This window comes from Kitasatospora sp. NE20-6, assembly GCF_045862635.1.
On the sequence record NZ_BPRL01000056.1, the window covers coordinates 1 to 42,950 of the forward strand.

A 42,950-nucleotide genomic window follows, 5' to 3' on the forward strand; every position below is an offset into this window, starting at 1 on the left:
GCCTACGGCTACGAGAAGCGCTTCGGCCTCGTCCACGTCGACTACGACACCCTGGTCCGCACCCCCAAGACCAGCGCCCGCTGGTACTCCGAGGCCATCCGCACCAACAGCCTCGACCACGGCATCGCGCCGAAGCGATGACGGAACGTCACCGCACTGCCCTGACGCCGGACCGGGACGGCCCCGCCGGCGTCAGGGCAGTGCCCGGGGCGAGCACCAGCGAACCGCACCGGCTCTGCCGAGGACTGCGTGGTGCAGCTGTGACCAGCGGTTTCACGGCTTCGTTCACGTGGACGAGGACGACGTCCGCAAGGGCGGCGGCGACCGTGAAAATCGCTGTCCGATCACCGGAGCACGGTGATAGACATTCGGCGTGGAAAAGAATCTTGAGTTCCCCGACCTGCTGCGACTGATCGATGAACGGTCGACCGCCTTCCGCGCCGCGGTCGCCGCCGCGCCCGGTCTCGACGCGCAGGTGCCGACCTGCCCCGGGTGGACGCTGTTCGATCTGGTGAAGCACCTGGGTGGGGGAGACCGTTTCTGGGCCGCCATCGTCGGCGCGGGGCCTGCCGACGCTCCCCCGGCCGAGGCCGCCGCTGCGCGCGCCGCTCTGGAACTGCCGCGGGAGCGTGAGGCCCTGCTGACCTGGCTGGCCGCGTCGACGCAGCTTCTGCTGAGCGCCCTGCGCGAGGCAGGACCGGAGAGCGGCTGCTGGACGTGGTGGCCTGCGTCGCAGTCGCCGCAAACCTCCGGCGGCATCGCCCGGCACCGGGTCCAGGAGACCGCGGTGCACACGTACGACGCCCAGCTCGCCGGGGGCGCCCCGCAGCAGCTGCCGGTCGAGGTGGCACTCGACGGTGTGGAGGAGTTCCTGTTCACCGTCTGCGCAACGCAGAGCGCCTGGCCGCACAAGCCCACGGCCTTCGACTTCCACACCGCCGAGGGCCGCTCCTGGCGCCTCACGGTCGACGGCGACGGCGCACGCTCCACCCGCATCCCCGCGCCCGCTGCCACGACCGGCGAGGACCCGGACGCAGCCGGCGCCTCCGTCCATGGCACGGCCAGTGAGGTGGTCCTCTACTTGTACGACCGTATCAAGGCCGAATCCTTGCGCGTTGACGGAGACGCAGGGCTGCTCGACCTGCTCCGTGCCTGGGAGCCGGAGGGGTAGGACGCAGCGGGGGCGGGTTCAGGGTGTCCTGTGCCATCGGAGCTCGACCGCCCCGGTCGGACCGGTGCCGGGCCGGCCGGCGGCTTCGTGCGGCCGGACGGCTCCGGCGATTCGTGAGGTCGGACAACGCCCGGTGCGCGGGCTCCCGCACCCGCTCTTCGCAGGTTCTCCCGACGGCGCGTGCGCGGGCCGCCGCTGGGACTACCGGGCGTCGCGCCGCCGACGCGCGCGCTCGAACTCGGCGACGTCCGACATCCAGGGACCGTGCTGTTCGAGTGCGGCGCAGCCTCCGCGGACGAAGGCGCTCACCAGGTTCCGGTACCCGCCGATCCCGTCGACCAGGCTGTACTCGACCCGGTACTCCGGATCCGACCCGCCTTCACCCTCGCGCAGCGTCGTGATCCGGGCGAGGGAGTCCGCGTAGAAGTGGAGCTGGATCCCTTCGCCCATCTCCTCGTCCTCGATGGTGAACACTTCGTTGTCCGCGGCAGAGCGGTCGCCGACGAACTCCCAGAACTCCGCGGCGGCAGTGCGGGGACCCTCCCGTAGCCACTTCTTCTCGGCGCCCTTGTCGTCGGTGAACAACAGGACCGTCTTCCTCGCGCTCCCGCCGGAGTCGGCGCGGTGGCCGGCAGCCTCCTCGTCATCCTCCATGGGTGTGCTCCTGGAGCGGTCCGCGGCCTCCGAGCACATCAGGAAGCTCACGGTGCGCACCGCGTCATCGACGAGCCCGGGGTGTGCACGGCGCACGGCCGCTTCGACCGTCGTCTCCATCCGAGCCCAGTCGCGCTTGTCCGTGGCGCGGTTTCCCCGCCGCGGATCGCGGCCGATCCGCATCCCGGCGCACGCCTGCTCCGCAGTGGCGATCACCCGCATGACCCCGGGCAGCAGCGCGGGGTCGACGGCATCGGGCATCCGCCTCGGAACGGTCGCGCCGTGCAGGTACCGGCCCGTGTACCTCAGGATCGCGGCGTCGAGTGGACCGAGTACGGCTCCGCGCTCGGCGCGACGGCGGTCCGCGTGGTACTCCTGGGCTCGTTTCACGTTCGGCGTCTCCGTCGCCGCGCGCATCGCCGCGCATACCTGACCGCGTTCGAGCAGACCGATGTCGGCCCCGTGGGCGATGAGTTGGCTCCTGTCCCACCGGATGCGCCGGAAGAGCGCGTCGACGTCCGCGGGCGCGGCGAGGAGTATCGGGTCCAGGAGCGCGACGGCAGCGCTCTCGTCGAGCCGGCCCCGGGTTCCGGCGGCCTCGCACAGCGGAAGGGCAGCACTCCACAGCAGCAGGTGCCTGGCCAGGTCCTCCCGGATCACCGCAAGATGGGCTTCGCCGATCGAGAACGTGAACGTGCGGGGCTCGTGGTTGGCGTCGGCCCCGGCGCCGAGCATCAGCTTCAGCTCGCCGTCCTCACGGATCACGTTCGGGATCCAGCCGCTCCTGCGCGTGAAAACGATGTCTCTCATGGGCTCAGTCTTCCCCGGAACGGCACCGGCCGGCATCACGGCGATGGTGCAGCCCCACCCCGCAGCATCTGTTCACGACCACCGTGCACACTCGACGTCGAGGCGTGGGTCGGTGCGCACCCAGACTTCGCCCCCGGCGGCCCCGGCCGGGGCGTCGACCCGTTCGAGACCGAGGAACTCGATCAGCGTGAGCAGTTCGGCCCGGTCGGCCCGGTCGTCGTCGACGCCGTGCGATCCGAAGAAGACGTAGTACTGGTCGCTCGGGTCCACGTAGCCCGAATCTCCCCAGATCCGGGCGACTTCTTCGATCGCCGCTGCTTCCGTCGTGATCGTGGCGGCGCGGGCGGCACCGCGAGTCTCCGGTGACGCGTCGAGGTCGGCGGGATCGGAGAACCACTGGCCGAAGCGGTCGAGGCCGGCATATCCGTTCTCGAAGAACAGCATCGCGCTCGGAAGGTAGCGATTGCCCCTGTCGACCTGGAGGTGCTCCGACCGGGGCTGGTCCGCATCTTTCATCCGGGAGATCACGCCTTGCCCGGGCATGAGGACCAGCCTCTGCCCCGACGGTTCATCACTGATGGTGTAGGTGTCGGAATCCCGATCACGGAAGAACGCGGAGAACGCCACGTAGGCTTCCTGAGGGTCGACCACGGAGACCTGCTGGTCGTTGCCGTCACCGACAGCGAAGACGAACTGTTTCGGTCCGGGCTTGTAGGGGCGAGCCATGTGCGTCCTTCGTTCACGTGTGCCGGCTCCGGCAGCGTAGTCGAACCAGAGCGGACGGACCTGCCGTTCATCGCCGACGACCAGCCAGGAGAACCGGCAGGTCGGCCCGCCCCCGCGCATCAGCAGACGCGAGTTGCAGATGATGCAGCGCCCCTCGCCCTCCTCTCCGGGCCGCTCGCCGGTGGTGGTGGCCGTGAACGTGGCGAACGCCGCCCGGCGGTCCTTGAGCCGGTCACTGTCGGCGACCGCGAGCGCGGTCACCCGCTCCGGGCGGTCCTTGTCCGGGAGCAGTTCGACGGTGGCTGCCGTCGTGGCGCCGAACTCCCGGGCGGCAGCGAGGCGGGAGTGGAAGGTGATCACGCGGCGCAGGCCGACGGTCGAACGCAGGAGGCGGGGCTTCGGACCGACGTCGACCACAGCGACCGGAGCGCCGACGGGGCAGACACGTGAGTGCGCCGGCCACGCTCCGTCACGATCAGGCACGGGGAGTCGAGGCACTTCCGCCCGGCAAGATCGACCGATTCACGCTCACGAGCGCCACCCCAGGACGAGACGTTCACCGATCAACGCCGGATCACCCAACGGCATCGGGGCATCGTCGACGGTACGGCAGGACCGCAGATCGCTGCGCGATCGCAGTGGGCGGGCGGTGATCTGCAGCTCACAAGCGCGGGGACGGCAGGTGGCGCATGGCAGCGCACGATCGTGCGGACCATGGCGAACCCTGGCGTTCGGACGCGGCCTCCTGTACCGCTTCACCCGTGAGTAAGGTCTTGATCAGGCCAAATGGAACCCCCCAGGATCCATGTGACAGACGGTCAACTCCGGCCGTGCGTACAGGCGTCCGGCACAGGTGCTTCAATGGTCGACATGGTCGACGGTGACCGCTCTCCGGGTGACGCCCGACGCGGTCGCCTTCAAGCCTGCTGTCCTCACGGACCTCCTGCGCAGCCCCTCATGCCGGGTCGGCGCAGTGTCGGCCCTGCGGCCGGGCCACAAGCCCGGTCGCGTCACCACAGGAGGCTTTCGTGAGGAAGCGCAAGAAGGGGCGCCGCACGCCGGCGCCCCGCACCACCCGCCGCACTCGTCGCTTTCGGCTGACGCCGGAGATGACGACGCTGCTGACCACGGCTCTCACCGTCCTCAGCACGCTGATCTGCGCGAAGTACGGCACCGGGCCGGGCACCCTGCAGTAGGGCCCCGGACCGGCACGCGTGGTGCGACTACGAGGCAGTCGCCCGGTGAACCTTGGCCGGCAGACCCGGGCGGCTCCTCTGCCATACCGACAGGCCACCTACCCGACGCGCCTGCACCGAACACCGGCACGCGGGCTGAAATCGGCCCCTGCGCCCGCAACCGTAACAGCAACCGTTCTTCAAGAGCAGGGCGGATCCCCTTCGGATCACCGGATCGGAGCTCGAAGAAGATCCAGGCTCCCTGAAGGTGATGCGACGTCAATCAGACGTGATCCCATCATAGCCGAAGACTGTCACGCTGCGGACATGAAAGATCACCCAAGGCTTCGGACGGCAAGAACGGGAGGGCGAGGCCTGCCCCCGGGCGGTGACGGCCCGTGGCCCGATCGGCCGGCCTGGCGCAAGCCGAAGGCGGTATGACGGGCGGCGCCTTGCGGACCGGACCGGGTGCGGGCCGACAAGGCCTGCGGATCCCGGGCCAACCGCGACCACCTGCGCAGACGCAGGATCCGCTGCCGCCGTCGCCGTCATCGACGAGTGGCTCCGACGGCTGCGGAGCGGACATCGCACCGCAGAAGGTTCATCGGACCGGTTCCACGGGCGGCCACGGAGCCCAGGGAAGTGCTTCACGCCAGCCCGGCCGGCCGCGGGCCCAGTCCCGAAGCACTTCGGCAACCGGCTCCACGGCGAACACCTCGTGTGTGCGGGGCACATGGGCGTGGAAGTGCCGGTCCGGGCCACCGTCGCGGTATTCGACCTGGTAGCTGAGGTCGTCGTTGAGATGGACCTGCATGTAGTGCTGGCCTGCGGGTTCGAGGTCGAGTCGCTGGACGACGACGAAACGCCAGGTCAAGCTCATGTCGGCCAGCAGATCGTGCAACTGGTCGTCGGACGGGTCGTCCCACGACGTCCCGTCCCACTCAGTCGCCCGCAGCATCGGAGTCTCCATGAGGCGACTGTACTGACAGGCCACGCCGCGGGCTCAGCAGCCTGCCGTTCATGGGGGTCGCCGCCTCGGATCGCCGAGCTGCGGCGCAATGCCCACGGCTGAAATGCCCGCGGCTGACCGCCACGGCCTGAACCGCGGCGAACCCTTCGACAGATCACCGGTCTTCACGCAGAGCGCGGTCGTGAGGAGTCCGGGTCCGTCCTCACGCCCCGGCATCGGACGGCTCCGCCTCGACTGCGCAGGAATCGTGGTGATCCCGGCGCGGACACCTTCGGCTACGGTGTCAGCACGATCCTCCCGAAGACCTCACCCGCAGCCATCTTCCGGTGCGCCAGTACGGCTTTGTCCAGCGGCAGCACCTCGTGCACCACCGTTTCGATCTCGCCGCGACCGGCTGCGGCGAACTGCTCGCCGCGCACGGCACGCCGGTCGGCCCGGGGGACGGTGGCTGCACTGAAAGCGGCGAAGGACATCGACTTCTGGAACGCCGCCATGATCTTCGCGCCGAAGTCCGCGGGTGGCTGACCTGCGACAGCGCCCACGGCCACCAGGCGGCCGTTCGGGTTGAGCCTGTCGAAGAACGACGGCATGTCCTCACCGGCCACAACGTCGATGATGACGTCATAGCCCGCGGGAGCCTCTTTCCCCCCGTCGCCGGAGCGGTCCAGCACGTGGGTCGCACCGAGACGGCGCAGCCGCTCGCCGCGCTCGGCCGACGATGTCGTGACCGCCACCGCGGCGGCACCGCCGCGCGCCGCGAGCTGCACTGCCATGATCCCGATGCTGCCGGCCGCGCCACGCACCAGGACCGTCTCCCCGGGAGCGGCATGGGCGTGGCGAAGCCCGAAGTGGGCCACCACCCCGGAACTGCCGAGCGTCACCGCGTCGACGGCGGACAGGCCACCGGGCAGCGGAAGGATCTCCTCGACCGGCGCGACGGCCTGTTCGACGTAGCCTCCGCCCGTGCCGGTGAAGCCCCACACCCGCCGACCGATCCACGACGCGTCGACGCCGTCACCGACCGCGGTCACGGTGCCCGCCACCTCGCCACCCGGGACGTGGCCCTCCTTGAAGCCGTAGGCGGCCAGAGCCCCGCTTCGGATCAGGGTGTCGACACCACCGACGCCCACCGCCTCGGTGGCGATCAGCACCTGACCGGCAGCAGGTACGGGTGTCGGCAGGTCGACGACGGCCAGCCCTTCAGGGCCTCCGTACGTCCGGATCACGATTGCCTTCAACGTCGCCTCCACGTTCCCGGACCGCTCAAGCACGGTCCTGCTCCATAGCCGCCACCGATCGCCGCCCGGCGGGACGGGGCTTCGCACCGCGGCCGAGGACCGGTCCCGGTGCTGCGCGCCCCGGTGATCTCGGCGGGCTTCCACGTGCCGGACGGTAACGGACGCCCCCGTCCGTTTGGGTAAAGTGAGAGCGGTGACCGACCGTTTGCCTCACAAGCTGCGTTCCGACGCGATGGACAACCGCGACCGCATCCAGGACGCGGCCCGGGCGCTGTTCTCGGCCGAGGGCCTGGACGTGCCGATGCGGGAGATCGCACGGCGTGCCGGGGTGGGACCTGCCACCTTGTACCGTCACTTCCCGACGAAGCAGGTGCTGGTCGCCGAAGCCTTCGCGGACCAGCTGCACGCATGTCGCACCATCGTCGACGAGGGGTGCGCAGATCCTGATCCGTGGCGTGGCCTCTGCCTGGTGATCGAGAAGATCTGTGAACTGCACGCACGCGACCGGGGCTTCACCGAAGCCTTCCTGTCCACCCTCCCGGGGGCGCCGGATGTCGCGGGACGTGAGTACACGGTGAAAGCAGTTGCCGGACTGGCCCAGCGGGCCAAGGACGCAGGACACCTGAGGCCCGACTTCGTTCTGGACGACCTCATCCTCGTCCTCATGGCCAACAAGGGGATCCACGCCGCATCCACCGCCACCCGGGTCATGGCCTCCCGACGCTTCGCGGCGCTGGCGATCCAGGCGTTCGAAGCCTGCCCTCACCACGCACCGCTACCACCAGCGGCACGACCGGCATCCGCAGCATCGGCCGGTGCCTGACCGGGATCTGCACGGTCCGCAGGGCTCGCTGCGCGTGGACACCGTTCAGTGGTCCGGAGCCGTTCCGCGGACCCGGTCCGTCCGCAGGTGCCGATCCTCCTCACCCGGGCGGTGCCGGATCGGGCTGATCACCGTTCCTCCTCGGAACGGTGGTGAGGCGGTCGGTACCGGCAGACCGGTGGGGTGCCGGTCTGCCGGTGGTCCGTGACCACGGACCGGACGGGTACGGTCACCCGGCCCGTGGGTGCCGAGGTCGACGGGCAGCACCTGGTGGCCGTTGGAGATCAGGGACTCCAGCGGCTTCAGCCGGGTGCCCGGGACGAGGGCGGCCCGGGGGAAGCGGTCGAAGAAGCGGTGCAGTGCGGTCGCCACTTCCATGCGGGCGAGCGGTGCGCCGAGGCAGAAGTGGACGCCGTGCCCGAAGGCGAGGTGCTCCTTGACGGCGCGCAGGGCGTCGAAGGTTCCGGCGTTCCCGCCGTGCACGCCGGGGTGGCGGCCGGCGGCCGCGTAGGCGGCGAGGATCGCGTCGCCCTTCGGGATGGTGATGCCGCCGGGCAGTTCGATGTCGGCGATGGCGTAGCGCAGGGGCAGGTGGGCCACGGGCGCGCTGTGGCGCAGGCTCTCCTCGACGATGTCGTTCCAGGTGGCCCTGCCGGTGCGGACGTGGGCGAGCTGGGCGGGGTCGGCGAGCAGGGCGGTGAGGGCGTTGTCGAGGAGGTTGACGGTGGTCTCGTAGCCTGCGGATATGACGAGCAGGAGGGTGCCCCGCAGTTCCTCCTCGGTCAGGGTGCTCTGATCGCCTTCCGTGTCGCGGGCGGCGATGAGCAGCGAGGTCATGTCGTCGCCCGGGGTGGTGCGCCTGATGGCGATCAGCTCGTCGAGCATCTTGTACAGCACTGCGGTGTTGGCCTGGGCCTGGGCGCTGGTGAGGGTGGTGTCGAAGACGCTGTCGACGATGGGGCGGAGCTGGTGCTGCAGGTGCTGGGGCAGTCCCATGAGGTGGCCGATCACCTGGATGGGCAGCGGGTAGGCGAGGCGTTCGCGCAGGTCGGCGGATTCTCCTGCGGGGGTGGTGGCGAGGTCGTCGAGCAGGGCGTCGGTGATCTCCTCGATCCTCGGCCGGAGAGCCTCGATGCGGCGGGCGGTGAAGGCGCTGCTGACCAGGCGGCGCAGACGGCGGTGGTCCGTCCCGTAGGCGGTGAACATGTTCTCCGCCGCGACCCACAGGATCAGGGGCCAGGTGCCGGCCACGGCGGGCAGCTGCGGCCAGTGCTGATGGGCGTCCTTGGACACCCTCGGGTCCGTGAGGAGGGACTTGAGGACGGCCGGGTCGGCGACGGCCCACGCGTGGACGCCGAGGATGTCGACGGGGGTGGCGGTGGCGGTGTGCAGTTCGGCGGTCTCGGCGTCGCGGTTGCTGCCGGTGGGGTCCAGGACGAGGGACGGGATCACGCAAGCTCCTTCGGTGGGACCGGCCGTCGGGCCGGCACGGGGACGGGTAACGGGGCGGGCCTGGCGGATCGTCGAGCGGTGGCATGGGGCGTCATCGAACTGATTCACCACGGCCGCGTACGGCAAACCGCGTTCCCCGGCCGTCGACAGGATGCCGTCGGAGACTTCCGGGCACCGGGTGCCGACCGAACCGGGGCCCCTCTTCCGGATCTTGACGTCGTCGGGCGACCCGGTCGTACGCCCGTGGGGCGATCACGCGCATGACCGGACGCGCCTTGCGACAGCCGCGCCCGGTTGAAGGCCGCGCTGGGTGCCTGTGCCGAGTACCGGGCGACCGGGCCTGTGAAGGAGCGCTTCGCGGCGACCACCTGGGGCCAGCACATGAGCGTGCTGCCGCGGTTCTACCGGTGGGCGATGGCGGAGGGCTACGCGCAGGCGGGGCCGTTCACCTACCGGACAGCGCGGGCGTTGTCCGCCGGGACCGGGCGGGAGGTGCGGGTGAACCTGGCGGTGCGGACGACGGCTGGCCATCGAAATGGCCTACCGGCCCGGCGGTCTGCTCGCGACCAGGATTACCTACGCTGTGTCAGGACGGCATCATGCCCGCCGGACCAGGAGCACGCGATCTGAGCAAGTTCTTCGCCCACGTCGACGGCAAGCTCGTCCCGGACGCCGCCCAGGCGGCCGGGGCACCACGGGTCCGGGCCGGTGACCGGGACGTGCTCAACCTGCTGACCGAGCGCGCCAAGACCCTGCACCCGGGCGCCGCGAACTACTGCTGGTTCACCGACCCCTCCCGGGCCCTGTGCTTGAAACCCGTCGGCACCCCGAACGCCGACCGTCCGCTCGTCGGGATGTGCGACTCCGCCCGCTGCCGCAGGCCACCCACCACCCCTGCCACCGGCCCGTCCGGGCCGGGCACGCCGACCAGGCCAAAGTCTTCCCCGGCGGTCCCGGCGCGACCCGAAAGGCCGAGAAGGGCCGCCTGCGGAGCGAGTACGAACGCGCCCGGCGGGTCCTGTCCGGGCTCGACGCCGCCAGCAGCACCACCATCGGATCATGCAGCCGACAGCGCGGCCCTGCTGCTTGAGCAATGCTCAGTACCTGTCGATCGGCTCCCGGAGGGCATACCTTTCCGTCGCGACCGGCCCGCTACCCCGTTGTCCGGGCTCGCAAAGCCTGGATGAACCAGTCGAGCTCCCGTGCCAGGCTTTCCGGGGCAGACCAGCCGTTGATCACTGCGAGCAGCTGAAGGTACCGCTCCCGGCGAGGGTCGTTCACGGTCTCCAGCCGGGTCAACAGCCGACGCCGAAGACCGACGCCGTCGGGGCTGCCCAAAACATGCGCGTACTGAGCCATGACCGCCGCGACGACCGGATCGGCCTGGGGCGAGGCCGGGTCGATGCCGGCCACCAGGGCCGGGTCGACGTTGTCGCGGACGGTTGCGGCAGGATCGCGGCGCAGGCCCGCGGTGCCGTCCTGGGCACGATCGGCCACGTAGTGGTCGGCCATGCGCCGCATGCCGGCGCGAAAATCCGGATCCTGGGACAGCTCGGCCAACTCCACCCACGCCTCGACCTGCTCGTCCTCGGGACTGTCGGGCAGTTCGGGGGTCATCGACCGCACGATCCCCACGAATTCGGGATTGGCGTCCAGGCCGCCGAAGGCGGTGTCGAGGAATTCGCCGATCAGACGTCGGCGTTCGTCTTCGGAGAGCTTGGCCAGCTTGTGCATGAGATCCATCTCCTCAGGGGTGGACCCGCGCTTGGCCACCGCCGTCAGCACCGCGCGCCGCAGGCGCAGGGTGCTGATCTGCACCGCCAGCGCTTCGGCGTGCGCTGCGGCGACCTCGGGAAGCGAGATCTCCCGGTCCACGACCTTTCGGATCGTGGGCAGGTCCAGTCCCAGGTCACGCAGCGTCCGCACGAGGTCCAGGCGTGCGACGGCTTCGATGCCGTAAAGGCGGTAGCCGGCCGGGCTACGGTCGGTCGGCGGCACGATCCCGCAGTCGGAGTAGAACCGAATGGCCTTGACCGTCAGCCCGGTCCGCCGGGCCAGATCACCGATCGAGTAGAGCGTGTCGCCGTCCATGCCCTCACCCTCTCGCCTCCCCCTACTGGAGACTCAAGCCCGAGGACTTCGGCCTGGCACATCGCCCACCAGCCCTTCGGGGTCGCCGCTGGTGCACGCCAGTACGAACATGCCCGCATACGCGATCTTCGAAGGGTACGCGGCAGATCCGCCGGCGGTCCGGTCCGGCCCGCTACCAGGACAGACTCCACCTCGCGGCCTGAAGCTGACGCAGTCACCCCAACAGGAAGCCCGTCGACAGGGCTCCGCACCGCAACACGACCCTCCAGACCGGGATATTCGTTCGCCGACGGGTCGAGAGGACGGCAGAGTGCCCTCATGACCGCCGAAGGACTGGACGAGGACGGGTTCATCGCACGTGAGGGCTCCTTGAGCCACGTGCCGACGGAGTTCGTGCCGGTGGTCGATGCCGCCCGCGAGCGGATCACCAAGACCTTCGACCGGACCCGACTGCACAGCGCCTACCTCTACGGCAGCATCCCGCGCGGCACCGCGATCCCCACCGTCTCCGACCTCGACCTGTTGCTCGCCCTGCGCGACGAGCCCAACGCGACCGACCGGGCTGACGCCGACGTCCTGGAAGTCGCCCTCGACAGCGACTTCGCGCAAGTCAACGGAGTCGGCATCCTCCTCTTCAGCACGGGCACGCTGCTGAGCGATCTCGAACGCCACGATCTCGGCTGGTTCGTCGCCTGTCTGTGCACCCCGTTGCTCGGGGACGACCTCGCAGAAGACCTGCCCCGCTACCGCCCCACACCCTTGCTCGCCTGCGAGACCAACGGCGATCTGGGCCTGGCACTTCCGCGCTGGCACGAACAAGCGGCCGCTGTCACTTCGGACGCAGAGCGCAGGGCACTCAGCCGTGGGGTCGCCCGCCGAATCGTGCGGACCGGCTTCACCCTGGTCATGCCGCGTTGGGGTGGCTGGACCAGCGACCTCGCCGACTCCGCCGAGGTGTTCGGTGGCTACTACCCCGAGCGGGCCGCTCAGATGCGGCTCGCTGCGGCAACAGCCCGAACCCCGACAGCAGACCCGGCCATCCTCAGCATCCTCATCGACGACCTCGGGCCCTGGCTGGCAGACGAGTACACCACCGTCCACGGAGAGAAGACACCGCGGAGCTGAGTCCCGCGGCAAGCTCTGACGTCACGTCCAGCGCAGTCACGTCCAGCGCAGTGCAGCAACGCACAGCCTCGACACGGAACGGCCGTTGGAGAGCGCGGCCGCCGAGGGACCACTGGGACATTCCCGTACCAAGCCACCCAATGGCTCACCCATTTCGAACTGCACCCATGCCGAATCGGAAGAGGACGCCCGCAAACTCCGGTCTCAGGTCGACGAGGCGACCCGTGGCGCGGTGCGCCCGCCCGGGTGGACGAGCGAGCGAACGAGGCCGCCTTTCGCATCGGGCGGCCGACGGCTGGACGACCATTCCAAGGGGTGCCTGCGGAGGGTGGGAGCGGGCGGTCAGGCGTCGGGGTCGACTTCGGGGTCGACTTCGGGGTGTGTGAACCGCACGGGCTTGCCCAGTGACCGGGCGTAGGCGATTTCGGCTCGGGTGCTGTCGCCGACGTAGTCGCCGACTACGAGCACCTCGTCAGCGAGCCGGATCTTCGCTCGGTGCAGATCGTCGAGTCGAACCTTCAGTGCCTCGGCCTCGACAGGATCGGACCGAAGTTCGTGCGGCGACTTCATGTCGCAACCCGGCTTGACGACGATCTTTCCGGCTTCGGTCTCCCGCAGATCGGCCTCGGCCATCTCGGTCATGAAACGGGTGGAGCCGCAGATCGCGACGATAAGCGGGAGGTTCAGCCGCTTCTTCGCGTCGGCGAGTTCCTCCTCGGGGGTGAGCGGTTGCGGGTGTGGCACTGGTTCCTCCTGGTGGTGTGCCCCAGCGGTGATGGCTCTGTCCGTCAGTTCCCCTTTGAAGGCGAAGGGCGGCCCTGGTTCCCTCCAGGACAGGATGGTGGAGCGTTCCGTGTCTGTGTTCTGCCGAGCCATGCCGCCCCCTTGATCGAAGTCGGACCAAGTGCGCTTCGAAATCCGAGGCATAAGGATCGGCGGAAGTTTCGCGCCTGTCCCCGGCGGTCCCGCCCCGCCTCCGGTCCGAGTCGGGGTGTCAGTCCGCGGAGCCCCTCCCCGGCGTCCCGTCGCCCGCGGTGTCCGGAGGTGGGATGCGGCCGGCGGACCGGTCGTCGGTGTGGTCCGCCCCTTGCGGGTCGATCGTGGCCGCCCAGCGTTCCGCCCAGTGGGCGAGGGGGTTCAGGGCGTGGCACGCCTCCCGCCCCAGCGGGGTGAGTTCGTAGCGGCTGTCCGGCAGTTGGTGAATCACCTGGGCATCCAGCAGTTCGGTCAGGCGCTGCCGCATCACGCTGGAGGACATGTCGTCGCACCGCTTCTGCAGGGGGCGGAATCCAAGCGGATCCGCGCGAAGCTCCCACAGGATGCGCAGGCTCCATCGCCGCCCGAACAGATCGAGCGCGGCCATGAGGGGGCGGCCGGTGGTCGAGCCGCGAACAGGGTTGCCAGGTCTGGGTGTTGCCATGTCGGGGTGTCCAGCTCTCCAGGGTTGACGCTTCGATTTCCGAAACGCTAGCATCCGTAACCGCTTCGGAAATCGAAGCGGAGGAGGCTGTTGCGGCATCTGCCCGGCCGACCTGGGTGGGAGGCGTTCCTGAAAGCCCGGGTCGACGGAGGCGAGGCCGGCTGGGAGGACCGGTGCATGCGCATGGTGCCCCGGGTGCGACGTCGGCGCCGAGTCGCACGGACGGCTCACCCGGAACCTGTTCGTGGCGGGGGGACGGGTGACCGGCACGCGGGAGATCGAGTGCAGGATCCACCAGGTCCTGCAAACCGGCCCGGCGGAACTTCAGTGCTGCCCCGTCAGCGGTTGCCGCCACCGAGCCGACGTCCACCCAGAGCTGGAGACCAGATGACCACGACCGAGTTTCCCTCGGCGGCAGCACGGGCCGCCGCCGCTGCCGCCCTGGTCGAGGACGAGTCGGGGAAGGACATCACCACCGTGTGGAGCGTTCCCGGGGACCTGGCGGCCACGGCCGAGATCCGCACCCGGCAAAGCGGCATCGCCGCCGGCCTCCCCGTGGTCGCCGAGGTCTTCGCGCAGGTCGACCCTGAGGTCAGGGTCGAGCCGGCCGTCGCCGACGGCGCCCGACTGGCCGACGGCCAGGTCCTGGTGCACCTGTCCGGTTCGGCGCGCAGCCTGATCACCGGGGAGCGCACGGCGCTGAACTTCCTGCAGCGCATGTGCGGCATCGCGACGCTGACCGACCGCTACGTCCAGGCCGTGGCAGGGACCGGGGCGCGCATCCTGGACACGCGCAAGACGGCGCCGGGCCTGCGCGCCCTGGACAAGTACGCGGTCACCGCCGGCGGCGGCCACAACCACCGCCTCGATCTCGCGGCGATGGTCCTGCTCAAGGAGAACCACATCGCCGCGGCGGGCGGGGTGACCGCCGCGATCGAGGCGGTCAGGCGCGGGATGGCACGCACCGGGCAGACCGTGGAGAGCGATGTCGAGGTGCAGACCGTCGCACAGGCCGTCGAGGCCCTCGACGCCGGAGCCCGCTGGATCATGCTCGACAACATGCCGGTGGCCGACATCGAGCAGGTCGTGAAGCTCCGGGCCGGGCGGCCCGACGCTTCCCGGATCCTGCTGGAGGCTTCGGGCACCATCCGCCTGGACACCGTCCTCGCCGTCGCCGGGACGGGCGTCGACCTCATCTCGGTCGGGGCGTTGACGCACAGCGCGCCCGCACTGGACCTGACCATGCTGCTGACCACCGGCCCGGTGCCATGTCCGAGGTAGCGGTCGTCGACGCGTGTCAGCGGGACGGCGCGGGTGGCAGCCCGACCGCCGTCCTGGATGATGCGCCGTTCACCGACGAGGAACGATGCCGCATTCCCGCGGAGTTGGGAACATCGCACGCCGTCTTCCTCCGCGCGACCGGAATCGAGCGTCGTCGGCCCGCGTACACACTGCGGTTCTTCACCGCCCAGGACGAACTGCCCGCCTGCGGCCACGGCACCGTCGCCGCCCTCGCCGTGCTCGCCGAACGGGAAGGCGGCGACCACGACTACCGCGCCGTCCTGCGTACGGCCCACCGCAGCTTCGACGGTCGGGCAAGCCGAAACGGTGACGGCCTGACGGCGTCGTTCGACCCGGGCCCGGTCAGCCTGCGGAGCGCCGGCGGACCCGAACTGAGCGCGGTCGCAGGCGGCCTCGGACTGACGGAGGACGCGCTCGCCGGCGACGCCTGCGTGGCGTCGAACGGGCGGCCCAGGCTTCTGCTGCCCGTCCGGTCCCGCGCCGCACTGGCCGAACTCACGCCGGATTCTGCCCTGTTGCGCGCAGCCTGTGACCGCTACGGTCTGCTGGGCTGCTACGTCTACTCGCCCCCGGACCGACACGGCCGAGCAGCAGCCCGGATGTTCGCCCCGTCGATCGGTGTCCCCGAGGACATCGCCAACGCCAACAGCACGGCCTGCCTGGCAGCAGCGCATGCCACCGGGTTCGGCACGCACCGCCTCGCTGTCGACATGGGTGACCACCTCGGCAGCCCGTCCACCATCACGGCGATTGTCCACCGCGACCGCACGGGACACCGGATCCGGGTCGGCGGCCAGGCAGCGATCGTGCGCACGGCCATGCGCTGAGGCCTGCGCGCTCAAGGCGAGGGGGCCGGTGCGCAGCGGGTCCGACTGCTCCTGTGAGAGCCCGGCCAGTTCTGGCGGCATCTGCCGTCTCCGTCGGCCCGCCGACCCCGCGGCGCGCCGGTCATGGATCCGGGCATGTTTCTGATCATCCATTCCGAACACTGGAGGTACCGTGGCCAAGGGCTACTGGATCAGCGTCTACCGCACCATCGCGGACCCCGGGAAGCTGGCTGCCTACGACAGGCTGGCCGGCCCGGCCGTCAGGGCCGCGGGCGGGCGGCCGCTCGCCCGCGACGGCCGGGTCGTCGCCCATGACGCCGGAATCGCCGGGCGCACCATCCTGATCGAGTTCGACAGCTTCGAACAGGCGGTCGCCGCACGCGCGAGTGCGGCCTACCAGGAGGCACTGGCCGTACTCGCCGACGGCGTCGAGCGCGACTTCCGCATCACCGAAGGCCTCGGCTGACGACCGAGGCTGCGTCAGGGAGGAACCCGAAGCCGGCGGCGGGGAACACCCCGGCCCGGCGGCCCGGCGGCCCGGTGGCGCGGCGGCACGGACGTCGGCCTCGACGTCGGCGGGGGTGCGTTCGACGAGGTTGCAGAGCGGTGCGGAGGTGGTCGAAGAGGCCTCCGGCCAGGACCGGGTCGAAGGGGCCGTGGCAAGCGCGGCAGGGAGTCGGCGAGGACGGAGTCGTCGAAGTAGCAGTGTGCGGTCGTGCGGCCTGTCCCCCGCGCCCATGCCTATGCCTATGCCTATGCCGGTGGCAGCGTGAGGTCCTCGTAGACGGTTGTGGCCCGGACGAGCCGGTCGTGCAGGCGCGGATCGCGCAACCGCGCGGTGGCCTCCCTCAACTGCGCCTGCCGCGCCGGGTGCGGGCGCGGCACCCGCGACGGGCGGAGGGCGCCGCCGCTGTCGGCACGCTCGATCGCGTCGATGCGGGCCATGGCGGCCCTGTCGTTCTCGGGGGAAGGCCGGTACAGGGCGAAATCCGTGCCGAAGCGCCGGTTGGCCTGCGCGACGACTCCTCCAAAGTCGGTGGTCACCCGGCCGTGGTCGGCTATGACGAGGCTGTCGGCGAGGCGGCGGACCCGCTCGTAGAACCGTGTGTAGCCCGTGAGGCCGTCCGCCGGCCGCACCCACGGCGAGCGCACCATGTGGGAGGCGACCGCCGCGAGCGGATCCCGGACGAGGACGATGGCCGGGACGCCGAAGCGCACCGCCCGTTCGACGTTGACAGGCGTGTGCAGGTGGTGGGCGAGCCGCAGGTCGGTGCCGTTCGCCATGTGGAACGCGACGACGCAGAAGGTGTTGGCCGAGCGCGGATAGCCCTCGATGAGCAGGGCGGTGTCGGGCCGGACGAGATAGGGCCGGGTGGCCGCCCGCAGACGCGCGTATCCCGAGGCGGTGAAGCGGTTGTAGAGCACCTCGCGGCGGAGCCGGTAGCGCGACCGGGAGAGGAAGGACCCGAGCGGGGAAGGCTGCACGGGGTGCAGTATAGGCTCGACATCCGATCGAGCAGAGACGGCAGCCGCATGGACGACCATCCGTCCTGGCCCGAGCACCGGCCGTACGTCGAAGCCGCGTTCCGGCGGTTCCCCGACCCCGGCCGCCACGACTCCTACGCCTTCGTCGTCGCCTCCGGCGGCCGGGTGTCCGGCTACTACCACGCGTACTCCGACGTGGACCTCTATGCCGGACTGACCCCGGCGGCCCGCGGCGACCAGGAGATCGAGGCCGTGGTCGACGGGGTGGTCGTCCAGCTCAGCGAACTGCCGCACGCCCTGGTCGCGGACGTCGTGACGCACCTGGGCGAGCACCTGCTGACGCGGGCGGACCGCCGGCAGGCGGAGATGTTCGCCCGGTACGGGAAGATCGCCTCACGGCTCGTCACCGGCACGGTCGTGCGCTGCACCGCCGAGGGCGCCGCGGTGCTCGGCGGCCTGAGCCGTGACGCGTTCCGCCGCATCGGGCTGTCCGTGCACGGCCTGTTCGTCGCGCGGATGCTCGAGGACGCGGCGGGCGCGGTGGCCTGCGCGGACCCGTACATAGGTGTCCGGGCGGCGGCCCTCGCCCTCGACGCGGCCCTCGACTGCCTGCTCCACGAAGCCGGGGACCTCCACTGGGGGGATGCCCTGCTGTGGCGCCGGCTCGCCGCGCACCCCGGCCTGGCCGCGGCGGAGCGGCTGGCCGCCGACTCCCTGCGGAGGCTCTACTCGGACCTGCACGAGCCGGACAAGGCCCTGGCCGCCGTCCGCGCGGCCTGCCGGACGGCATCGGTGCTGGCCAGCCTTGCCGCGGTACGGGTAACGGGCGCCACGGGGGTGCCGGGCTTGCCGACGGACGCGTGCACGGGCAGACCGACGGACGACCGCGTCCTTCCTTTCACCGTGGCCGTGAACTTCCGCGACGGTCTCTCGCTGCTCGCGCCCCGCTCCCGGGTGGACCTCACCGCGGAGGAGGCGTGCCATGAGCTGGGCCTCGTCGTCGAGTAGCCGCGGCGGCGGCGGTCTCGACCTGCAGCCGCCGTGCGCGCAGCGCCTTCGCGGCGAGCGACACGGCCTCCGGGGCGCCCGCCCACGCCAGGGCACGACCGGTGCGCTCGGCCTCGCACACGATCGCTATCGCCGCGCGCAGGCCGAGTTGCGGCAGTGCGTCCCACAGCGCCGACACGGCCGAATCGATCGAGTGCACGTCGTCGGCGACCAGCCACACGGCGGCCGGCGCGTCGGGGGCGGACACCGCGAGGGAGGGCCAGCCCTCGTCGTGCGCCTGCCGCCACACGGCCGAGACCTCGCGGAGGACCCGGGCCGGTCCGAGGGCCACCACCCGCGGGGACGCCGGCGGGTTCCCCCGTGGGGGCGTGCCCGGCCCGGGCGGACGCTCGCGGCCTTCGAGAACGGCGGCGTGGTCCTCGTTCTCCCACGGGTCGGAGGGGGCGTGGACGACGTTCGCGAACGCTCCCTGGCCGTACTCGCGGCGCAGTCGCCGCTTGAGCCCTATCACGCCTGCCAGCGCCTGCGCGCCCCGCACCGTGACGAGCCGGGACGTCCGCCCGACGAGATACAGGCCGAGGAACGAGGAGGCTATCGGGCGCAGTTCGGACCGGTTCTCGGCCCAGAGCGCGGACACCTGGGCCGGGGTGAGCGTGACGTCCCGTTCGTCGACGACCTCCAGGCCGGGGAGCAGTTCGCGCGCCCGCCGGGGGACCTCGGCGTCGACGAGGGCGTCGGGCTTGAGCAGGTAGAAGGCCGTCGGGGTCGTCCCTCGCTCCAGGTCCGCGCGTGGTCCGCCCCACCGGTCGGCCGTCACCGGCGGCCGTCGCCGTCGCCGTCGGCCGTCACCGGGCGCCCCGGGGCCGGCCGCGCCGAGGGGCCGAGCGCGTAGTCCAGGGACCGGACAGGCTCGGCCCGTTCGCGCCTCACCCGGTCGAGCCAGGTGTGCCGGAAATAGGTCTCGAACGAGCTTTCACGGTACTCCTCCGAGCCGATGACGGGCACCGGACCGAGATCGACCAGGATCCAGCGGGCACTGTCCCGATGCCAGACGAAGTTCCCCGGGTGCAGGTCCAGCAGGGGGCCGTCCCCCGCCATGACGCGCTGGAGCCGTTCGTACAGCGCACGCAGATCGGCCCGCTGACCGGCCGTCGGCGCCTGCCCGGAGCGCAGCACGGCCTCGCCGTCCTGCCCTTCCACGTACGCACGGCTCAGCGAGGCCGAACCGGTGGTGAAGCGGACCCCGCCGGGAATCCTGTCGCCGAGGCCGGCGCGGGCGAGCCGGCGGAAGTTCCTGTACTCCCCGGGGAGGAGCACGGCACGGGCCGCGAAGTTGCGCGGCAGCTTCGTCACCCGGTCGCCCGGTGACCGGACGAGGTCGGCGACCGCGCCGGACGCCATCAGGGGGCCGGTACGGACCGCGGGCCGGGCCTCGGCAAGCCGGTACAGGCCCATGACCGCGAGTTCCGCGAGACGACGGCCCGAGGCGAGCGGGGACGGCGCGGGGCCACCGCCGGTCTGCCAGGCGTTGAACGCGTAGGCGAGCAGCGGCGACAGCCCGCGGCGGTGCAGGGCGAGGGCCAGCCCGACCTGTGGTTCGGCCACCGGTGGCAGGCCTTCCACCGCGGCACCGAGATCGGCGAGGAGGGCGGACGGCCCGTGCCCGAGGCGTACCGCCGCGGCGCCCGTACCGGTGTCCGTGCCGGTGCCGGTGCCCGTGCCCGTGCCCGTGCCCGTGCCCGTGCTCAGCCTGCTCGCCACGTCGACGGCCCGGTCGAGCGTGGGGTGGTCCGCGGTCAGCTCGCGTACCGCGCCGTCCCACCGCGCCGTCCGGTGCGCGTCACCGGTTCCGACGCAGCGCCGGTAGTTCTTGACGACGGCCGCCAGGATCCGGCCCTGGTCCCGCTCGTCGAAGGCGGCGTAGCCGCGCAGCAGCCCGCTCAGCCGGGCGTCGTCCAGATGCATCCTCAGTCCCGTTCCAGGGCACCGGGGTTGTCCCGTACGTAGGCGGCCGTCCGGTCCCGGACGAGCGCGGCGTGACGGGCGGTCCGCGGGTCGACGCCGTGGAACTCACCGGGGTTGTCGAAGAAGTACGTGAGTTCCTGGCGGGTCAGCCCGTGCGGGTTCTCGGCCCGCACGACCGCGTCGGGGTCGACGTCGCGGGGCGGGTCGAACAGCGCGCGGAGCCGCGGCAGCGGGCCCGTGTACCCGGCACGGGAGTCCCGGAGCAGCACCAGCGTCGTGCCGCCCGCGACGAGCGAGCGGATCCCCTTGCCCGCGGCGAAGTGCACCGCCTCCGACAGGCGGTTGGCGATCGGTTCGTCGGCGTCGTTCAGCGAGGTGTTGCCGAGCACGGGGATTCCGGTGCGCCGCTTGAACGCCCCCAGCACCTCGCAGAGGGCGGGGTTCGTACGGTGGCTCACCGACTGCACGCGGGCACTGCCGTCGAGGTGCACGATTCCCGGCACCGTGGACCGGGCCAGCTCGGTGGCCCGGAAGTTCAGCAGCATGAACGGTGAGGGACGGTACGCCTCGAAGTAGCGCGCCCCGTCCGCGTCGAGCACGAGCGGCGCGACCGGACGCCACCACTGCCGCTGCTTGATGCGGTTGAGCCGGTCCTTGACCCGGAGGGAGCGGGGATCGGCCAGCAGTGACCGGTTCCCCAACGCGCGGGGCCCGATCTCGGCGGCTCCGTCGACCCACGCGACGATGCCCTCGGCCGCCAGCAGGGCGGCGACCTCGTCGGGCGTCACCGGCAGGACCTCGTCGACCAGCGATTCGACCGCCTTCAGTTCGGTGTGGAGGCTGCCGGGCCGCTGGCCGTGGTAGGCCGAGTCGAGCCGTGTCGTGATCTTCCCGCTCCGCAGCCCGGGGAAGAACGCCGCCAGGCCGGTGCCGAGCGCGATGCCGCTGTCACTGGGACACGGCGGGATCTGGTGGCCGGCGAACGGGAAGTCGGCCAGGAGCCGGGAGTTCGTCGGGCAGTTCAGCGCGAATCCCCCGGCGAGCGCCAGCCGCGCCCGGCCGAGGTCGGCGCCCTCGCTCTCGGCACGCCGCAGGTTGCGCGCCACGATGCGCAGGGAGAGCCGGGCCACGGCCTTCATGACGGCGCTGATGTGATGGTCGCGCGCCGACAGCCGGTGGTCCGCGGGGCGGACCGTCCAACTCCTCCGACGCTCCGCGTCCGCCGCACGGGCGTCCATCGCGTCGACGACGGAGCGGGCGGACGCCCGCGTGGCCAGGTCGTAGAACGGCACGGCGTCGAAGGCGGAGACGTCGATGTCCACCTCGGCGCGGCTCGCGGAGGCGAGGGCCATGAGCGTCCCCTCCCGCAGGCCGTACTTCTTCCGCGCGTACGACCAGAGCCGGCCGGGGGACTCGCACGGGAAGAGCCGCAGGCCCTTCTCGTCGACCACACAGCCCGGGTAGTAGTGCCGGCCGTACGCACCGGGCTCGAACAGGCAGTCGGGTCCGGCGTCGAGGGACATCGCCACGACGGGGCTCCCCTGCGGTCCGAACGCCTGGCCGTGCAGAGCCGTCATCAGGTGCGCCATGCCGTGGAAGGCGTAGGCGGAGCAGAACGTGTCCTGGTAGGCCGTGCTCGTCTGGAGCCCCGGGGTGCCCCAGATCTCGACCACGTCGCCGAGGTCCGCGCCTTCCTCGGCCAGCAGCCGTCGCAGCAGGCGCCGGGCCGCGGCCACGTCGTAGAGCGCCCGGGAATGCTGTTTCAACCCGCTGAGACGTTCGAACTCCCAGTACCGGCGGAGCGTCAGCTCCCCGCCCTGCAGCTGCCACAGGGCCGCGCCGTGGTCGTGGCGCAGCCGGATGTCGAGGAGGTTCTTGAGCGGGCCGGTGTCGAAGTACGTCGAGAGGTAGAGCCCGTCGGCCATGGCGCGCCCGGCCGGGCCGCTGGACGTGCCGGGGGCACCGGGGGCGCCGGGGCCGCCGGGGGCGCTCACGTCAGCGTGCCCGGGCGGAATATCATCGGCCGGGCCTCGTGCGGTCCCGCGCCGACGGGGGTACCGGGCTCCCGCGCGTCGAACTCCGCCAGCAGGTCGCCCAGTTGGCGGGCGAACACGACGGCCGTCTTCTCGTCGTAGAACGGCGACATCGGATACGACTTGTGCACGCCGATGCGCGCACCGCCCGCCAGCGTGTGATAGCCCGACGAGTAGTCGCAGGCGATCGGGCAGCGCCCCAGGCCCTGCTGTTCGAAGAGGAAGCGGTACAGCTCGTAGTTGTACACGGCCAGCGCTTCCAGGTCCGCCCGGCTCCAGCCCTCGTCGAAGACCGACGGCGTGTCCGGATCCGGCCTGGCGACGAAGAGGACGGCGAATCCCTCGCTGTCGGTGGCGTTGAGCACTTCGAAGCGCCCCTGGGCGGCCAGCTCCTCCCCGAAGCGCTGCGACGCCCCGATCAGGCCGCCCATCAGTTGCTGGTAGCCCTCCACGCCGAGCAGCTTGAGATTGACGTACGCCTCCACCGGTCCGGTCAGGGGCCGGCTCAGCTCCAGCGTGTACTGGAACGGGGAGTGCTGGCCGAAGCGGAGGTCGTCGTAGGGCAGTCCCTTCCGCCCTCCCCCGCCTATGGGGTGGTCGCTGTGGGTCGCCCCGCCCTGCCGGTATATCTCCGTCCGGTCGGCGGCCATGTAGAGGCTGGCGGAGTAGGACGCGAAGCCGGTCTTGTGGAAGTCCACGCCGAAGGAGTCGGCCAGCCGCGTTTCCGAGATGCGCGCCGCCTGACGGCGGATCCGCCCCAGTGTCGACTCCCGGAAATTCCAGGGGTTGGCCTCCGCGTCGTAGTCGCGGAAGAAGTGCCAGACCCAGCCCACCACCGAGTCGACGTGGACGCGCGGGACGTAGTCGAGCCCCAGGTCCTCGACCAGGGCGTCCCTGAGGGACACGATCTCGGCGATCGGATCGATCAGCATCTGGACGGTCGTGCCCCCGTTGGCGATGATCGTCCCCACCTGTTCCCCGGACCGGACCGTCCGGCGCAGCGTCCCGTCCAGCGCGTCGAGGTCCATCGACCCGTCCGGCAGCGTGGGCACCCGCAGGCAGCTCGTCTCACCGATGCCGAGCCACCCGCAGACCTCCTCGTGGCAGGGATGTCCCTCGGTGGACGACACGACGCGCACCGGCGTCCTGACCCCGTGCCGGCGGGCGTCCGGCTGCGCGCGCTGGATGCCGTGTTTGACCGCGTGGAGGTTGGTGCCCTTGCCGCCGAAGGTGAAGATGCCGCCCGACCTCTCGGGATCGAGCCCGACGAGCTGCGACAGCATCTTGACGACGGCGAGCTCGACGCCGAGCAGGTGTCCGCTGGACATGTCCTGGGCGCCGTTCGGGTTCGCCAGGGACACGTAGGCCGCCGCCGCGACGGACGCGTACGTCGGCGGCGGCGTCACGTTGATCATCGTGCCCGGGTGGTTCCAGCGGAGCATCCCCTGGAAGTACGGCGCCAGGTCCTCGAAGACCGCGCGGGACGTGCTGGTCGCCGTCGGAAGCGACTCCCGCTGGAGGATCTCCCCGAAGGACTCGTCGTCCTGCCGCCGCATGCGCGGCTCCGCCGGATCGACGAATCGGCTCACGAGATTCTGGAGGACGTGAAGGTCCCGGTGCAGTCCGGCCAGGTCATCGCCCGCCGGGTCCTGGAAGAACTCCCGCATCGCGGCTCCGTCAGCTCGCCTTGCTCCTCCGCGCGAAGCGCCTGGACGGGAACCCCGCAGAGGAACCCGTGTGCAGCCCCTCCCCGGATGCGCAGGAAGGCCCCGACCAGAAAATACGCTGCCCGGTCGACGGATGTGCCCGAATGCGGGGAAAGAGTTCACGGCGGCGGCGGGCGCTGCTCAGTGTCCGCTCCACGCCGCGAAGCCGGCGGAGGTGAGCGCGTCCGGCAGGGTCGCGTACGCGGGGTACCGCTGAGGTCCCCGCGGCCTGCCCACCAGCAGGCAGCCGCAGCCGTGCGCGGCGGCCGGATCCAGATCCAGCCGCGGGTTGTCCCCCACCACCAGGATGCGCGCTCCCCCGCCCTGATCCGCGGCGAGCTCCGCATAGACGCGGTCCTTGTAGGCGTCCGCGGTGTCGAAGACCGAGAACAGGTCGTCGACCAGATCCGTGAGCCCGAGCGCGGCCAGCACGCTGCGGGCGTGCGTGGCCGGCGCCAGCGTGACGACGACCCGGCGGGCCCGCACCCGGGCGAGAGCGGCCCGCAGTCCGGGGTCGGGCCGCAGCAGCCCGGTGTACTCCAGGCCCCCGTGGACCGCACGCGCCCAGTGGTCGCGGGGAATGCCGAGGTGGTCCAGCGCGTCGAGGATCGAGGGCCGCTCCCTCTCCAGAGCGGCCAGCTCACCGGCTCCCAGACCCGTGTGCCGGAGCAGGAAGTCCGTCGTGCGGGCGTCGATGGCCGCGGTGACGGGGCCGTCGGCCGGATAGACGGTTCCGTCGAGGTCGAGGACCAGCGCCCGGTCGCCGTCCCCGGACACGGGCCCGCCCGCCGCGCGCGGTCCGACGGCGGGGTTCAAGCGAACTCGACCACGGCGAGCGGCCGGCGGCCCCGGCGCAGCAGGAGGGGCACCCCCTCGAAGTCACCGCCGACGACTCCTCCGGCGGACCTGAACTCCTCGATCACCGGCTGGTTGCGCCGTAAAAGCTCCGACACGGACGCCGCTCCCCTCCGAGCGCTGCAGATCCCGCCGCCCTCGGCGGAAGCCCGGTACAGGCTAGTGCTCCAGGACTTCGACGTTCTCGGCCGATCAGTCAGAAGGCTGCGCGGCGGGTGCAGCGGGCCGGTGCCCGTCAGGGGCGGTCCTCTTCGGACCGTCCCTCGATCGTGTGCAGTCGGTGACGGCGGTGACGGCGCCGGGCGGACAGCCGGTCACTGCGTGGACATCCCACGCCGAGCCGGGACTTGGGCAGCACCGGACGCGGGAACCCGGCACCCGGAGCACCGGGAACTTCCCGGGCCCTGGGTGGACGTCGTCGCGCCGTGACCTGCGGACAGGAACGCGGACGCTCCCGCCGACCGGGCCCGTCTTCGCCTCGGGCAGCAAATGGCACCGGCAGCCCCCGCTAGGATCGGCCGGGTGAGCACGAGCAGAGCGCTGACGGCGTGGCTGGCCGAATTCTCCCGTGAGCAATTGACCGAGCTGCTGGAGCAGCGGGAGCTGCCGTACGCCGCCCGGTTCGCCGGTGGCCCGGGTGTGCGGACGCTGCCGGAGGTGGCGGAGCACCTGCTGTCCGATGCTTCCGTGAGCGGGGCGCTGGCCGCGTTGAACGTGTCCGACATGCAGCTTCTTGTCGGGGCTGCCGTTCTGGCCTCGCGGCGGCACGGCCCGCTGCCCACGGAGTCCGCCGGGGTGGGGTTGATGCTGGTGGATGCGTATGGTCCAGGCCGGCGCCGGCCGCAGGACGCGGGCCCGGATCCGGCCGGGCGGGCCGTGCCCCGTGCCGACCTGCTGGACTTCCTGCGGCTGGAGGGCGGAGCGCGCCGGGAGGCGGAGGCGGCGTTGGACCGTCTCGCGCTGCGGGCGCTGGTCCTGCCGCCGCACGGCGGCAAGGTCGTCGTGCCGGGTCTGCTGCACCGTCAGGCCGCGCATCTCAGCGGCCTGGGACGCCCCCTGAACCTGCTGCTGTCCCGCGCCTACCAGTCGGCCGAGGTCCAGCGGATCCACCGCGCGCTGACTCTGCCGACCGCCAGGACCCGGGACGAGCGCCAGCAGGCGGTCGTGGCACTGCTGTCGGACCCCGCCCAGGTCCGCGACCTCGTCGAACAGGCCCCGCCGGAGGCTGTGGAGCTGCTGGACAGGCTGGTCGCGGGGCCCGCACTGCTGCGCACGCACTGCTTCCAGGACCGGTACGGCGGCTACTACACCTCCCAGGACAGCGCCTTCGTCTTCCGGCCCGGCGGCTCGGGCGATGCGGGCACCGACTGGCTGGCCGAGCGCGGCATGGTCGTCCCGGTCGGCCACGACCTGGCCGAACTGCCCCACGAGATCGGCCACGCACTGCGCGACCCCGACGCCCGGCCGCCCTACGACCCCTTCCCGCCCCAGCCGGCGGGCACGGCGGTGTCGCCGCAGGCGGCGGCCCGGGAGGCACAGGCCGCCGCCCTGGCAGCGGCCTCCCGCGTCGAGCTGCTGCTGCGCCAGGTCGACGTCCAGCCGCTGACGGTGCGCAAGGCGGGCGGGATCGCGGTGCGCGACACCCGCCGGGTGGCCAAGCAGGCGGGCGTGGGCGAGGAGCAGGCCCGCCTGTGGCTGGACCTGGCGTCCAACGCCGGCCTGCTCACCGCCCACGCCCCCGAACCCGAGCCCGCCCCGCGCGGCCGCCGCCGACCCGCGCCACCGCAACCCGCCGCCCGGGTGCTGCCCACCGAACGCTACGACCGCTGGCTCACCGCACCACCCGCCCAACGGCTCCTGCCGCTCATCGCCACCTGGGCCGTGACCCCCGAGGTGTTCAGCCACTGGCCCGACGAGGACGACACCCCCGTCGCCCTGGTCAGCCCCCAGGACCCCACCGCGGTCCCGCTGCGCCACGCCCTCCTGGAAACACTGGCCGCGCTCCCCGAAGGACACGGCGTGAAGACCGGGAACGCCGGGGAGCTGCGGCAGCTGGAACAGGCCCTGCACTGGCACCGACCCGCCGTCCTCCCGGAGAGCACCGAGGACGACGGCCCACTCACCGCAACCCTGACCGAGGCACAACTGCTGGGCCTGGTCGCCCACGGAACACTGACACCGGTCGGACACGCCGTCCTCGCACTGCTCCGGGCGGGCGCGGCCCGCTACTTCCCCGCGGTCCCCGGCACCGGCCCCTCCCTGAAGGACCGGCCGGCACTGGCACAGGCCGTCCGGCAGCTGGGGCGGGAACTGGAGAACCTCCTGCCCGCCCCGCAGGACGGGGCCCGCTTCCAGGCCGACCTCACCGCGGTCGTCACCGGAGCACCCTCGGCCGACCTGACCGCCCTGCTGTCCTCCTGCGCGGACCGCGAATCCGAAGGACACGCCGTGGTCTGGCGGATCACCGCAGCCTCGGTACGCCGCGCGCTGGACACCGGAACGGACCCGGAAGAACTGCTCAAGCACCTCACCGACGTGTCCGAGGGCGCACGCCCGCTGCCCCAGCCCCTGGAATACCTGATCAAGGACACCGCCCGGACCCACGGCCGGATGCGCGTGGTCCGCTCCGCCTGCTGCATCCGCTCCGACGACGAAACCCTCGTCACGGAACTCTCCAGGACCAGGACACTCGCCAGGATCGGCCTGCGCCGCATCGCCCCCACCGTCCTGATCAGCACCGCCGACCCGGACACCACCCTGGCCGCACTCCGCACGGCCGGCTACGCACCGGTCCTGGAAGCCGAGACCGGCACCACCGTCGTCCAACGCGCCCTGCAGGAACGTGCGGAGTCGAGGACCACCTCCCTCTCGGACGCCTTCCGCGACCACGGCCGCGGTTCCACCACAGCCCCGGCCCTCGCCGCGGCCCTTCTCGCCGCAACCCGTCCCGCCGCCCGCGGCAAGAAGGACTGAGCTCCGCCGGTTGCTGCCCGGCGAAGTGAGGCCACGTCCGCCATGGACGGCCGGTGCCCTGTACGCCGCGCCGGGGTGCTGCAGGCGCGCAGGGCGTGGTCGGGCGGACCGCGTCCGTGGATGGTGGTCCTCGCGTCGTGGCCGTGCAGGGCGACGGTGACGTCGCCGAAAGTCGTGTGCCGCTCAATGAGACCGTGGCGACCAGGGGAACGATCACCTTCTAACGTCGCAACTCCTAATCCCCGGTGGTTCGTTCCGCCGGTGATCCCCCACCTAGGAGTCGTACATGCAACAACGAGCACGATGGGGACACGTCCCGGCCGCGGGCCTGGCGCTGTCGCTGATGACGGCGATGGTGACCCTGACCCCCGCCCCCGCCCTGGCGCTGGCACCGGGCGTGGTCGCGACCGACACCGGCCTCGTCCAGGGAGCAGCGCCGGATGCGAACGGTGTGACCGCGTTCAAGGGCATCCCCTACGCCGCAGCGCCCGTGGGTCCGCTCCGCTGGCGATCCCCCCGGTCGGCAGCGGCCTGGAGCGGTGTGCGCCGGGCGGACGCCTTCGGGCCGGCCTGTTGGGGCACGCAGCAGGCCGGGGCGCCGGCACCGGTGATGAGCGAGGACTGTCTGACGCTCAACGTCTGGCAGCCGCCGCGGCGGTCGGGGCCGCCGAAGGCCGTCATGGTGTGGCTGCACGGAGGAGGGTTTCAGTTCGGCTCCTCGGCCGATCCCAAGTACGACGGGGCCAAGCTGGCCGCTCAGGGCGTGGAGGTGATCAGCCTGAACTACAGGCTGGGCGCTTTCGGGTTCCTGGCACGTCCCGAACTCGACCGGGAGGCGGGGAGCTCCGGCAACTTCGGCCTGCAGGACCAGATCGCCGCTCTGCGCTGGGTCCAGCGCAACATCGCCGCTTTCGGCGGCGCCCCGGGGAACGTCACACTGTTCGGCCAGTCCGCCGGCGCCCACGCGGTGGGGATGCTGATGGCGTCCCCGCAGACGCGCGGCCTGTTCACGAAGGCCATCGCCCAGAGCGGAGCCTTCTGGGACAGCGAGCACGGGTCCATCCCGCCTCACGGCGCCGCGCTGGCCCAGGGTGCGGCGCTCTCGACGGCCCTGGACGCCCCCACCCTCGCCGACCTGCGGGCCGTTCCCGAGGACAGGCTCGCCGCTGCCGGCGGGAAGGCGTTCTTCGCGCCCAGCATCGACGGTGCGGTCCTGACCGACTCCCCGGCCGCCGTGTTCGCCCGCGGTGAGCAGCGGCATGTTCCGCTGCTCGCCGGTTACACGGGTGCCGAGGACTTCCCGATCTTCGACCCCCGGGCGCTGCCCCATGCCTCGCCGCAGGAGTTCTACACCGCGGCGGAGAAGCTGTTCGGCGCGAGCCGCATGGCGGAGTTCGCGAGGCTCTATCCGGCGGCCACGCCGGCGGAGGCGGCGGATCAGGCCCGCCGGCTCGTCGGTGACATGGTGATCTCGGAGCAGGCCTGGGAGCTGCTCGGCCTGCAGCAGCGGACGGGCGGCTCGGACGTGTACGGGTACACGTTCACCTACACGTCCGCGTACTCGCCCGTGCCGGCGCACGTCGCCGACGTGCCGTTCGTCTTCGGCAATCTCCTGCCGCAGTACTTCGCACCGCAGGCGCCCCCGGCCGGCGCTGCGGACCGGGCGTTCTCGGACACGCTCGCGGAGTACTGGACGAACTTCGCCGTGCACGGTGACCCCAACGGCCCGGGCCTGCCGTACTGGCCCCGGTACGCGGGGGTGGGCTCGAAGCTGATGGAGCTGGACGCGGCGCCGTCTGCGGTCACGGAACCCGACGGGGCACGGCTGGGCTTCCTTGCGTCCTTCCGGACCGGCGGCAGGTTCCCTGCTTCCTGGCAGACGGCCGGAAGCTGATTTCGGGGCGGTGAGCAGGAGCATCCGGGGCTCCCCGGCAGCGCAGGCTGCCGGGGAGCCCCGGGCCGGTGCCGGTGCGACAACGGCCTCGCCACCACCTGCTCCGCATCCGGCAGGTCCGGCGGACACCGGTGCTCGCGCGTCCCGCGGTCGCCGGTGCTCCCGAACCGGTGCTCCCGAACCGGTGGGCCGGACGGTCACCCGCAGGAGCGGCCGAAGTGGACTCCGCCCCGGTGATGCCGCGGACATGCGACAGCAGGGCCTCCCGGACCGCTCGCCGGTTTCGACACCGTTCGAGCTGCCAGGAGGCCCTGCTTTCGTGCGCGGCTGTCACCGCAGTCACCCGGTCGGGGCTTCCGTTCGACCGGCACCCCTCAAGATCGGAACGACGACGGCCGCCGGGGTTCGGGACGGCCGGTCAGGCGCCGTGCAGCCATGCGAAGGAACGGCGGTGGAAGGCCGCAAGCTCCTCGGGCCGGTCGTCGCCGTACAGGTCGTCGCCGACCTGGTAGCCCAGCCGGTCGAACAGGTGGGCCAGCATGCGGTAGGGCGGCCGCAAGCCGGCCAGATCCGCCGGGTCCACGGCCAGGGCCGTGCCCGGCACGCTCGGGGTGAGCACGTCGCGCTCGTACACCGCGTCGAGGGAGAGGATCTGCCAGTGACCGAATCGGCGTTCGACGCGGTAGGCCAGCCGGGCGTAGGAGGCGAGGTCGACCTGGACCTCGTCCAGCAGGGTGCGCATCTCGATGACGGCCGGCAGCTCCACCAGGGCCCGGTCGCCCCGCACGTCCACGACGGGTGGGGCGAGCCGGTGGACGGCGGCGTCGCCGCGGCCGGACATCTCCCGCGAGCGGGCCGTGAACTGCGCCCCGCTGCCTGTGAACCAGCTGAGTCGCACGGTCGAGTCGGGGGCGAAGCACTTTGCCATCGATTCCCACCAGCCGCGGTCGCGCGCCTGGCGTTCGTGCAGGACCAGTTGGCCGATCTCGGCGATGTCGTTCACGGGACGGTGGTTTCCTTCGGGACGGGCGGGACGTGTCATACCGGGGTGTGCTCGACGCCGCCGCACCACACGGCCCGTACCGCGCGGGTGGCGCGGATGTCCGTGAGGGGGTCGCCCTCGACGAGCAACAGGTCGGCACGCAGGCCCGGGGCGACGGCGCCGCGGTCGGCCAGGCGGAAGTGCCGGGCGGGCAGCACGGTGGCGGCGCGCAGCGCCTCCACCGTGGACAGTCCGGCTTCGACCAGCAGTTCCAGCTCGTGGTGCAGGCTGCTGCCGTGCTCGATCGCGGCGGGGACGCCGGGCTGGGAGTTGGCGTCGGTGCCGGCCAGTACCGGCACGCCGGCCCGGTGCAGCGCGCCGACGCTCTCAAGGGCCGCACCGAACGCCTCGGGCCGGCCGCGGGCGGCCGCGGTGCCTTCCATCATCGACAGCGTCGGAATGCTCACCCGTCCGTCGGCTGCCGTGCGGGCCACGTCCGTGGCCGACAGCGGGCGGCCGAGCGGCACGTGGGTGATCATGTCGACGCCGGCGTCCAGGGCGAGCGCGTACGCGCCGGGTGAGGACGCGTGTGCGACGACCGTGCGGCCGTGGGACCGTGCGGCCGCCACCAGGGCGGTCACCACGGGAAGTTCGGGGCCGCCTTCGCCCGGTGCCTCCAGCACCACCTTGATGTAGTCGCTCCCTTCTGCGATGCGGTCCGTGACGAAGCGCTCGGCGTCGGCCGGGTCGAGGAGGGTCGCGGCCTCGGCCAGGCCGGGGATGCGGGCGTGCGGGCCGCCCGGTCCGATCGCCGGGGTGCCGGCGCTGCGGATGTCGGTCAGTGCGGGCAGTCCGCGGAGGGCGGCGAGCCGCTGCGGCGGCCAGGTGGCCATGTCCAGGCCGGTGGTGACGCCGTGCGCGGTGAGCTTCTCGAGTGTCTCGCGCCCTCCCAGGTGGATGTGCGCGTCGATCAGACCGGGCAGCAGCACCGCCCCGCCGCAGTCCGTGGTACGCGCGCCCGTGGGGTCGGTGCCGATGACCGCGCCGTCGATGACGACGGTGCGCGGTTCGCTCAGCCGCCTGCCGTCGAAGACCCGGACGTCGGTCAGTGCGATGCGGTCGGGGTGTGCCACGAATTCTCCTGGAGGACGCTGCGGGTGTGGTGGTGTCGACAACGTGGGGGCAGTTCGACGATGACGCATCCGCGGGTGGTCAGGCCGTCGGCGATGCGGTGCGCCGCGGACGGGTCGGGGCCGGGCACCCGCTGTCCGGGGTGGATCGCGCAGGTGCCGTTCGTGGTGGGGTGCTCCTGGCTCATCCGGTGTGCCCGGTCAGGCGGCGCCACAGGTCCTCGGGATGTTCGACGTCCGTGCCGCGCCAGGCGACGTGCTGGTCCGGGCGGACGATCACCAGCGGCGCCTCGAACAGCTCCTCGGCCCGTTCGAAGGCCAGGACGGTCAGGGGGATGCCCAGCCGCCGGGCGCAGTCCTCGATCCTGGCGGCGGCGGGCGCCGTCAGGTCGCCGACGAGGCTGTACCCCGGACCGAGCCGGTCGTACAGCGAGTCGGCGGGGCCGAGCCAGGTGTGCGGCAGACGATCGCCGGGCGCGGCGCGGGGGACGTAGGACGCCTCGTCGATCTCGCGGACGGGGCCGGCGTCGACGATCGGCGAGCCGGCGTAGGAGGTGCCCAGGACGAGGCCGAGGCTGTGGAACTCGCTGTCCTTGCTGCGGTGCACGGCCTCGGCGACGAGCGGGCGGGCCTCGGCGAACTCCGCATCGGTGCCGATCAGCCGGCGGTCGCCGAGTTCGGGGCCCAGGGTGGCCATGTTGCGGGTCGCGGCCTCGACGGTGTGCGCGGCGACCGCCCGGCGTTCGGCCTGGTAGCTGTCGAGAAGGGTTTCGGGGGCCCAGCCCGCGAGTACCGCCGCGAGCTTCCAGCCCAGGTTGACCGCGTCGCCGACGCCCGTGTTGAAGCCGTGCCCGCCCCACGGCGGGTTGAGGTGCGCGGCGTCACCGGCCAGGAACACCCGGCCGACCCGGTAGGAGTCGGCCACGCGCATCCGGGAGCGCCACGGGTCGGCGGCGACGACCTCGACCGGGATCTCCCGTTTCCGGTCGCCGATCAGCCGGTGGACCAGACCCACCGGATCGGCGGCCCCGGCTTCGGCGTCGACGCCGATACCGATGCACCACCACGTGCCGTCCAGGTCGAGCCGGCCCACCAGGCCCGGCTGGTCGGGGTCGAGCACCCAGTACTGCACCGCGTTGCCGTGCGGCACGCGGGCGGCGAGCTCCTCGGAGCGGAAGACGATGTTGTAGTTGGGCCGGCTGTCGTCGTCACCGTCCAGGTGCACGCCGATGGCGTCCCGTACGACGCTGCGGGCCCCGTCGCAGCCGACCACGTAGGAGGCGCGCAGTGTCTCGCTGCGGCCGTCGGCGGTGCGCACGTCCACCGTCACGCCGTCGGCGTCCTGACGCAGTCCGGTCACGGTGCGGCCGGTCAGCAAGGTGGTGGCGGGCAGTTCCTCCACCCGCCGGCGCATCACCGACTCGATGAGCGGCTGCGGTACCTGCTGGCCGCCCTCGGCGACCAGGTCGTCGTCGATGAGGTCGAGTGCGAAGCACCGGTCGAACCGGGTCACCTCGCGCTCCAGCAGGGTGGTGCAGAACACCACCTGGTCGGACCAGGTCGGCTTGAGCGGTGCACGGTGCCGAATCTCCTGGGCCAGGCCCCAGCGGCGCAGGTGCTCCATGGTGCGGGCGGAGGTGGTCTTGGCCCGGGGGCGGGTCCAGGTGACCGCGGGCCGGGTCTCGATCACGGTCACCGCAGCACCGTGGGCGGCGAGTTCGAGGGCTGTGGCGAGCCCGACGGGACCGCCGCCGACGACGAGCACGGGGATCTGGTCGTTCACTGGGTTTCCGTTCACTCTCGGGGTGGGGAGGGTGGCCCGGTGCCACAGGCCGTCGGACGTGCGGACGGCAGGGCGTCGAGGCGGCAGGACGACAAGCGCGCAGTGCGGCCGACGGGCTGCGGGCGCCGCGTTGTCGTAGTTGCCGCTCATGGTGGCGGTCCGCAGGGCGGCACGGCTCACGGATTCCATTGAGCGGAACGCTCGTGGGTCCGCGGTGGCCTGCCGCCGCACCCGCACGCCGGGCGGTCACCGGAACGACGGGGAAAGCGTGCCGCTGAGCGGCAACGGCATCGTGCTTCCCCGCTGTCGCCACCACCATGTGGGGCCCGTGGCCCTTCACCGGCCGCGGGCATCGAAGGAGATTCCCATGGCCCCCACCCGCCGACAGCTGTTGTCCGCCACAGGGCTCGTCACCGCGTCCGTCTGTCTCGCCGCTTGCGGCGCCACGCCCGTGACCGCCCCCGCAAGCACCATCACCATTGCCGCACCGAGTGCCCCCGCAGACCTCGACCCGTACTCCTGTGCCGGCGCCCCGGACCTGAACGTCCTGCTGGCCGCCTACGACACGCTGCTGCGGACCGCCCCCGACGGCACCGTGCAGGCCGGCCTCGCCACGTCCTGGCAGTACCGGAGTGCGACCAGGTTCGAGTTGCGCCTGCGCACGGGCGTCACCTTCACCGACGGCACGGCGCTGGACGCCGAAGCGGTCAAGCGCAACCTGGACCGTGCGGCCACGAGCGTGCGCACGGCGACCTCGAACTTCGCCGGCGCGGTCCGGTCCGTCGAAACGCGGGGATCGCAGGAGGTGGTGATCAGCCTGTCGCGGCCCTACCCCGACCTGCCGGCCGCCCTCGCGGGCTGCACCGGCATGATCGTCAACCCGCAGCGGCTGATCACCCCCGAGCAGCTCGCCACCACGACGGACGGCTCCGGGCCCTACGACTACGACGCGGCCCACAGCACCCCGGGCTCCCGCTACGTCTTCCACCGGCGCAAGGATTACTGGAACACGGCCGCCTACCCGTTCGACAACGCCGTCTTCACGGTCATCACCGACTTCGGCGCAGCGTACGACGCGCTCGCCGCCGGCCGTGTGGATGTCGCCCCCGGCGTTCCGGCGGCTCTCGCCCAGGCCGACGGAGCGGGCCTGGGCCACGTGCAGGGACCGGCCGACTACTACATGGTCAACCTGCTGGACCGCGCCGGTGCCCGGGCCCCGGCGCTGAGGGACGTCCGGGTCCGGCAGGCCCTGAACATGGCGATCGACCGGGCTGCGATCAGCACGCGGTTCTTCGCCGGCACCGGCCGGCCCACCGCCCAGATCATCGCCCCGGAGATGCCCGGCTACGACCCCGGCCTCGACGACGCCTACCCCTACGACCCCGGCCGGGCCCGCCAGTTGCTGGCCCGGGCCGGCTACCCGGACGGCTTCACCCTGCCGGTGCTGTCCACCGACCGTTTCCAGTGCGACGCCCTCCTGCAGGCGGTGGCCGACGACTGGGCCGCCATCGGGGTCACCGTGCAGCGGGAGGTCGAGGACTACGGCAGTTACCTGCGTACCCTGACCTCCCGTGAACTGCCTGCCGCCGTCGTCCCGGTCCAGGGATCGGCGCCGTACACCGCGCTGGCGGGCCTCTTCGAGGAGCGAAGCCGCCGCAACCCCTTCCGCAGCACCGATCCCGAGCTCGGCTTGGCGTTCGCGCAGGCCCGCGACGCCACCGATGCCAAGGCCTCGGACGGTCTGCGCCGTGCGTCGGCCCTGCTGGTGGAGCAGGCCTGGTACGCGGGTATCGGTCATGACACGGTGGTCTGGTTCTTCGATCCGCGCAAGGTCACCGGCCTGCAGATGCGCAAGGGGGATCCGGTGCCGCGCTTCTACGACTGGCGGCCGGTTTCCTGACCCGTGTGCGGGGCGGGGCCGCGCGCGGCGAAGGGGGCGCGGGCGGCTACGTGACGGCCCCGGCGGCGTTGACGCCGCCGGGGCCGAGTCCGCGTGAGATCGCCCTGGCGGCGGCCCGGACGGCGGGCACGATGGCGCGCACGTCGTCGCCGGTGGGCACCACCACCGACAGCGCTGCGACCACGGTCTCGTCGGTGCCGGTGATCGGGGCGGCCACCGAGACGAGCGGCCCGGGCCGGGGCCTGACGACCGTCGCGTAGCCGTCGCGGCGCACGGCCGTCAGGGTCCGGCGCAGGTCCCGGGCGTCGATGGGTACGCCTTCGGGCTCGGTCCGCCAGGGGCGGGCCAGGTAGGCGTTGCGTTCCTCGAAGCCGGCGAAGGCGAGCAGCACCTGGCCCACCCCGGTGGAGTGCAGCGGCAGCCGGCCGCCCACCCGGTACAGGATCGGGTTCGCGGCGGGTGCGGACAGCCGTTCCACCAGCAGGGCGTCGTCGCCGTCGCGGACGGCGAGCAGGACGTGCTGGCGGGTGACCAGGTTGAGGTCCTCCATGTACGGCATCGCCACCGCACGGAGCCCCTGCATCTGCGGTGCGAGGGAGGCGATCTCCCACAGGCGCAGGCCGATCACGAAGTCGCCGTCCCCGGTGCGCTCCAGGACTCCGAGCCCGACCAGGGTGCGGGCCAGGCGCAGCGTGCTGCTCTTGGGGATGCCGGTGAGACGGCTCAGTTCACCGAGCCCCAGTGATCGGCGGTGTGCGGTGAAGGCTCCGAGCAGGGCGAAGGACCGTTCCACGACGGAATCCCCCTGCGGCGGGCGCTTGCCGCGGGGGGTGCCGGTCCTCGGCGGGTGGTGTGAGGACAAGGCCGCGCTCCCTCTCGTCGTCGTCGGGGTGGCGAACGGGTCGTCCGGCGGGGGCCGGGGCTCTCGGACATTGTCCTGCGTCGCGGCCGGGCCGTGGGGTGGGCGCACGGCGGGGTTCCGCAGGCCGGCCCGGGCCGCGGATCTTCCGGCCGGACGGGCAGGCATGGGCGTGGCCCGGGGCTGCGGATCTTCCGCGGCCCCGGGCCACGCCGGGTGGTCATGCCTCGGCGTTCACACTCCGGGGCCGGCGGCGCGGCGGGGGGGGGGGGGGGCCGGGCGCCGCCCGCGCCCCCCCCCCCCCCCCCACGCCGGGTGGTCATGCCTCGGCGTTCACACTCCGGGCGGGTGCCCGGTCTTCCTGGGGTGTGGCGCTGCGGCGGGTGGGGATGAAGGCGACGGCGAGGGCGCCGAGCAGGGCGGGGGCGACGAAGGCGTAGAAGCCGGCGCTGGGGGCGGCGGACACGGTGGTCACGTAGGTGAGGTAGCTGGGGCCGAGGATCGAGCCGAGTCGGCCCAGGCCGATGACGAAGCCGAGGGCGGTGCCGCGCAGTTCCGGGCCGAAGTAGCGGCCGACCCAGGCGTTGATCAGGTTCTGGGTGCCGAGGGTGCCCATGCCGGCCAGGGCGGACATCGCCAGGATGAGGCCGTGGCCGTGGTGCCGGGTGAGGACGAGCATCGCGACGGCCGCCGCGGTGAAGAGGCCGAGGGTGGCGGTCTTCAGGTGGCCGCGGTCGGCGAGGAGGGCGACGGCAAGGGTGCCGACGATCGCACCGCCGTTGAAGGCGATGGTGAACTCCAGGGCGGAGCTGAGGTCGTAGCCGGCCTTGATCATGAGGGTGGGCAGCCAGGTGCTGGCGCCGTAGACGAGCACCAGGCCGAGGAAGGCGGTGAAGCAGAAGAGGACGACGGCGAGCCGGCGGCCGGGGGCGAACAGTGCGGCCCAGCCGCTCTCGGCAGCGGCGGGGGTGGCGGCGGCGGCGGGGGTGGCGGTGTCCGGCGCTGCGGCGTACGCGGGCCGGTGGGAGGGGATGGCCTTCCAGCACAGGGGGACGAGCAGCAGCGGCAGGATGCCGACGAGGAAGAGCGTCTGGAAGTGGACGCCCGGCAGGACGGCGCGGCCGATGCAGGCGACGACGACACCACCCAGGGCGATGCCGGAGAGCGCGACGCCGACGAACAGGGTGCGGCGGCGCGGCGGCGCCCAGTCCACGATCAGTGCGGTGACCAGCGGGGACAGGGCGCCGATGCCGATGCCGGTGAGGAACCGGCTGAGGCCGAAGACACCGATGCTGGGGGCGAGGCCGCTCAGCAGCATGCAGAGCGAGATCCAGGCGAGGCAGAGCGTGATGGGCAGGCGGCGGCCGCGGGCGTCGCCCATGCGGGCGGTGGAGATGGCGCCGATCGGCATGCCGAGGGCGGTGAGGCTGCCCAGGGTGCCGATGGTGGCGGGGGCGATGTGCCAGTCCGGGTCGGTGATCAGCGAGGGGCCGACCGTGCCGAGGACGAAGAGGTCGTATCCGTCGATGAAGAGGACGAGCACGCCGATCAGCAGGACGAGCAGGGACGTCCGGCGGTTCGGAGCGCCTGCGGCGGCGGCCGCCGACGTCTCCGGGGAAGGGGAGGTCATGAGTGTGGGGCCCTTTTTCTTCCGGCCACGACTGTGTGGCGGGTGGGCCGAGGGCATCCGCGGCTGAAGGCCAGGGCCGTACGGGCGGTTGGAATCGCTCCGGTTCAGGGCTCCCTGACAGCGGCGGGCTCGGCAGGTGCCCCATGTGTACGGCACCGGCTTTCACCGGGTCAATGGATGTTTCGAAAGTGATCCCGAAATTCGATTCTCGCCTGCACGGCGTGCGGGCCGGCGGACGGCGTGACCGCACCGGGCCCGTCACCGTGGCCCCGCACGGGCGGGTGTGCACGGCGGCGGTCCCGGTGACCTGCGGAAACGTCAGAGCAGGGCGCCCCTGGCGGGGCCGTCGGCGGCGGCGCTGGTGCTGTGCTCGGCGATCAGGCGCAGCGCCTCGCCGCGGTCGCGGCGTTCGATGGCGTCGACGAGGTCGCCGTGCAGGCGGTGCCGCTCGTCGATGTACTCGCCGAGCGGCTGCTCGCCGAACGGCAGCACGGAGAGCGTGTGCGACTCGATGAGGTCGAGCAGGTTGCCGTAGAGGGAGCGCAGCAGCATGTTCGGGCTGATGGCGGCGATCCGGCCGTGCAGGCGCCAGTTGGCGTGCACGAAGGCGACCGGGTCCTCGTCGGCGGCCGCCCGGCCCATGGCGGTGATGTGCTCGCGCAGGTCGGCCATGTCGGCCGGGGAGGCGTGCCAGAGGGCTTCCTCGATCAGCAGCGGGTCGAGGGCGTCGCGGATGCGGACGGCGTCCGCGACGTCGGCCTGCCGGGCGTCGAGGGCGAGGACGGAGTTGCCGAGCCGCACCATCGGGGAGGGTTCGGCGCTGAAGAGGCCCCCTCCGGGGCCGGGGCGGACGGTGACGAGGCCGCGGGACCGGAGCAGGCGCAGCGTCTCGTTGAAGGTGCCGACGGAGACGCCGCACAGGGTGCGGAGCTCCTCCTTGGTGCCCAGGCGGGTTCCGGGTTCGGCGGCGGCGACGAGCGCGGCGATGCGGTCGGCCGCGCCCTCGGAGCGGCTGGGGCTGCTGGTGCGGGGCGCGTCGGAGGGGCGTGCGGGCTGTGTCCCGGGGCCGGGGTTCCGTCGGCCTTCGCGGCGCTGTTCCGCCGGTCTCGGGCCGGCGGATGCGCCCGGCGGCGTGTTCGACGCACTGTCGGATGCGGTGCTCAACGCTTCTCCTCAGCTCCGTGATGAATTCATTATGGAGATTACCGGCTGCCTCCTCTTGACGTCACGGACCCATGGGCGCAATATCAACGTAATCATCATGGCCAATAGCTCGGAGCGGGCCGCTCGCGCTCGCCGCCCTCCCCCGCGTATCCGAGTGACCGCCCGTGCACCTCGGGAGTCCCCTTGCGTATCGCCAACCTCAGCGGCCGACTCGTCCTGATCGCCGACGGCCTCGCCGTCGACGTCGAGCAGGCCAGCGCCGGCCTCTTCCCCGCCGACCCGCAGGCCGTCTACGAGCGCTGGGAGGAGTTCCGCGCCTGGGCCGACGGGGCCGGCCTGCCCGAGGGCACCGCCTTCGACGCCGCCGACCTCGGCTCCCCCGTCCCGGCCCCGCGGCAGCTGTTCGCCATCGGTCTCAACTATCGCGACCACGCCTCCGAGTCCGGTTTCACCGCACCCGAGGGCCTGCCGCCGGTCTTCACCAAGTTCGTCACCAGCATCACCGGCCCGGTCACCGAGGTCACCCTCCCCGAGGGCGGCCACACCGACTGGGAGGTCGAGCTCGTCGCCGTCATCGGCACCCGCGCCGAGAACGTCTCCGAAGCCGCCGCCTGGGGCCACATCGCCGGTCTCGCCGCCGGCCAGGACCTCTCCGAGCGCATCACCCAGCTCGCCGGCCCCATCCCGCAGTTCAGCCTCGGGAAGTCCTACCCTGGTTTCACCCCCATCGGCCCGTGGCTCGTCACGCCCGACGAGTTCGAGAACCCGGACGATCTCGAACTGCGCTGCACCATCGACGGCGAGGAGGTCCAGAAGGGCCGCACCCGCGACCTGATCTTCTCCATCCCTTCCCTGATCGCGGGCCTGTCGGCCGTCGCCCCGCTGCTCCCCGGCGACGTGATCTTCACCGGCACCCCGGCCGGCGTCGGTCTCGGCCGCGACCCCCAGCGCTGGCTGAAGGCCGGCGAAGAGCTGGTCAGCACCATCGAGGGCATCGGCGAACTGCGCCAGCGCTTCACCGCCTGACACCGCCGGACCGCCCGGCGGGCACCACCATTGTCCGCCGGGCCCCGCCGATCCTCCCGCCGTCCGGTATCGCCCGAGGAGCACCCCCCATGGCACTGCACCGCCTGACCTCCATCACGATGGGGGTTCCCAATGTCGCCGAAACCGCCGCCTACTACACCGACTTCGGGCTCACCCCCGAAGAGGACGGCTGGTTCGCCAGCCGTGACGGCGGCCGCCAGCTCCGCATCGTCCACGCCCCCACCCGCCGCCTCGTCGAGATCCGCATCGGGGTCGACCACCCGGACGACCTCTCCGCCGCCGCGGCACGCCTGCACCGCCTGGACGTCCCCACCGAACGCACTCCCGGCACACTGACCGCCTACGACCGGCCCACCGGTACGCGCGCCGTCCTGGAAACCGTCCCCCGTCTCGTCCAGGAGCCGGCGGCCGCCACCGGCTACAACGGCCCCGGCCGCACCGAACGCACCGGCGCCCGCGCCCCCGGCATCCTGCGCACCGACCGCGTCCGGCCCCGCAAGCTCGGTCACGCCGTCCTCGGCACCACCGACCTCGACACCACCGCCGCCTTCTTCCACGACGGCCTCGGATTCAAGGTCTCCGACCACATCAAGGGCCACGGCGCGTTCCTGCGCTGCTCCACCGACCACCACAACATCCTCGTCCTCGCCGCCCCCGTCACCTACCTGCACCACACCTCCTGGCAGGTCGACGACATCGACGAGGTCGGCCGCGGTGCCCACGCCATGCTGGAGGACCACCCCGAACGGCACGTCTGGGGCCTGGGCCGCCACCACGCCGGCTCCAACTTCTTCTGGTACCTCAAGGACCCGGCCGGCAACTTCTCCGAGTACTACTCCGACATGGACTGCATCGTCGACGACCAGCTGTGGACACCCGAGACCCTCGAAGGCGCCAAGGGCCTGTTCAGCTGGGGCCCCCCGCCGCCCCCGTCCTTCCTCGCCCCCGAGGACCTCGCGGCCCTGATGACCGGCACCCACGACAAGGGCGGCCGGGCATGACCGAGACCCCCCTCACCTGCGACGTGGCCGTCGTCGGCTTCGGCCCCGTCGGACAGCTGCTGTCCCTGCTGCTCGCCCGCGCCGGCCACGACGTCGTCGTCCTGGAGCGCTGGCCCGCCCCGTACGACCTGCCGCGTGCCGTCCACTTCGACCACGAGATCGGCCGGATCTTCCAGGCAGCCGGCATCGGCGAAAGCATCCAGGCCGTCACCGACCCGGTACCGGACCACTACGAATGGCGCAACGCCGACGGCGAGGCGCTGGTGCGCATCGACTGGTCCGGCACCGGCCCGTGCGGCTGGCCCACCGCCAACTTCTTCTCCCAGCCCGACCTGGAGGCCGTCCTCTCCGCCGCCGCCCTGCTGGAGCCCGGCGTCACCCTCCACCGCGGCCGTACGGTCGTCGACCTCTCCGAGACCGACGACCACGTCCTCCTCACCACCCGCACCGAGGACGGCGCCGAACAGACCGTCCGGGCCCGGTACGTCATCGGCGCCGACGGCGCCAACAGCTTCGTCCGCTCCCGGATGCGCAGCACCGTCACCGACCTCGGCTTCTTCTACGACTGGCTGATCGTCGACGCCCTCCCGCACGAGCAGGACACCTGGTCACCGATGAACTGGCAGCTGTGCGACCCCGCACGGCCCACCACCATCGTCTCCGGCGGACCGGGCCGGCGCCGCTGGGAGTTCATGCGGCTGCCCGGCGAGAGCGTCGAAGAGCTCAACACGCCCGGGAAAGCCTGGGAGTTGCTCGCCCCCTGGGGCCGCACCCCGGACAACACCCGGATCGAACGCCACACCGTCTACACCTTCCAGGCCCGCTGGGTCGACCGCTGGCGCGAAGGCCGCCTGCTGCTCGCGGGCGACGCCGCCCACCAGATGCCCCCGTTCGCCGGACAGGGCATGTGCTCCGGCCTGCGCGACGCCATGAACCTCACCTGGAAACTCGACCACGTCCTGCGCGGCATCTCGCACCCGGACCTGCTCGACACCTACACCACCGAGCGCAGCGACCACGTCCAGCACGCCATCAGCATGTCCATGGCCCTGGGCCAGGTCATCTGCGTCCTCGACCCGGCCCAGGCCGCCGAGCGCGACGCCCGCATGATCGCCACCGGCGCCGACCCCGCGCTCGCCCTGCCCCCGATGCCGCCCCCCGTTCTCGGCGACGGCGTCCTCCAGCACGAACCTGACGGCTCCCGCAGCCCCGCCGTCGGCCACCTCACCCCGCAGTACCGGCTCACCCACCGGGGCCGCACCGCACTGCTCGACGAGCTCACCGGCGGCGGTTTCACCGTCCTCACCGACGGCCCCGGCCCTCTCGACGCCCTCGACGAAGCCGACCGCGACCTCCTGCACCGTCTGGGCGCGACCCTGGTGCCGCTGTACGACGCGGACACGCCCGACGCCCCGGCCGACGGCTACCTGGACGTCGACGGCGCCTACCTGCCCCACCTGCGCGAACACCACCACGCCGCAGCCGTCGTCCGCCCCGACTTCTACCTGTACGGCGCCGCCACCGACCCGGCCGGGCTGCACCACCTGCTCGACCAGCTCCGTGAGGGGCTGCACCACCGCTCACCCCTGACAGCCGCAGCCACAGCCACGATCCGGTAGCGGCCGATCCGGTCGCGCCGGGCCTTCCACCGGCACGACCCTCCGGCGGGCCGAGCCGCCGGTGCGTTCCCGGACAGCACGCACCGGCGGCACGGCCCGCCCCCACGCGCCCACGCAACCCGAGGATCAGCC

38 protein-coding genes are annotated in these 42,950 nt (G+C 72.2%); 16 read left to right on the forward strand and 22 right to left on the reverse strand.

The genetic code is table 11. The annotated features are described in order from the left end of the window. Together SNE206_RS30390 and SNE206_RS30395 are read left to right on the forward strand one after the other, a co-directional pair. Positions 1 to 141: family 1 glycosylhydrolase (locus SNE206_RS30390; RefSeq protein WP_407916773.1), on the forward strand; the 141-nt coding region annotated here is incomplete at its 5' end. A gap of 232 nt (positions 142 to 373) precedes the next feature. Next, entirely contained in the window at positions 374 to 1,171 is a 798-nt protein-coding gene (locus SNE206_RS30395; protein ID WP_407916739.1) for a maleylpyruvate isomerase family mycothiol-dependent enzyme, read from the forward strand. Between the two features lie 201 nt (positions 1,172 to 1,372). Here SNE206_RS30395 and SNE206_RS30400 read toward each other — a convergent pair whose 3' ends face one another. Both SNE206_RS30400 and SNE206_RS30405 read right to left on the reverse strand, forming a co-directional pair. After that, the gene (locus SNE206_RS30400; RefSeq protein WP_407916774.1) at positions 1,373 to 2,635 is read right to left on the reverse strand and encodes a DUF6357 family protein; all 1,263 of its coding nucleotides are present in this window, start codon (positions 2,633 to 2,635) and stop codon (positions 1,373 to 1,375) included. A 72-nt stretch (positions 2,636 to 2,707) separates the two neighbouring features. Continuing rightward, positions 2,708 to 3,622, reverse strand: a complete 915-nt coding sequence (locus SNE206_RS30405) for a hypothetical protein (RefSeq protein WP_407916740.1) — start codon at positions 3,620 to 3,622, stop codon at positions 2,708 to 2,710. A 767-nt stretch (positions 3,623 to 4,389) separates the two neighbouring features. On the opposite strand from SNE206_RS30405, the gene SNE206_RS30410 reads away from it, so the two are divergent. Continuing rightward, positions 4,390 to 4,557: a hypothetical protein gene (locus SNE206_RS30410; protein WP_407916741.1), complete on the forward strand. Its 168-nt coding sequence runs from the start codon at positions 4,390 to 4,392 to the stop codon at positions 4,555 to 4,557. A 580-nt stretch (positions 4,558 to 5,137) separates the two neighbouring features. Here the strand turns inward: SNE206_RS30410 and SNE206_RS30415 are convergent. Together SNE206_RS30415 and SNE206_RS30420 are read right to left on the reverse strand one after the other, a co-directional pair. Next, positions 5,138 to 5,506 (reverse strand): hypothetical protein, encoded by a 369-nt coding sequence (locus SNE206_RS30415; RefSeq protein ID WP_407916742.1) that lies wholly within the window; start codon positions 5,504 to 5,506, stop codon positions 5,138 to 5,140. A gap of 275 nt (positions 5,507 to 5,781) precedes the next feature. Beyond that, positions 5,782 to 6,744, reverse strand: coding sequence for a zinc-binding dehydrogenase (locus tag SNE206_RS30420; RefSeq protein WP_407916775.1), 963 nt, complete (start codon positions 6,742 to 6,744; stop codon positions 5,782 to 5,784). A 193-nt stretch (positions 6,745 to 6,937) separates the two neighbouring features. Between SNE206_RS30420 and SNE206_RS30425 the strand changes: the two genes are divergently transcribed. After that, positions 6,938 to 7,567 (forward strand): TetR/AcrR family transcriptional regulator, encoded by a 630-nt coding sequence (locus tag SNE206_RS30425; protein ID WP_407916743.1) that lies wholly within the window; start codon positions 6,938 to 6,940, stop codon positions 7,565 to 7,567. Between the two features lie 45 nt (positions 7,568 to 7,612). Here the strand turns inward: SNE206_RS30425 and SNE206_RS30430 are convergent, their stop codons facing one another. Then, the gene (locus SNE206_RS30430) at positions 7,613 to 9,019 is read right to left on the reverse strand and encodes a cytochrome P450 (protein WP_407916744.1); all 1,407 of its coding nucleotides are present in this window, start codon (positions 9,017 to 9,019) and stop codon (positions 7,613 to 7,615) included. Between the two features lie 856 nt (positions 9,020 to 9,875). Between SNE206_RS30430 and SNE206_RS30435 the strand changes: the two genes are divergently transcribed. Beyond that, positions 9,876 to 10,109: a hypothetical protein gene (locus SNE206_RS30435; protein ID WP_407916745.1), complete on the forward strand. Its 234-nt coding sequence runs from the start codon at positions 9,876 to 9,878 to the stop codon at positions 10,107 to 10,109. A 62-nt stretch (positions 10,110 to 10,171) separates the two neighbouring features. Here the strand turns inward: SNE206_RS30435 and SNE206_RS30440 are convergent, their stop codons facing one another. Then, entirely contained in the window at positions 10,172 to 11,110 is a 939-nt protein-coding gene (locus tag SNE206_RS30440) for a MerR family transcriptional regulator (RefSeq protein ID WP_407916746.1), read from the reverse strand. Between the two features lie 318 nt (positions 11,111 to 11,428). On the opposite strand from SNE206_RS30440, the gene SNE206_RS30445 reads away from it, so the two are divergent. Beyond that, entirely contained in the window at positions 11,429 to 12,235 is an 807-nt protein-coding gene (locus SNE206_RS30445) for a nucleotidyltransferase (protein WP_407916747.1), read from the forward strand. Positions 12,236 to 12,577: 342 nt separating this feature from the next. Here the strand turns inward: SNE206_RS30445 and SNE206_RS30450 are convergent, their stop codons facing one another. Both SNE206_RS30450 and SNE206_RS30455 read right to left on the reverse strand, forming a co-directional pair. Next, positions 12,578 to 12,979 (reverse strand): hypothetical protein, encoded by a 402-nt coding sequence (locus tag SNE206_RS30450; protein ID WP_407916776.1) that lies wholly within the window; start codon positions 12,977 to 12,979, stop codon positions 12,578 to 12,580. 250 nt (positions 12,980 to 13,229) lie between these two features. Continuing rightward, a complete protein-coding gene (locus SNE206_RS30455; protein ID WP_407916748.1) occupies positions 13,230 to 13,598 on the reverse strand; it encodes a winged helix-turn-helix transcriptional regulator in 369 nt (122 codons plus the stop codon). A gap of 444 nt (positions 13,599 to 14,042) precedes the next feature. On the opposite strand from SNE206_RS30455, the gene nadC reads away from it, so the two are divergent. The 3 genes from nadC (at position 14,043) to SNE206_RS30470 (ending at position 16,250) form a co-directional block, all read left to right on the forward strand. Beyond that, positions 14,043 to 14,936 (forward strand): carboxylating nicotinate-nucleotide diphosphorylase, encoded by an 894-nt coding sequence (gene nadC / locus SNE206_RS30460; protein ID WP_407916749.1) that lies wholly within the window; start codon positions 14,043 to 14,045, stop codon positions 14,934 to 14,936. Next, positions 14,924 to 15,784, forward strand: coding sequence for a PhzF family phenazine biosynthesis protein (locus SNE206_RS30465; RefSeq protein WP_407916750.1), 861 nt, complete (start codon positions 14,924 to 14,926; stop codon positions 15,782 to 15,784). Before nadC ends, SNE206_RS30465 begins: the two co-directional genes overlap by 13 nt. A 172-nt stretch (positions 15,785 to 15,956) precedes the next feature. Beyond that, complete coding sequence (locus SNE206_RS30470; protein ID WP_407916751.1) at positions 15,957 to 16,250, forward strand: DUF1330 domain-containing protein; 294 nt, start codon at positions 15,957 to 15,959, stop codon at positions 16,248 to 16,250. A gap of 287 nt (positions 16,251 to 16,537) precedes the next feature. Here SNE206_RS30470 and SNE206_RS30475 read toward each other — a convergent pair whose 3' ends face one another. Further along, positions 16,538 to 17,269, reverse strand: a complete 732-nt coding sequence (locus tag SNE206_RS30475) for a hypothetical protein (RefSeq protein WP_407916752.1) — start codon at positions 17,267 to 17,269, stop codon at positions 16,538 to 16,540. Positions 17,270 to 17,317: 48 nt separating this feature from the next. Between SNE206_RS30475 and SNE206_RS30480 the strand changes: the two genes are divergently transcribed. Continuing rightward, positions 17,318 to 18,277: a hypothetical protein gene (locus SNE206_RS30480; protein ID WP_407916753.1), complete on the forward strand. Its 960-nt coding sequence runs from the start codon at positions 17,318 to 17,320 to the stop codon at positions 18,275 to 18,277. Here SNE206_RS30480 and SNE206_RS30485 read toward each other — a convergent pair. The 6 genes from SNE206_RS30485 to SNE206_RS30510 form a co-directional block, all read right to left on the reverse strand. Next, positions 18,231 to 19,094, reverse strand: coding sequence for a hypothetical protein (locus SNE206_RS30485; RefSeq protein ID WP_407916754.1), 864 nt, complete (start codon positions 19,092 to 19,094; stop codon positions 18,231 to 18,233). The two genes, SNE206_RS30480 and SNE206_RS30485, sit on opposite strands and share 47 nt — an antisense overlap. Next, positions 19,091 to 20,242 carry a hypothetical protein gene (locus tag SNE206_RS30490; RefSeq protein WP_407916755.1) on the reverse strand — a complete coding sequence of 384 codons (1,152 nt, stop codon included), beginning with the start codon at positions 20,240 to 20,242 and terminating at the stop codon, positions 19,091 to 19,093. Before SNE206_RS30490 ends, SNE206_RS30485 begins: the two co-directional genes overlap by 4 nt. A 2-nt stretch (positions 20,243 to 20,244) precedes the next feature. Next, positions 20,245 to 22,236 carry a carbamoyltransferase C-terminal domain-containing protein gene (locus SNE206_RS30495; protein ID WP_407916756.1) on the reverse strand — a complete coding sequence of 664 codons (1,992 nt, stop codon included), beginning with the start codon at positions 22,234 to 22,236 and terminating at the stop codon, positions 20,245 to 20,247. After that, entirely contained in the window at positions 22,233 to 23,942 is a 1,710-nt protein-coding gene (locus SNE206_RS30500) for a pyridoxal phosphate-dependent decarboxylase family protein (protein ID WP_407916757.1), read from the reverse strand. The genes SNE206_RS30495 and SNE206_RS30500 overlap by 4 nt, the downstream gene beginning before the upstream one ends. Before the next feature lie 180 nt (positions 23,943 to 24,122). Then, positions 24,123 to 24,758 carry an HAD family hydrolase gene (locus tag SNE206_RS30505; protein WP_407916758.1) on the reverse strand — a complete coding sequence of 212 codons (636 nt, stop codon included), beginning with the start codon at positions 24,756 to 24,758 and terminating at the stop codon, positions 24,123 to 24,125. 35 nt (positions 24,759 to 24,793) lie between these two features. Further along, positions 24,794 to 24,934: a hypothetical protein gene (locus SNE206_RS30510; RefSeq protein ID WP_407916759.1), complete on the reverse strand. Its 141-nt coding sequence runs from the start codon at positions 24,932 to 24,934 to the stop codon at positions 24,794 to 24,796. Between the two features lie 424 nt (positions 24,935 to 25,358). Between SNE206_RS30510 and SNE206_RS30515 the strand changes: the two genes are divergently transcribed. After that, positions 25,359 to 27,809, forward strand: coding sequence for a helicase-associated domain-containing protein (locus SNE206_RS30515; RefSeq protein ID WP_407916760.1), 2,451 nt, complete (start codon positions 25,359 to 25,361; stop codon positions 27,807 to 27,809). Between the two features lie 286 nt (positions 27,810 to 28,095). Further along, complete coding sequence (locus tag SNE206_RS30520; protein ID WP_407916761.1) at positions 28,096 to 29,703, forward strand: carboxylesterase/lipase family protein; 1,608 nt, start codon at positions 28,096 to 28,098, stop codon at positions 29,701 to 29,703. Positions 29,704 to 30,121: 418 nt separating this feature from the next. Here SNE206_RS30520 and SNE206_RS30525 read toward each other — a convergent pair whose 3' ends face one another. Genes SNE206_RS30525 through SNE206_RS30540 form a run of 4 tightly spaced genes read right to left on the reverse strand, consistent with a single transcriptional unit; the run spans position 30,122 to position 33,778 of the window. Continuing rightward, on the reverse strand, positions 30,122 to 30,706 hold the full coding sequence (locus SNE206_RS30525; protein ID WP_407916762.1) for a nuclear transport factor 2 family protein: 585 nt from the start codon (positions 30,704 to 30,706) through the stop codon (positions 30,122 to 30,124). 35 nt (positions 30,707 to 30,741) lie between these two features. After that, positions 30,742 to 31,818 carry an amidohydrolase family protein gene (locus tag SNE206_RS30530; RefSeq protein ID WP_407916763.1) on the reverse strand — a complete coding sequence of 359 codons (1,077 nt, stop codon included), beginning with the start codon at positions 31,816 to 31,818 and terminating at the stop codon, positions 30,742 to 30,744. Then, entirely contained in the window at positions 31,791 to 32,003 is a 213-nt protein-coding gene (locus SNE206_RS30535) for a hypothetical protein (protein ID WP_407916764.1), read from the reverse strand. Before SNE206_RS30535 ends, SNE206_RS30530 begins: the two co-directional genes overlap by 28 nt. After that, positions 32,000 to 33,778, reverse strand: a complete 1,779-nt coding sequence (locus tag SNE206_RS30540; protein ID WP_407916765.1) for an FAD-dependent oxidoreductase — start codon at positions 33,776 to 33,778, stop codon at positions 32,000 to 32,002. Before SNE206_RS30540 ends, SNE206_RS30535 begins: the two co-directional genes overlap by 4 nt. Positions 33,779 to 33,965: 187 nt before the next feature. On the opposite strand from SNE206_RS30540, the gene SNE206_RS30545 reads away from it, so the two are divergent. Continuing rightward, positions 33,966 to 35,498: an ABC transporter substrate-binding protein gene (locus tag SNE206_RS30545; protein ID WP_407916766.1), complete on the forward strand. Its 1,533-nt coding sequence runs from the start codon at positions 33,966 to 33,968 to the stop codon at positions 35,496 to 35,498. Between the two features lie 46 nt (positions 35,499 to 35,544). On the opposite strand, the gene SNE206_RS30550 is transcribed toward SNE206_RS30545, so the two are convergent. The 3 genes from SNE206_RS30550 to SNE206_RS30560 all read right to left on the reverse strand — a co-directional run bounded on the left by SNE206_RS30550 (position 35,545) and on the right by SNE206_RS30560 (position 39,151). Next, entirely contained in the window at positions 35,545 to 36,291 is a 747-nt protein-coding gene (locus SNE206_RS30550) for an IclR family transcriptional regulator (protein WP_407916767.1), read from the reverse strand. A gap of 385 nt (positions 36,292 to 36,676) precedes the next feature. After that, a complete protein-coding gene (locus tag SNE206_RS30555) occupies positions 36,677 to 37,987 on the reverse strand; it encodes an MFS transporter (RefSeq protein ID WP_407916768.1) in 1,311 nt (436 codons plus the stop codon). Positions 37,988 to 38,305: 318 nt separating this feature from the next. After that, positions 38,306 to 39,151, reverse strand: coding sequence for a FadR/GntR family transcriptional regulator (locus SNE206_RS30560; protein WP_407916769.1), 846 nt, complete (start codon positions 39,149 to 39,151; stop codon positions 38,306 to 38,308). Positions 39,152 to 39,334: 183 nt separating this feature from the next. On the opposite strand from SNE206_RS30560, the gene SNE206_RS30565 reads away from it, so the two are divergent. The 3 genes from SNE206_RS30565 to SNE206_RS30575 all read left to right on the forward strand — a co-directional run bounded on the left by SNE206_RS30565 (position 39,335) and on the right by SNE206_RS30575 (position 42,818). Then, positions 39,335 to 40,177, forward strand: a complete 843-nt coding sequence (locus SNE206_RS30565; protein ID WP_407916770.1) for a fumarylacetoacetate hydrolase family protein — start codon at positions 39,335 to 39,337, stop codon at positions 40,175 to 40,177. 89 nt (positions 40,178 to 40,266) lie between these two features. Continuing rightward, complete coding sequence (locus SNE206_RS30570) at positions 40,267 to 41,199, forward strand: VOC family protein (RefSeq protein WP_407916771.1); 933 nt, start codon at positions 40,267 to 40,269, stop codon at positions 41,197 to 41,199. Further along, a complete protein-coding gene (locus tag SNE206_RS30575; protein ID WP_407916772.1) occupies positions 41,196 to 42,818 on the forward strand; it encodes a bifunctional 3-(3-hydroxy-phenyl)propionate/3-hydroxycinnamic acid hydroxylase in 1,623 nt (540 codons plus the stop codon). Before SNE206_RS30570 ends, SNE206_RS30575 begins: the two co-directional genes overlap by 4 nt. Positions 42,819 to 42,950: the final 132 nt, after the last annotated feature.

Coding starts and splice junctions, on each gene's coding strand:
- SNE206_RS30400 (WP_407916774.1), bottom strand. CDS start 2,635: ATGAGAGACATCGTTTTCACGCGCAGGAGCGGCTGGATCCCGAACGTG.
- SNE206_RS30415 (WP_407916742.1), bottom strand. CDS start 5,506: ATGGAGACTCCGATGCTGCGGGCGACTGAGTGGGACGGGACGTCGTGG.
- SNE206_RS30440 (WP_407916746.1), bottom strand. CDS start 11,110: ATGGACGGCGACACGCTCTACTCGATCGGTGATCTGGCCCGGCGGACC.
- SNE206_RS30445 (WP_407916747.1), top strand. CDS start 11,429: ATGACCGCCGAAGGACTGGACGAGGACGGGTTCATCGCACGTGAGGGC.
- SNE206_RS30455 (WP_407916748.1), bottom strand. CDS start 13,598: ATGGCCGCGCTCGATCTGTTCGGGCGGCGATGGAGCCTGCGCATCCTG.
- nadC (WP_407916749.1), top strand. CDS start 14,043: ATGACCACGACCGAGTTTCCCTCGGCGGCAGCACGGGCCGCCGCCGCT.
- SNE206_RS30465 (WP_407916750.1), top strand. CDS start 14,924: ATGTCCGAGGTAGCGGTCGTCGACGCGTGTCAGCGGGACGGCGCGGGT.
- SNE206_RS30480 (WP_407916753.1), top strand. CDS start 17,318: ATGGACGACCATCCGTCCTGGCCCGAGCACCGGCCGTACGTCGAAGCC.
- SNE206_RS30490 (WP_407916755.1), bottom strand. CDS start 20,242: ATGCATCTGGACGACGCCCGGCTGAGCGGGCTGCTGCGCGGCTACGCC.
- SNE206_RS30500 (WP_407916757.1), bottom strand. CDS start 23,942: ATGCGGGAGTTCTTCCAGGACCCGGCGGGCGATGACCTGGCCGGACTG.
- SNE206_RS30520 (WP_407916761.1), top strand. CDS start 28,096: ATGCAACAACGAGCACGATGGGGACACGTCCCGGCCGCGGGCCTGGCG.
- SNE206_RS30535 (WP_407916764.1), bottom strand. CDS start 32,003: ATGAGCCAGGAGCACCCCACCACGAACGGCACCTGCGCGATCCACCCC.
- SNE206_RS30545 (WP_407916766.1), top strand. CDS start 33,966: ATGGCCCCCACCCGCCGACAGCTGTTGTCCGCCACAGGGCTCGTCACC.
- SNE206_RS30555 (WP_407916768.1), bottom strand. CDS start 37,987: ATGACCTCCCCTTCCCCGGAGACGTCGGCGGCCGCCGCCGCAGGCGCT.
- SNE206_RS30570 (WP_407916771.1), top strand. CDS start 40,267: ATGGCACTGCACCGCCTGACCTCCATCACGATGGGGGTTCCCAATGTC.
- SNE206_RS30575 (WP_407916772.1), top strand. CDS start 41,196: ATGACCGAGACCCCCCTCACCTGCGACGTGGCCGTCGTCGGCTTCGGC.